This is a genomic window from Citrobacter sp. CRE-46, assembly GCF_059615875.1.
Map to the genome: position 1 here is coordinate 1 of NZ_JCAPUG010000004.1, position 54,578 is coordinate 54,578.

Sequence of the window (54,578 nt, forward strand, 5' to 3'; positions counted from 1 at the left end):
TTGAATAGCGGAACATTTTCCGATGCTACCTATTTCGACTGGTCGGAATACGACTCAGTAAACCAGCGTGAAGCACGCGGTTCTGCTGTTGTTTCTCCGAAGCGTACTCGCCGTCGTCGCGGAACACACTCGACGACGTGTAAGTGTGCTGATCCTAAATATCTTCGACCTGCGAACTTTAACCAGCTCCCGAAAGTCCTTCGGGACGGGTATCATCGTGCCCAGAAACGTCGTTTCTCGCGGCATCCGTATTTCGTGCATATGCGCACAAATGCTGGCCGTGAGCGCGATTTCCGACAGGAACGCCAGCATCTCCTCGATGCACTGGCCGTTCTGGTGGTCAGCGGTTGCGACATTGCCACGTTTAACGTCGCCCTCAACAGTTCACAGATATGCAAGGCGTTAAGTCCCAAAGATTCCCGGGGTGAGGTAATACCTGGTGAAGAGGTCACGCCTTCCCGCGTTTGTCGCGCACTCGATCTGTTAGAAAATTACGGCCTTATCGAGCCGTACATGCGTCGCCTGGACCCGTACACAAAAACATACCTCCCGCGTCATGTCACTTTAACAGAGCAGTTTTTCAAGCTCCTCCAGGTCAATCTCGATCTGCTGTACAAAGAGCGGGAAGAACGTCTGCGCGCGCTGGCTGAGGGGATTCTTGCCCCTGGCGAAGTGATGTCCGTAAAAGCGGCCCGACAGCGCTTCTTTGACGAGAAAGTGGCGCAGGCCCTGAAGGTTCGCCGCGAGCGAGCGATAGAACAGAAGCGCCTTTCCAGAATTGCGCGTTCTACCCGGCTCGATGACCGGCAGTTCCAGATTGCAGCCTGGCTGATCAACACGCGGCCGGAAGTCTCAGGCATGACTCCGGATGATTTCGAGTTGCTGGTCTACCATTACCTGCGTCAGATCAAGCTCAATTTTGACGCTGAGTCACCAGGCTAACTTAACTTTCACTCCTCGTTTTTCCTCTACCGCCGCTGGCGGTTTTTGTGCTTCCCCGCGTTTAAAAACTGGCTGAAAAACCATCAATAAAGCCTGCCGTTACGACACGCATTACCGGCGAAAAACCCCCTGATGATGCAACCTGGTCATGTCCCTGTAGTTATGCACAAATATCCGCAAATATAGAGGACTTCTTACCGGCAATGACTGGAAGTGTTACCCGCAAGTTTTTCTTAATCTTTTGGTAGCCCTGGGCTCTTTCTTACCAACGAACGCTTACGCGCCTTTGCCCTTTTTAAACATTCAATTAAAAACGGATCTTATTCAGTCCCGCTTTCCTGTGGAAAACGGGGATAATGTCCGCCCTTGCAGCGGACTACGTCCGCGCCGGTTCGGAAACAGCAAATGTACCTCCCGCCACTACGCGGCGGGCATCAGTCAGAAGTAAATAGTTACAACATCCAAAATATTTACGCAAAGACATGAACCGTGCACACCTGAACCATCACAGCCCCTCCCCACCACTGAAAAGCGAGGCCGCCCCGGCCCAAAGGGCCGGAACAACATCGCTTTTAATGCTGGATGATGTAACTAAACTTTTTAGTCGCTGTTAGTTATGATCGCTGGAAGTTTTATATAACACGCCCGTAAGCGGCCCTACGGCCCGCTAACGCGGAGATACGCCCCGACTGCGGCTACGCCTTGTCGTGACCACTCCGACAGCGCACATCAATGCCTGCGTCGTTTGAAAGCGGGTTTTGACTTAGCAGGGAAGGGGATGTTGATAGCGATCTTCTATCGATCAACCGGCTGCGCCGGGCTACGGCGCCATTTTGCTACAGTAGCACCACCGACATCGGCTGGCGCCTTTATGCGCTTCGCGCATTCAGAAGACTGACTGCGCACTGCTCGCCAGTCTGAAACATTTACTACCTTCAGAGGCCTCTTTTATGCGATTCGCGTATCTCTGCAGGTTCCGGTCAGTTATACCCGCCCTAAAGGACGGGTTTTATGGCGCTCTGGATAACAGGAGACCGTCATGTCCGGTTCCGTGGGAGCGCAAGGGATGAATTCCATTGCGCGACCCGATAATCCCAAATTGCTGGAGAAGAAAATGGCGCAGACTGACGGCCGATAACCGATTACTCTTACTCGAAGGTTCCCTTCACGCAGGCTTTACCGTCAACCACCATCTGTTTGCCGTGAGCATAAACCTGCTCAATACATAATTCTGGTGTCATAACCAGCAGATCGGCATCCTTACCCGGAGCAATTTCACCTTTAGTGGAAAGGTTAAGAAAGCCTGCCACACTGGTCGTCAGCGGACGCAATGCATCGGTCAGGGTAAACCCGTAATCGTTGACTAATGACTGCACGGTTTCAAGTAAGCTCTCGAAGCCCGCCACACCAATCCCGGTCAGTTTTCCGGCATCATCAAACAACGGCTGGCTACCATTACCATCCGAGCTGACCGTTATCCGGGCAAGCGGAATACCGGCTTTCAGTGCCCGGGCGACAGCTTCAGCCGGTGCGACAGGATCGGGGATTCCGCTGGTGATGTCGATGGTGCCGCCTTTGAGCGCAAAAGCCAGTGCTTCTTCGAACAGCGCCTCATTGCGGTTAACGTGGGTCGGGAGCAACTTGCTCATCGGTACATCGCTATTTTCCAGAATATCATACAGCGGTTTAAGCCCCTTTTTGCTGTCGCCCATATGGAACACGCTGACACCCGGTTTGCTGCCCAGCAGGCCACCCACGCGGGATTCCGCTGCCATATTTGCCAGTTGGTAATCACCAGGTGCGGCAGAACGGTGGTCTGAAACTGCACATTTAACGCCGATGACGCGATCGATCAGCGCCACATCTTTTTCTACCGAACCGGTGATTGTCGGTGAAGGGACATGGTAAGCGCCGGTTAACATCCAGGCGGTAATCCCTTCTTCATTCAGCGCCTGTGTTTTCGCCAGCAGCGATTCCGGATGACGGGTCACGGAGTCGGTGCCGAGCAAACCAATGACGGTAGTAACCCCGGCTTCAGTCAGTCTGCTCAGTCTGACTTCTGGCGTACGGGTAGTGGGACCCGCTTCACCACCGCCGCCAATCAGGTGAACATGCTGATCGATAAAGCCAGGACACAGAATCAGTCCCCTGAGATTGATAACCTTACAATCTGGCACGATGTGAGGAGAGATATCGCGTGCCACAGCAATAATCTTGCCGTTGGCGAGAAGCACGTCGCTGATCCCCTGGTCTTCCGGGGTGTAAAGATGCGCACCTTGCATCAACGTAAACTCTGCGAAGGATAAATCAGGCATGATAATTCCCTTTTAAACAATGATCTGCATAACCCAGATCGACAGCAGTGCGTTGATGGCACACACGGCGATGATGTGGGGATAATATTTGGCGTTTACTTCGGCGGTACCGAGGCAGCGACCCACGTTCTGCACAGGGTTACCCATCAGGTATATCGCCGGAAGCAGCACGGTGACGTCGTGACCATTTAAGGCTCCCGCCGTGAGCAGACTGGCAGAAACGCCTACCGCGCCGCCCATGCTCATTAGCGACGCTAAAAGCACGGTGGCGGCTTCACCGGGAAGTCCCCACAGAGCCATAACGGGCTGGCAAATGTGCCCAACCCAGTCAAGTAAACCGGTAATTTTCAGCGCCTGAATAATGACGAATGCCATAACAACGTTCGGCAGCAGGTTAGTGGTGGCAATCGTAAAGCCGCGGCGGGCACCATCGATGAACATGTCCATGACATTTTTGCGTACCTGAGTGGTCATGCTTGTGCTCCTTGCGTTGGGTTACGGCGTTCTTCAAAATTGATCCAGATACGTAGCAGGTTGGCACCGACAAATTTAAACACCAGGATGACAGCCAGAGGGACGATAACGGACGTTCCCAGAAACGCGAAGACAGCAACACCAGAGGAAAAATAGTTGGTAATAATTGCGCTGCCGCTGGTCTGGTACGCTGCAAAAATGACTTTATCGCGCTCAGTGATTTCGCCATCCTGCGCCAGTTCTTTCGTCATCCCCGCGGCGGCATCGGTGTTTTGTAAGTTAGCGATGAGCGCCAGCGAGCAGATGCCCGGAATACCCAGCAGGGGTTTCAGGATGGGCGTCATCAGCTGTTGCGCCGCACGCAATCCGCCAAGACCGTCGGTGATAGAAATAATGCCCAGTGACAAAATGACAGAGGGAGCGAGTTCCAGCGCGAAAAGAAAACCATCTTTTGCGCCCGTACCGCCCGCGCCCCGGAAGGTTACGGTCGTTTGTTCAGCGCCATTTGCGATCTGGCCAAACGAACCGTTCAGCACGGTAAAATCAAAAACACGCCACCAACCTTCCGTTCCGGAAAATACGCCGGAAAAGAAAATGATGGTCAGAAAAAAAGCCAGGTATCCCTTGAGTCCGACTTTATCTGTTGCAGGCGGCAACGCCGCCTGTTCCCTTTGTTGCGCCATAGCGAACCCCGTTATTTTTTTGATGATGTTGTTTGTTGCGGCAGGCCAGAAGTGGCCATCACTCAATGACCTTAACAGTCATGTGGGTATGGGGAAAATGCAAAAATGTTTCTTTTAATTCGTTTTTTGCATAGGGCGACAGAATGAATGATAAATGACACCATCTGCAGACATTCAGTTGAATCTATCCGGGGGGCGTTTGGGAAACGGACAATATTGAACGTTAAGGTTATTTTTTGACCTGTCTACTTTAGCTGGACTCAGCCGACTACCGGAATCGTCCTTGCCCCATTCAACCAGTATAGCGCGGGCGAACATCCTGCTGCGATGGCCTGACCTGTTCAAAAACAGGCCTGTCATACAATAATTCTCAATATCTAAACATCCACCCAGTAGAGCAGGGATCAGCAGCTGTGCGGCGTCGCTGCGCATTCCTTACTTTATTTCCGGGTATAATCCCCTGTATATTTTCGGTTACCTTTTGTACTGAAAAGGAGTTCGATTCTTATGGCTATGAAACTGGTCCGCAAAAAAATATCCGTGGCGACCTTATTCGCTGGCTTACGCACGATGAAGAAATGGCCGTTAAGAATATTTCCGGACTCAGAGACTTTACCGATCGGCCGCAGCATTCTCTGGCCACTCAGGTTCTCAGGGAAATGCGTCGGCTTGAGGCCTGGCTGCAGTGCGACTGTGTTCCGGGGGATTCACCGGCGATGAATACTGCCAGTCTGTACAAAGATACAGGAAAACTATATCTGTCCGGCTTTAACCATGAACATGCAACCGGCTGTCCTATGTACCGGCCGTTCAGCGGTGATGCCGGGGCAACATCTTCCGGTGCCCGGAAACGTGCCGGAAGCCGGCGGATTAATTACCGAAATTTTCTGCCTCCGGATGATGAACAGGCCACAATCAGGATGCCCGGACGTCCTGAACCACAAAGAGATGATCGAACCCGGCGTACGCGTCGACCGCGAATTGCCCGCCTTTTACTTTCCCTTATTGAAAATGCTGGCCTTAACCAGCTGACCACACTCTGTCCTCTCCCATCCCGGAGTATCAGGGATTCTCTGATTGACCTGCAAATTGTCACGCAAAATCATGAGTTTATACGTGGACGCTGCTTGTCTGAAATTGTGCGCTTTCAGCCCGGTATGGGGGCTTATGCTCAGGAACAGCTGATGAAGGAACTTGAGCAACCGGATACACACTGGCCAGCCGGCAGAACTCGTATGTTCTTCCAGATTTTTATGTCCGACCATGTCAGTCGGGCTGAAGTGGCATTCCACTGGTCAGATGGTGCCAGAGTGTTCCGTCCGGAACGTGGAGTCAGCATCAACGGCGAATCACTGGAAGGAGGGCGTCCTCCCTACTGGGTTATCCTTTCATTCCGCCGGGGAGATGACGGGAAAATTATCTGCAGCGAAGGGTATGCTCATGCACTTTTCCATAAGGTGTGCCCGGTCCCGGTGGACAGTGATCTCGAGCGCGGCACGCTGAAAAGCCTGTCAACCGTTGCAAAATGGCTCAGTAATAAGCCAGATGCTCCCAAACTGAGTCTGGAGAAACCCTTATTTGATATTGAAATCTGCACCGATGGTGAAAATGGGTATGTACTCCCTGATTTTATCGTCATGGCAACAATGAAAGATGGCAAAGGCTCCAGAGTGGTCATTGAAACAATGGGATACACCGATGATGACTATTGTGAGAGGAAAGCCGAACAACATAAGGGAATGCGTCAGATTGGACTTCTCCAGACTGATCCCCCCAGGTGGCCACAGGAAATAAAGACGTCTTTCGAAAGACATCTCTTTGGTGTCCTTTATAATCTCAATACACCAGAACTAATAAAAACTGATGAGGCATTAAATTAAAGGCTATATTTTATTATGGTGTTGATATTATAACTATTTTTAAGGGAGGTTATTATACCTCCCTTAATGCACATGGAAAGCACTTTTCAAGCTATTTCTTTTCATTCAACAGGTAAATTGTGTTTTTTAATGAAAGACAGCTTATCCCAGTACCCTCTTTGAAAGATAATTTTATTATTTACTATTTGAAAAAAACCACAACCTCTCAAACCTAATGATGAACGCCACTCTAAAATTGCCCATTGTCCATCTTCGAAAATATTTTCGACGATACAAACCATATCAGGGATAGAAAAATCTTGTTCAAACATTTTCCTTATAGCCTCTTTCCCAATAACAGGCTCATTAGCAACCTGATGGTTTATTGCATTATCATCATATAATTCTGAAATAGTTTCTACATCTGCATTATTAAATGCGTCAACCCATTGGCAAAGAATCTCTTTTGGCTTCATGTAATTTATCTCCAAACCTGTAAGCATTTCAAAATGTTGGATTGCAATCAAAAATCATCAATTTCAATATTTATTTAAAACATGGCTAAATTTAAAATACAATAGTAATTCCAATATCACAAGCCATAGTGTGAGGAAAATCTCATTTTATTTAATGTTTATTTCCTTCCATTTCACAATTCACTTAGGATAAAGTTGTTTTCAAATTTGGAATGCATATCACCGTACCGAGCGTGGAGTATGTTTACTTTCAGTCACTGGAGTACCTCGGTGGTAATGATAGTAAAGACTCTCAAATATGCATAATAACAATCCAAACCATACAGCTGAAAAACAGAATAACTCAGGGTAATTAATAACCTCTTTAAAAATAAGTATGGCTATAATAAATTGCAGGGATGGTTCTATATACTGAGCAAGACCTGTCACAATAAGAGATGTATGATTTAGCGCAACGGCAAATAACACTAATGGGATAACTGTAACTGGGGCGGTCAGAATATAGAGGAACAGAGGGATATCATGTGATGTTGTTGCACTGGCGCCAGTATATATAAAGATGAAAAGAGCAACAGGCAAGGCCCAGAATGTTTCAAGTGTGATTGAGGTTATGGGGTCATAACGAATGAATTTTCGCGCCAGACCGTACAATGCAAATGAAAATCCCATGACCAGCGCAAGCAGAGGAAAACTGTTTGCTGAAAAGATTTGATAGGCAAGACCACACACGCCGGAAAAGACCGCTATAATTTGAAACAATGATAATTTTTCTTTCAGGAACACACACCCAAGACAAATAACAAAAAGTGGATTGATAAAATAGCCCAGACTGGCATCAAGCACCTTATGATTTGTGAGCGCATAAATAAAAGCCGACCATGAAACCACCATTAATAATCCTGCTATCATGCAGGATATGAATGATGTTTTATCTTTAAGCAAATCGCGAACCAATGTTCTCTTACGAAATAACAGTCTTATTGGCAGTAACAAAGGAATAGACCAGACAACTCTGTACATCAAAATCTCAGCCAGTGCTCCGCCTGACAAGTATTGATAAAATAAGGGAATTAGGCCCCATAATACAAATGCCAGAACAACAACTGCGGGTCCATTTCGCAGAAACTTTACCATTTAAGTAGATCCTTGCATGCTGTGGCGATGTGTCCTGCTGTAGAACCGGTTGCCTGACCGTAACCGACGAGGTTTCAGTTACAGAACTTCATCTCATCTACAGTCTGGTTGATATTCAAAATCAGAGGGAATTTTATCACAACCGTATCTGATAATAAGATGACAAAAATCAATGGCAACAGCTTTCATTGCCTGAGTGAAACGTGGGTATAAATACTGTTGTAAGCGCAGTTGTACGGGTGGTATAGTCAAACAACACAATTTAATACAGTTGTTTTCCCAGCTGGCGCGGCTCATAAATTTCCCTTTCCTGACAGCCCAAGAAGGAACTCACGGCACAGTATGTTGAAACCGGAACAGATTAAACCTGGTGGGCTCCTGACCAGTATCCATGATCAGAAACTGACAGAGTTACTCAATCAAATTTCACGTAATATCGAGATGGCTCAGTCAAAAGATGAACTGATCGCTATCATTGGCCTGGTTAAGTCTTTTGGCGCTCCCCTGAAATTCAGCCACAGCCGCTATAAACTTCTGGCACTTTTCACAGGCCTTATTGCGCTGACTATGGGACTATTTTCTGATGAGTTTTATATAAAATTTCATTACCAGTCGACGGCGTTTACTGTTTTCTTCGCACTTTGTACTGCCGCACTGATTTTTTTTATGTGGCGCAAAAGTTCCCGTGTGCGTTCTCTGGCCGAACGACTCTATCTCCGGGCTCTGTTATTCGATAACCAGTTATACGAATTAACATCTGAATTGTCATTATTTGAATCGCAATTGTTTAATGATTATTGTGAATTCAGACGGGGTAATTACTCCCGGGAAATAAAAAAAGGGTACAGGGGTAATTACAAGGGCAATCTCCATACGTTCGATTACACTGTTTACCATTTTCATTATGTTGATAAACGCACTGAAACTGAAACAGACAGTAAGGGGCATACCAGAACCCGGACGGTTTATGATCATTATAATCGCTACGGGATAGCATTAGAGTTTCGTTTTGTAAGGCAGCTGGCCATCACGGGTAAATCGATTAGTGGTTTTAAAGGTAAACGCTACAAGACATCATCTAATCAATTTAACCGCCTGTTTAAGGTCGTTGCACATGATGAGATGGTGGCTGCGCGTTTTCTGATGCCGGCAGTCGTGTTAACCTGTGAGGAAGCTGCGAATGAATTTGAGTCACTTAATCTTGAGTTTAGCAGTGTAGCTGGCTTATGTATGTCCTTCGAAGATGACAATGTCGTTTACGGAGACCCTCAATTTGATTTTAATTCACCGGATGACTTCATGTGCGAAGTCAGAGAGTATAATCCACTCCCTAAGTTAAGAACGGCGCTGGAATTTATTCATACGTTAATGATGTTCTCAGATAATAACTTCAGAAAGGATAATGAATAATGGAAGTACTTGTATTGGTGGGATTAGTGGCTGTCATTATTCTTACAGTCATCGTTATTTATAACAACATTATAAAGCGTATGAACGCAGTTGCCCGCGCGTGGACTGATGTCGTCGTCCAGGAGCGACAGAAGAACAATGTACTGCCCTCACTGGAGAAGATAGCCTCCGGGTATGAAGAGTACGAGGCAACGATCATGACGCAGATTACGAGGCTTCGTGCTGATCTAAAGCGACTGGATGCGGCTAACATGGATTTTAGTGCACTGAATGATACGCGCAGCCATACAACAGCTCTGCTCAATGGCCTGTATGCCGTTGCCGAGAACTACCCGGTACTGAAGGCTTCCGATTTGTATCGCGGGCTGATGGCGGAAATCTCTGAGCAGCAGCAGAATATCAGCGCCGCCATTCGCATCTTTAACAGAAACGTTGAAGACTTCAATAACGGCATCGAGATGTTTCCACACTCACTGGTTAACAGTCTGTTCAATAAAAAACATAAGCTGGCCACGTTCAAGGATACTCAGGCTGAGAGCGGCTTTGAGTACAGTCCTGACATTCACTAATCATTACCTGGTACAGAGAAAATCTACTGTACCGGGTTACCACACCGGTACGTCGGTCATTTACTATCAGATTAATATGGCCTCTCGTGAGTGGTTATCAGCGCTGCACACGTAATAACTGGTGACTACGCATTGCAGATAAGAGGTTCCTGCTTTCATGTAACGATAGAAAGTTCTCGCTGTGATGCATCCAGGTCAACCCCAATGTTTCCGGGCCAAAGTTCCTGCTGGTATGCGAACAGTGAAAACTTGGATGGTAAAGGGGTCTGACGCTCAGTGGAACGAAAACTCACGTTAAGGGATTTTGGTCATGAGATTATCAAAAAGGATCTTCACCTAGATCCTTTTAAATTAAAAATGAAGTTTTAAATCAATCTAAAGTATATATGAGTAAACTTGGTCTGACAGTTACCAATGCTTAATCAGTGAGGCACCTATCTCAGCGATCTGTCTATTTCGTTCATCCATAGTTGCCTGACTCCCCGTCGTGTAGATAACTACGATACGGGAGGGCTTACCATCTGGCCCCAGTGCTGCAATGATACCGCGAGACCCACGCTCACCGGCTCCAGATTTATCAGCAATAAACCAGCCAGCCGGAAGGGCCGAGCGCAGAAGTGGTCCTGCAACTTTATCCGCCTCCATCCAGTCTATTAATTGTTGCCGGGAAGCTAGAGTAAGTAGTTCGCCAGTTAATAGTTTGCGCAACGTTGTTGCCATTGCTGCAGGCATCGTGGTGTCACGCTCGTCGTTTGGTATGGCTTCATTCAGCTCCGGTTCCCAACGATCAAGGCGAGTTACATGATCCCCCATGTTGTGCAAAAAAGCGGTTAGCTCCTTCGGTCCTCCGATCGTTGTCAGAAGTAAGTTGGCAGCAGTGTTATCACTCATGGTTATGGCAGCACTGCATAATTCTCTTACTGTCATGCCATCCGTAAGATGCTTTTCTGTGACTGGTGAGTACTCAACCAAGTCATTCTGAGAATAGTGTATGCGGCGACCGAGTTGCTCTTGCCCGGCGTCAACACGGGATAATACCGCACCACATAGCAGAACTTTAAAAGTGCTCATCATTGGAAAACGTTCTTCGGGGCGAAAACTCTCAAGGATCTTACCGCTGTTGAGATCCAGTTCGATGTAACCCACTCGTGCACCCAACTGATCTTCAGCATCTTTTACTTTCACCAGCGTTTCTGGGTGAGCAAAAACAGGAAGGCAAAATGCCGCAAAAAAGGGAATAAGGGCGACACGAAAATGTTGAATACTCATACTCTTCCTTTTTCAATATTATTGAAGCATTTACCAGGGTTATTGTCTCATGAGCGGATACATATTTGAATGTATTTAGAAAAATAAACAAATAGGGGTTCCGCGCACATTTCCCCGAAAAGTGCCACCTGACGTCTAAGAAACCATTATTATCATGACATTAACCTATAAAAATAGGCGTATCACGAGGCCCTTTCGTCTTCAAGAATTTTATAAACCGTGGAGCGGGCAATACTGAGCTGATGAGCAATTTCCGTTGCACCAGTGCCCTTCTGATGAAGCGTCAGCACGACGTTCCTGTCCACGGTACGCCTGCGGCCAAATTTGATTCCTTTCAGCTTTGCTTCCTGTCGGCCCTCATTCGTGCGTTCTAGGATCCTCCGGCGTTCAGCCTGTGCCACAGCCGACAGGATGGTGACCACCATTTGCCCCATATCACCGTCGGTACTGATCCCGTCATCAATGAACCGGACTGCCACGCCCTGAGCGTCAAATTCCTTTATCAGTTGGATCATATCGGCAGTGTCGCGGCCAAGACGGTCGAGCTTCTTAACCAGAATGACATCACCTTCCTCCACCTTCATCCTCAGCAAATCCAGCCCTTCCCGGTCTGTTGAACTGCCGGATGCCTTATCGGTAAATATACGGTTTGCTTTCACACCTGCGTCTTTGAGTGCTCTGACCTGAAGATCAAGAGACTGCTGACTGGTTGAGACCCGAGCGTAACCAAAAAGTCGCATAAAAATGTACCTTAAATCGAATATCGGACAACTCATGTCTATTATTACAAATTTACGATTTAATAGACATATTAATGTAACAGTTTTACGATGTCCGATAATTTATAATATTTCGAACGGTTGCAGTTGTGTTAAAAAAGCCGTCAGGCAGGGAGGCCGATATGCCCGTTGATTTTTTGACCACTGAGCAGGTTGAGAGTTATGGCAGGTTCACTGGCGAACCCGATGAACTTCAGCTGGCGCGTTATTTTCATCTTGATGAAGCGGATAAAGAATTTATCGGGAAAAGCCGGGGTGATCACAATCGACTTGGTATTGCCCTGCAAATCGGGTGTGTGCGTTTTCTGGGCACTTTTCTTACTGACATGAATCATATTCCTTCCGGCGTCCGGCATTTTACCGCCAGACAGCTCGGGATTCGTGATATCACCGTTCTTGCAGAATACGGTCAGAGGGAAAATACCCGCCGTGAGCATGCAGCGCTGATACGTCAGCACTATCAGTATCGTGAATTTGCCTGGCCCTGGACATTTCGCCTTACCCGTCTTTTATATACCCGGAGCTGGATAAGCAACGAACGTCCTGGCCTGCTTTTCGACCTGGCGACAGGGTGGCTTATGCAACATCGTATTATTCTCCCCGGAGCCACCACGCTGACCCGGTTGATTTCAGAGGTAAGGGAAAAGGCGACGTTGCGCCTGTGGAACAAACTGGCACTGATACCGTCAGCCGAACAGCGTTCACAGCTGGAGATGCTGCTGGGGCCAACTGATTGCAGCCGCCTGTCTTTACTGGAATCACTGAAAAAAGGCCCTGTGACCATCAGTGGTCCGGCGTTTAATGAAGCAATTGAACGCTGGAAAACTCTGAACGATTTTGGCCTGCATGCTGAAAACCTGAGTACACTCCCGGCTGTGCGCCTGAAAAATCTCGCACGTTATGCTGGTATGACTTCGGTGTTCAATATTGCCAGGATGTCACCGCAGAAAAGGATGGCGGTTCTGGTTGCCTTTGTCCTTGCATGGGAAACGCTGGCGCTGGATGATGCACTGGACGTTCTGGACGCCATGCTGGCCGTTATCATCCGTGACGCCAGAAAGATTGGGCAGAAAAAACGGCTCCGCTCGCTGAAGGATCTGGATAAATCTGCATTGGCGCTCGCCAGCGCATGTTCGTACTTGCTGAAAGAAGAAACACCGGACGAATCGATTCGTGCTGAGGTGTTCAGCTACATCCCTAGGCAAAAGCTGGCTGAAATCATCACGCTTGTCCGTGAAATTGCCCGGCCCTCAGACGATAATTTTCATGACGAAATGGTGGAGCAGTACGGGCGCGTTCGTCGTTTCCTGCCCCATCTGCTGAATACCGTTAAATTTTCATCCGCACCTGCCGGGGTTACCACTCTGAATGCCTGTGACTACCTCAGCCGGGAGTTCAGCTCACGGCGGCAGTTTTTTGACGACGCACCAACGGAAATCATCAGTCAGTCATGGAAACGGCTGGTGATTAACAAGGAAAAACATATCACCCGAAGGGGATACACGCTCTGCTTTCTCAGTAAACTGCAGGATAGTCTGAGACGGAGGGATGTCTACGTTACCGGCAGTAACCGGTGGGGAGATCCTCGTGCAAGATTACTACAGGGTGCTGACTGGCAGGCAAATCGGATTAAGGTTTATCGTTCTTTGGGGCACCCGACAGACCCGCAGGAAGCAATAAAATCTCTGGGCCATCAGCTTGATAGTCGTTACAGACAGGTTGCTGCACGTCTTGGCGAAAATGAGGCTGTCGAACTCGATGTTTCTGGCCCGAAGCCCCGGTTGACAATTTCTCCCCTCGCCAGTCTTGATGAGCCGGACAGTCTGAAACGACTGAGCAAAATGATCAGTGATCTGCTCCCTCCGGTGGATTTAACGGAGTTGCTGCTCGAAATTAACGCCCATACCGGATTTGCTGATGAGTTTTTCCATGCCAGTGAAGCCAGTGCCAGAGTTGATGATCTGCCCGTCAGCATCAGCGCCGTGCTGATGGCTGAAGCCTGCAATATCGGTCTGGAACCACTGATCAGATCAAATGTTCCTGCACTGACCCGACACCGGCTGAACTGGACAAAAGCGAACTATCTGCGGGCTGAAACTATCACCAGCGCTAATGCCAGACTGGTTGATTTTCAGGCAACGCTGCCACTGGCACAGATATGGGGTGGAGGAGAAGTGGCATCTGCAGATGGAATGCGCTTTGTTACGCCAGTCAGAACAATCAATGCCGGACCGAACCGCAAATACTTTGGTAATAACAGAGGGATCACCTGGTACAACTTTGTGTCCGATCAGTATTCCGGCTTTCATGGCATCGTTATACCGGGGACGCTGAGGGACTCTATCTTTGTGCTGGAAGGCCTTCTGGAACAGGAGACCGGGCTGAATCCAACCGAAATTATGACCGATACGGCAGGTGCCAGCGATCTTGTCTTTGGCCTTTTCTGGCTGCTGGGATACCAGTTTTCTCCACGCCTGGCTGATGCCGGTGCTTCGGTTTTCTGGCGAATGGACCATGATGCCGACTATGGCGTGCTGAATGATATTGCCAGAGGGCAATCAGATCCCCGAAAAATAGTCCTTCAGTGGGACGAAATGATCCGGACCGCAGGCTCCCTGAAGCTGGGCAAAGTACAGGCCTCAGTGCTGGTCCGTTCATTGCTGAAAAGTGAACGTCCCTCCGGACTGACTCAGGCAATCATTGAAGTGGGGCGCATCAACAAAACGCTGTATCTGCTTAATTATATTGATGATGAAGATTACCGCCGGCGCATTCTGACCCAGCTTAATCGGGGAGAAAGCCGTCATGCAGTTGCCAGAGCCATCTGTCACGGTCAAAAAGGTGAGATAAGAAAACGATATACCGACGGTCAGGAAGATCAGTTGGGAGCTCTGGGGCTGGTCACTAACGCCGTCGTGTTATGGAACACTATTTATATGCAGGCAGCTCTGGATCATCTCCGGGCGCAGGGTGAAACACTGAATGATGAAGATATCGCACGCCTCTCCCCGCTTTGCCACGGACATATCAATATGCTCGGCCATTATTCCTTCACGCTGGCAGAACTGGTGACCAAAGGTCATCTGAGACCATTAAAAGAGGCGTCAGAGGCAGAAAACGTTGCTTAACGTGAGTTTTCGTTCCACTGAGCGTCAGACCCCTTATTCTGCGGGAAGACTGGGAATTCAGTCCCAGTCATAAAAAACAGCCCGGTTATACTCAGGCCATCGAGCATATCGGTTTCATTCTGCAGGGATACGAACTCTTCACCTTCAATATGGTTCATGCACCAAACCCGGATAATCCGGACGTTGCGGTGATAAAAGACTTTGAACGCCGCCTCAACCACCGGTTTCTGCGAAAAGAAGGGGCTGTGTGGTATGCCGATTTCACCGCAAACCCCTTCCCGGATGAATTACCCGTATCGGGGAGCTACATTGAAGGGGCCAAAAAGAGTATCACCGTCAATGCCTACGAGCGGGATCCGGAAGCCCGTCAGGCCTGTATCCGTCACCACGGAGCTGTGTGCAAATGCTGTGGTTTCGATTTTGAGAAAACGTATGGTGAACACGGGAAAGGATTCATCCACGTTCACCACGTCAGGCCTCTGAGAACGCTGGGGGAAGGGTACCGGATAGATCCGGTCACGGAGCTGGTCCCCCTGTGTCCGAACTGCCATGCAATGGTTCACCGGGGAAACGAGGCTAAGCCTTTGTCTGTGGATGAACTCCGTCACCTGATTAAACAACAAAACGGAACTGTCAGTGTGGAATTGACCAGAGAGAACGTATGCGGGTAGCCGAAAATATCATACTGGGTGCGCTGCTTCGGGGTGGCTGCATTAAAACTTTTTACCGGATACCGGCACGACAGATGACGCAGTCTGTGGTCCGGCTACCCGACGGGTATGTGCTGGAGTCTCCCGGGGAGGCTGATGACATTCTGCTCAGCCACATAGATTTCCAGATGCTGGCAAAATTACTGGTCCAGACGGAAAGCTGGGAACAGGTGGTCGGCGTAACCTGTTTTGGCGGGGCCACCTGGGTGCTGAAACCAGAGAGCTGAACAGGGGCGGCTGTTTGGGAAACGCCGTACAGCGCGGGGTTAGCCCCTATTGCTACAGGCAAGCCAGTTCAAAAAACAGGCTTGCCGTACAATAATTCTCTATATCCAAACAGCCCCCTAAAACAACGGTGACAGACCGGGATATTCAGAGTGCCTGAATACCGGAGGACCTTAGTGGTTTTATGACAATGACGGATAATACTGATGACAGTTCTTTTTTTTAAAGCGTTTACCCTGACGCTGCTGGGCCTTCTGCCGATGGTCAATCCGCCCACCACCGCCACGCTGTTGCTGGGGCTGACCCGGGGTATGTCCGCGCAGCAGGTCAGTGAACAGATTAATAAAACCGCGATTTATCTGTTCATTACCTTGTGTATCACACTTTTTGCCGGCACCTCCGTCCTGAGTTTCTTTGGCCTCACGCTACCCAGCCTCAGGCTGGCGGGCGGGCTGGTGATATCGGTTATCGGGTTTCGGATGCTGTTCCCTTCGTCTGCCGGGCAGCAGAACAGCCAGGCTTCAGGTGCCATTGCGTTTGTCCCGCTGACCATTCCGAGCCTGTGCGGGCCGGGAACGATGGCGCTGGTGCTGAGCGGAGCCGTTGAGATTGCGGCACTCTCTCCGGAAATTCCCCGGCTGCCCTTATGGAGCGGTATGGTCGCGGCTTTCGCCGCCCTGAGTGCCATCAGCTGGGGGATTCTGAGAATGGCTACTCCCGTCTGCCGTTTCATGGGCGAGTCAGGCATCGATGCCCTGACCCGGATTATGGGATTTTTGCTGATTTGTATGGGGATGCAGTTTGGTATTACCGCTGTCCGGGATGTGGTTGCCGGATTCTGACAGGTAATACGGCCGTTGCTGTATAATTAATCGTCAGAACTGAGGTGTCAGATATGGTACTTCCGGTACTTAACCAGGGTATTGCATAGCAGTTGTACCTTTTTTGTGCCGGAAGTGCCGCCAGTTTGTGTTGTGTCATTGATTGATATTTTCTGGTGTTCCACAAATGTTAAAATTTTCGTGATAACTCCGGGAAACGGGGCGTGTTCACGTATAGTTGCTGTGGATTAACTGACCAGAGGAAGGGTCATGAAAAAAACACTGGCAACACTGCTCTTAACTGTCTCATCTGCGGCCTGTGCCGACATCAATCTCTATGGCCCGGGTGGCCCCCACACGGCCCTGCAGGACGCCGCAGCGCTTTACACACAGAAAACCGGAGTGCCGGTCACGGTACACTACGGACCACAGGCAAAGTGGAATGAGGAAGCCCGGAAGAATGCGGACATTCTGTTTGGCGCCTCCGAGCAGTCCGCACTGGCCATCGCCCGTGACCACCAGGATAACTTCAGCGAGAAGGATATTGAGCCACTGTACCTGCGTAAGAGTATCCTCCTGGTGAAAAAGGGTAACCCGAAGAATATACAGGGTGTTGAAGACCTGGCCCGCCCGGGTGTCGGGATTATCGTGAACGACGGGGGCGGAAGCAGCAACACCTCCGGTACCGGAGTATGGGAAGATATTGCCGGACGGAAAGGGAACATTGAGACCGTGGCCGGCATTCGCAAGAATATCATCCTGTTTGCTCCCAACAGCGGTACGGCCCGTAAGGCGCTGGAGAATCAGTCGGGCGCTGATGTCTGGATTACCTGGGCAGACTGGGCGGCCAGTAATCCGGGGATTGGTGATGTGGTGGACATAGCACCGGACTATGCCATCTGGCGGGATATGAATATTGCCGTTCGTAAGGGGGCTGATGCTGAAACCCGCCAGTTTGCTGCATGGCTGCGTTCTGATGAAGCAGCGCCGGCATTCAGGAAGTATGGCTGGGTCAGGCAGGCCACTCCGTAAATCATCTGGCCCCGTGTTCCGGGGCCATTATCCAGTGCGGGTCAGTCTTTGTTGTTCTTTTTCAGCCAGGCCTGCATCTGGTCAATCTCCGGCTGCTGTGCGTTGATGATGTCCTCTGCCAGTTTGCGCATCTCCGGGTCCTGACCGTACTTCAGCTGCGTTTTCGCCATTTCAATCGCGCCTTCATGGTGCGCCGTCATGCTTTCGGCAAACGCCACGTCCGGGTCCTGAGCCATCGCCCCCTTCATCATGCCGTCATGCATCTTCTGCATCCCGTCCAGGTATTCCTGGCTGGCGGGTGATGATGGAGTAATGTGTTCGCTCATGTTGTGCTGGCCGTTACCGGCAGCCCAGGCGACAGAGACCACGAGAAAGGTGCTCAGAAGGATAATTTTCTTCACTGGTGATGCTTCCGTTCGGTTAAAAACGGGCAGTGTAACCAGACTTAACCACCTTAAAAGTAAGGAATTGTAATCCTGCATCGCCTGTTAAATCGCCGGTGTTAAAATGTAATCCCGTATCGTGATTATCCGGAATCTCACTTTGTCCGTTTCAGAACAAGCAGCCCGAAGCGCCCACCTGGCCTGGTGCGCCCTGATTGCCCTCCATCTTGCCCGCCAGGAGGGCCATGTTCACTCCGAATCCCAGGAAAACCTGTTTCTGCTGCGCTGGCTGGCCGGCGCTGAAAAACAGCGTCGTTTTTCCCGGGACGTGGCCAGGGATATCAGCTGGCTGCTGAATCAGGGCCGGCTGTCCGGTATGAACGCCCGGCTTCGCAGCAAACTGGACTTTCTCTGGCGCGCCGGCAGTGGTGATATCCTGGCGCAGACCGACATGTTCCGCCTGAGCTGGGGGCTGGATACGCTCAAAGGCTACAAATGGGGCTACTACGTCCTGTCCGACAGTGAATGGTCCGGCCGGCGCCGGATGCGCCTCAGCCCGGACGTCAATGCGGTCAGCCTCCTTCAGTCTTCACTGGCGCGGGCATTCGCGGACGACGGCAGCCAGTTGCATCCGGTCAGGGTGAAGGTGAACGGCAATGTCGCTGCCCTGGAAGCGCTGCTGACCAGCTGCGGATGGCGGCTACAGCAGGCTGATGACGGAGAGCACTGTCTGCTGGCCGGTCTGGCTGAAACCGGGGAGGCTTCACGTGTGGCGTAAACTGATCCGCAGCACGCCGGGCCAGTTGATTGTTTTTTGGGGCATGGTCGGGCTCTGGATGACCGTCTGGTTTGCGACGGACTGGCTGCATGATTATTACTGATACGGCCTTCCGGGACTTTTCCACCCTGAATACCCGTCAGTGTGATGTCCTGAAGCGGGTCGCCTTCGCGGCGATGATTCTGGATCACCTGAACACCGCCTCTGGCCTGAATGACACCCTGCTGCAGGCGGTCGGCCGTCTGGCGTTTCCGCTGTTCGCTCTGGTCTGGGGTTGCAATATCGCCCGCCACTCCGTCATGCAGGCCGGCCTCAACCGCCTCTGGCTGATGGCGCTGCTGGCCCAGCCCGGTTTCTGGCTGGCCTTTCGCGATACCGGTGTGCAGTGGTGGCAGGTCAATATCCTGTTCACTTTTGCCGTCATGGGCCAGGTGGTGCGTTTCATGCAGTCTCCCTGCAACCGCACGGCCTTCGTTTCCCTGCTGGCACTGTCTGTGTACATACCTGCATCGGGTGCCAGCTATGAGCTGCGCGGACTGCTGTTGCTGATGATGTGTGCTCTTTTCTTCCTGACGACCGGGCGCCTGCAGATAATGGCGGCGGTCGGGCTGGTGATGTCTGTCCTGCTGCTCAATGCCCCGTCCGGGGGCGTGATGATGCTGTCCGGTCTGCTGCTGAGCCTGATGACCCTCATCGTGGTCTGCCGGCATGTGCCACAGGGTGAGCGACTCCCCGGTGGCCGCTGGTTTGCACACCTCTATGCCCTGCATCTTACCGTCATCGGGGGCGTGCTGTGCCTCGTCTGATTCTTCTGCTTCTGCTGATACTGGCGCCTGCTGTACAGGCCACGCTGACCGGGTGGGTAGTCCGGGTTATCGATGGCGATACCCTGGTGATGCTGGCTGCACCGGTAACTGAAGTCCGTATCCGGCTGGCGGGCATCGATGCGCCGGAGAACGGTCAGCCTTTCGGACAACATGCCCGCCAGTTCCTCGCCTCACGGGTTGCAGGCAGGGTGGTGGAAATATCCGCGGACACCCGGGACCGCTACGGGAGAGTTCTGGGAACACTATGGGCCGACGGCCGGGACATTAACGCTGAACTGGTCTGCGGCGGCATGGCCTGGGCATACCGGGTCCGGAGCGAGGCGCAAAACCCGGCATACCTGCAGTGTGAGAACGCAGCCCGGGAGCAGAAAAAGGGGCTGTGGCAGGCGCCTTCGCCGGTTCCGCCCTGGCAGTGGCGTAAAACGTTGCGTCCTGACGTATAATCCCGACATTCATTTTCAGTTCACCACAAGGAGCCACCGGTGAGTGAGCGTCCGGTCCTTACCCTGAAACGCCGTCCCGCTGCACAAACATCTGTGCCAGAATCCACCGGCGATATGACCCCGGTCGTGCGTCGCCGCAAAACGGTGGTAGTGGTCGCCGCGCCTGACCCGCGTAAACAGCAAAAGCAGGCGCAGAAAGATGCGGAGAAAGCTGCAGAGGCGAAACGTAAAGCGGCGGCGAAGGAAGAACGGCGCCGTCAGTGGCTGCTGAAGAATGCCCGTCCGCCCAAAAAAACAAAAGCACCGGTCCGCCCTCCCCGTCCGGTCCGACTGATGCCGGTGGCGGATGCGCTCCGGGTGCTGGCAGAGTTCTGGCCACGGCTGTTTAACCTGGAATTACCGCTGCGACTGATGAAAACCGGTATCCGGGAGGAGATGGAAGCCGATATCGTTGCCCGCCAGTTGCCCGTATCCTCGAAGCAGCTGCGGCGCTGCCTGCGGAGTCTGACCCGGAGTGAGGGCTATCTGAATGCCACTACACCCGGAGGTAAACGCTACGGTCTGGACGGACTACCTGTGGGGGGGGTAACCGAAGAGGAATATCAGCTGAGCCGGTTACGACTACAGAAAATACTGAAACGCAGGGAGTAAGTGGTCTGGTGCCTCCCTGCCCCACCAATATTCGCTGATGGCCGGACAGGGAGTGCCAGGAAAATGTGATTAGTGGCGAATTTGCGCCAGGTCGTCTTCAGTCAGACCGGTCATTTTCATGACATTACTGAGGTATTAAAGCTTCATTATATTCTTTGCATTAGGATATTTTGCGGAGCTTGCTTCTGGCGTGAATCTAACCTTATCATTAAGGGCAAAGGTATTGATTCCGCCCTGCATAGCCCTATCCGCTCCATAAAAAATGGCCTGATTTTTGTCACTTTTGATCAACACATTCGCTGCAGTAATGTTTATTACTTCGCCCGTGTGTTCAGGATTGATTTTAACTCCTTTAGACCAGTCTTTTCTCACTTGCAAAGTGGGAATTCCTGCAGGGAGTTGTTTATTCTTCCAGAGAGCATGTAATGAACAAAGTTCAGACATTCTTGTATTACTCTCAATTATGTCAAGTAATTTGAGATTAGAGGGATTTATCCAATATATTACTTTCAAACATCTGTCATAATGTTCAATTACTTTGTTTATTATATCCTCAACCTGATATGCTTTCTTATTGCGCCATAAAGGCTCGTGATGAGAGAGCCGGTTTCTTATCTTATTGATATCTTTGAGTTCGTTACCTATGCTGTTTATTGATAATGGAGAGCCGGAGGTCGAATCGACAGCGTTCGGGAATACACGATGCCTTAAATGTGGCCATAATGTGAGATAGGATTTTTTTTGTACGTCGAAATCTTTTTGTACCAGAGATACCCAAAAACCCAGAGTTAACTTTGAAATGAAATTTTCTGCGGTTAAAGGTTTATTTTCATAATTAAGCTGTTTTACCGCTGTTTGGATATTACTCCATGCGATAAAGTTATTCTGTCTTGTAAATGTATTAACAAACCAAAGCTTGTCAATTTTAGCTTTTTCTGTCACCCAATCATGCGGCTGGAAATTCAGCTCAACCTGCTCTTCTTCGTGTGCTATCCAGGACTGATAGATAGCGTTGCGAAGCGAAATTTCAATAATTTGAAGCGCTGGTAGAAAAGCACTGGCAAGTTGCTTATTCCAAAGATAGATGCCAAGGCATTGTTCTGGCGAGGCCCCGCCAAGGATAGGTAGTTGGTATGTTGAGAACCTGGCTGTAGAAAGGGACTCTGTAATCGCTTGAATTGTCATTGTTCTGATCCATAAGGTTTCATAGATTCAGTATACCTTCCATGAACTTAGACAAAAATGCCAAATTTGTGGTTAGCGCGTGTCTGTGTTTGTGACAGATTGAGGTTGACATGCTGCACCTAGACAATCATAATCTTTCCCCAGAGGCAACTCTATATATGTAAGCGCCCGCCCCTACTCAACGATGGTCGGAACGCGAATAAATTTTTCAAAAAAGGCTTCCTTATGGAGGCCTTTTTTGATCCTGTGACACAAAAGTGCATGTTCATTTAACAATATCAGGATAAATTTCGTCAATCTTGATATATAAGTTGCCCGTTTCGGCTGCTCGTCTGATTTTTTCTTCCATCAACATTCTGAAACTGATGTTATTTTTTAACATGAGAACAAGATCATAACCGCTGACACAGATGACCTTCTTTCCCCTCCCCCATGCATCCAGACCACTTTTTGTAAATCCAGCCCAACTGATAAATACGCCGCGAGCCCATGAAATTTTCTGATCCAGCTTGCCATGAAATGCATGGAGATCAGCGTTTCCTGTTTTAGTACTATGCCACTTTGCTTCCACAAGATAGGTTTCATTATTTAACAGAAAACTGCCGTCAATCTGTTCGCCCTTCAACCTGAATGCGCCTTTAGGGGATAGATAGAAGGCGGTAAATAGTTCGTTAAGCCATAATTCAAAGCTATGTCCCCGTTGGTGAGGCGGTTGGTTATGGAGGGTTTCCAGACCTTTAAGAAAATAATTATTATCGATGCCGGTGGGGACGATTAATGCAGGCGTTTTGCCGGCTGCTGCAAGACTGTCTGCCCCCTGAATTTTGGATATCAATCTACCGTAGACAGCATCATCCTGAGCAGTGATCACGTTATCAGGTATTGTTTTCCTGTATTCCCAGAGTTGAGTGACGACTCTAAGAACTGTTTCCCTGTCATCTTGCTTCAAAAGGCAACGCAATCGCTTCATTTTTGAGTCGCCATCTTTCCGATAGATGTCGTTGTCTATATCAATTGACAGCTCAGATTCGAAAAACTCGCGCATTGATTTATTTGTGAAATTCAGTACATAGCCTGCATTATTTGGGTCTTCAAAAAGCTGGTTTATATTTTTGATATCACTTTCTGTAAATTTCATTATTTATTACCGTAAATTGTAGTCTGTCCAATCTGACTGTTTTTACAGACGCGAATAACAGTCATTCTGGAAACTCCAGCCAATCGAGCTGTCTCATTTATCGATTTTCCGTTTTGCAGGCGTAACGTTCGTATTAGCTCATGTTTAGCCTTATCTGCCTGCCGACCAGCATACTTACCTTCTAATCTGGCTTTTTCAACACCCTCTTTCTGTCGTCGGCGACGATCCTCATAGTCTTTTCGAGCGATAGCGGCCAACATGTCCAGCATCATGCCATTAACAGCCCGCAGCATACTTCTCGTGAAGTCATCCGAAGCAGCATGAGTAAGAGCAATATGACTGGTAGGAAGGTCAAGACTAATGACCGATAGCTCCTTTTCAAACATACGTCGTTTAAGTGTGTCCCAGTCACCATCACTGAGGCGAGAAAGGCGATCTACCTGCTCAATCAGAATCACATCACCTGATTCCATATCAGACAGCATCCGATTTAGTTCCGGACGGTCGAGCGATGCTCCCGATGCGTTTTCAACATACCAGCCGGCAATACGTTGGCCATGATGCGCCGCAAATTCCTTCAGCCTGTTTTTTGCGCGAAGCGCATCCTGTTCAATTGTCGACGCGCGAAGATACGCATAAATGTACATTTTATCGCCTTCGGTAACTTTTAAGTGGTATTAGAATTTTAAGTAACTTTTGAATAGTATCTTAGCAGGGTTTTAGATTCTAAGTCGCTAGTATATTTTGGGGATACCCCAATGTGACTGTCTGATGCGCCCGGCGGGCTTGTCCAACCCCTCCCCTGTTCAGAAGCAAGTTCTGAACAGACTCACGGTTTGCGCAGTGGGTCAACAAAATTAAATACGATCACCAGAAATATTTTCTGGACACTTTTTCCGATAGTGCCGAAATGTCTAGGTTAGAAAGCATTTTTTGTTCATCTCTTGTGTAGTAGGAAAGTGAGTTAGGAATCATAGAACTGGACAGAATGACCTGAATGTCCAGTGTGAATGGAAGAAAGCCAAATATGGTAGAATTTTGGTATCTATTGATGGTATTAGCAGACACGACAGCCCGGATGACACTATGACGAAGAAGACCTTAGCAGAAAGATTTGAAGCACTTGAACAAGACTACCACGAAGTCATCTCGACAAAGTATATGGGAAGAAGCGCGTTAGGTCATGGAAGCCAGGAATATATTGATTCCGCTAAAGGTAATCACTGGATTGCGAGAGTGAAGAAATTACTTGAAGACAGTTATGGCAAGGAATCTGATTACTACATAGATTTTAATGATACAAAAAAGATTGCATGGTCGAGTAATTATCAGAGTTTGGTGAGACATTACAAACCGCTCTTTGATGCAGCCAGAGAAGATTTAGCACATATAGACACGGCTCAAGCTATTACAACTAAAAATTCAGAGCTGGATGTGATTATAAATATTCTAAATAAATTCCCTGCCTTTTGTCGCCAACTAAAGAAACGATATAATGACAGAGCGCCGCTTGAAATTATAGATGAATATGATGTACAGGATCTGGTTTATGCGCTTCTCACCTTACACTTCGATGATATCAGAGCAGAGGAATACACACCGAGTTTTGCGGGTGCCGCCTCCAGACAGGACTTTTTGCTGAAAACAGAAAAAATAGTCATTGAAGTGAAGAAAACTCGTAAGTCTCTTGGAGCGGCTAAAATCGGTGAGGAGCTTCTCATTGATATGGCGCGTTACCGCGCACATCAGGACTGCGACATGCTGGTATGTTTTGTGTACGATCCTGACGGCTGGGTGAAAAACCCGAAAGGCGTGGTAGATGATCTTGAATCGTTAGATAAAGAAGGTCGGGTTAGAGTCGTTATTGCGCAGTTCTAATACCGACCTTTCCAGGCTGGACAGAAAGTGCTGTACGTCCAGTCCGGGCAGGAATTATGATAAATCGTTACTTTAACGCTGCTACCGACAACAGCTTAAGGTTGTCATACGATGAAGGATGTGTATGGAACCGGATACTGAATTTCGCTACCCCAATGTTATCGACTTCTTCGGTACGACCCTTTTTCATCTGTGTCATTTCACAACGATAGATCTGCATAATTACGCTGCATACAATAATTACTCAGAGAATAACATTAAGAAGAGCAATGATATGCTTTACAATGAAATAAATGAGCGTCTGAAAAGTAATGGTGATGAATATCACGAAGATATTATTGATGGTTACAGTCAGGAAATAAGAGAGTTTGGCGAATTTTACCCCCCCATGCATCGCAAGGCTATGGTGATAACAGTGTATAATTTCTTTGAACATCAAATAAAAACATTATGCACCGAAATAAATAAACTTCTCCCACAGGACATGAGCGATAAGTATTTAAAAGAAGTATGTATAAAACGTTATCGTAAATTTTTGAGGAGAGAAGCCTGTTTTGATATTAATCAGGGTAATTTATTGTGGAAGCGCTGGGAGGATATGCTGAAAGTGGAACAAATCAGGCATGTTCTGGTTCATTCCGAAGGTGAGATTGAGAAGCACAGGGCAGAGCGGCTGGCTGATATAGAAAACTACTGTAATAACAATAAAGGTATCAGGCTGATCCGACACCGTATCATCATCGATGAGGACTATGTGGCAGGGCTTGTCGCTGAGCTTATCTCACTGTTTGACCTGCTGGACAGGCAGGTGAACGCCTTCATCCGTCGATACGAAAGCGAGCATGGTAGCTATTACGTTCCTCTTCCGTTGGGAGCATCACGAACGCTGCTGTGATTCGTGGGGCAGGAAGCACAATACGATCGTAATTAATTATTATTGTTGAGAGGCACATATGGATCGCATTGAATATTTGAAATGGCTTATAGCTGAATCACCTTCTACGACCCAGCAACTTATGACATGGCTCCAAAGAGCAAAACGCTATAACAGTGAGATGAAAGAACATCGCGATGGAGTACAGATCGAAGAGAATGGTATTATCGTAGGTCTGCGACAAAGAACGAATCTGTATAATGGTGACTGCCTGACTATTCATGTTGTAGAACTTCCCGAAGAAATACAAAATAAAGGCTGGTTTAAATCTTTTCTTAAATTATGCTGCGAATCTAATCCGTGGAACGATGTGGTTATTGAGGATGTAAAAAATCCACACCTTCTGGCATTTTGTCAAAAGCATAATTTTAAGGTCTTGGCTGATTTTTTCCCTGATACCTATATAGTTAATTCTGAAGAAATTATGGCGTTGGATATACCTCCACTGAAACGTTACGAAGATTATCTTTAATGGACAGAAATACCTGAATGTCTAACCGAGCGGAGAATTAATCGAGGGATATAAAAAAGGCCGCTCAAGCGGCCTTAGTGCAGGAAATGGCTTCCAGATAAGCAATTTCTAAAATGCGGGGATCTCTGGAATTATAAAGGCGAACGAACGATTCATAACGTTCCGCGCATCCCCGCTCGTCAGCGCGGCGGTAATACTCATTGTGGAGTTTATTCAGGCTCTTTCGCAGTAGAAGCCTACCGACGACTATCAGAGCAAACGCAACAATAAGGAAAAATGTCATCTCTACCTCCTGTAGTTATTACCCAATACTATCAGGCCAGATCCTGCGCTGCCAGCAGAACTGGACAGAAACACCTGAATGTCCAATGTGGCGCGAAAGTTATTATAAATGTAGCCGGAAAGGGCGATCCCTACAGGTTTAATCTCATGATGATATAATCCGTTTCATCCCCTGGAGCATGACAATCATGAATCTGAACCAATTGAAAGAAATCAGCCTGCTCTCTGCCCCTACCGAAGAAGAACAGCGTGCAATTATACAGCGTCTTAACCAGACCAGATTTGATTTTGGTGTTACGGAACTGCCAGAAATTATGCCTCCTGCATCTTGTGGATGGATCTCAAGAAGAACACCACCCGTCCCATCAAAAAAAGCAGATGAGAATCGCTGGAAATATTACTTAGAGAAGATTCACGAGTGGATTGCTGTGTTGGAAGCGCACGAGAAATTGCTCGGCCCTGCTGAAAAGATAAAACGATTTTGGGAAAAGTCTAAATTGGGATCTATATGTATGGTTTTTATTGCGCTTATAGCGTTTGCAAACGATATCTTTGATTTTTTTTGTAATATTCAAACCTACTTGTGATAGGCCATAGCTGAACTCAGCTGCTCTTACCTTTGGACAGAAAAACCTGAGTGTCCAATGCGGCGCGGGGATTACGTAACGCGGAGGGTTTGCCAGCAGTTCTGCGACCGCACCGGCGCATCGATGCCAGGCTATGCCAGCACTTTTCAACCTAGCAGCGCAGCTGCAGCTGGGCGAATGCCAGCAATACTAAAGTACTGAATGGTAGCGGCCAAACTGTTACATAAAAATGACCGGCGGTGACGGTATAACGGCACTTTTAAGTACTAATTACCGGGGATTCTCAGGGCGCTGGACAGAATAACCTTAACGTCCAGGTGACATAGGGAATTAAAACGGGGACAGTAAAAAGGCCGCTTACGCGACCTTTCCTTATTTACTGTTTTGGAATAGGGGGGGCAGACGAAAAAATAGAGACACTTTCTTTTCCTTTTGGCATAAAAGGCTTTGTACCCAGCGCCCAAAGTGAATCGATGTTTCTTAAATAAGTAACTACTCTGTGATGTTTATCATTTATCAATCCGAGAACCTCTGTCTGATGTGGGGCATCAGGAGGAAATCCTGGTGAGCGATCAAACATCCCTACCTCTACTGGCCAAAAATCTCCATAAGTGGATTGATCGCAAATATTTTGTAATTGTTTTTCGTAATCTTTTATATCGGGGATTCCACCGAAATAGAATTTCGCCGCGACAATTACTGTAAGGGTCCCCTTTCTCTCACCAATAAATTGTACAGGTGAAAGTAATCCAGCCATGTAAATGTTTTCGATTACGTTAATGATTCGCTCATCATGATCTTCATCCCAGATGACTGAAAAATCATGCAATTGGGGTAAGTCAACAGGTGTACGGGTAACATCGAGCCATTCTACAGTTCTGAATATTGAATAATGGGTTCCGCGCCCCAGATTGCCGATGGGATGCTGTTCGTCATAAATGCATGAAAGTAAGGTAGAATATTGATTTATTTGAGAATTCATGGATAAATACTCCGATTTCGTCAGATTAGGTGGTTTTCACTCCACGATGGGTAAGCTTTCGGCACACTCAATGTTCATTTTTGAAAGTAACATACCTGTGCTTTTTATCAATAATTAACTTTGGACAATATTGGCTGTACGTCCCGGCTGGCGCGGGAGTTAACGGAATGGCGGATTACAGGTGAAAAAAAACCGACTGGTGAGGTCGGTTTTTTTACTTTGGTCTGAGTTGGTGACTCAGGCCGTTATGAGAAACTTTCAATCTAACTACTCTATGTTATTACCTTAAGGGTAATTCCGCAAGCGGTAGGCTGGTACTTCGGTTTAGGGACTGTATAATCAGCTCGTTAGCTCTTGACTGATTTTCTCCCACAGGCTTGCGTATGCGCATGAACAATTTCAAGTCCTGACCTGATGTACGGGTGGTGTCGTTATCAGGTGCTCAGGCCGGGGTGGGAAACTTTCAATCTAACACACTGAAGAAACCGGTGTGACAGGCAAGTGTAAGAGTAAGCGCCGGTTGTCTCGCCTCCCTGAAGGGAGAGAACGGATGATTAACCTGTTAGTCATTGTTCTGCGTACTGTAGTCGCGCTGTCAAACGCGCTGATTGCGGTACTGGAGCTGATCCGCCAGTTCATCGACTGATGAACCCGGAAACGTAACTAAGGCCGGGGGGCAACCACTCCTCGGCCTTTAACATTTATGGTCAGAATTATCGAAGTGTCCAGATGGCGAGGGTATTAAACCAGCGACGTAAAAAAGCAGCTGGTTCGGCTTTTACTAACGGACATAAATTGTGATTTCACATGCGAAATCTATTGCGTATCATTATTGATATCTTATATTTTCTCTGTATACTGTTTGTGTTGTCATGAAAGCGCGACAACAAACGCAGTGGCAGATAGCTGCTTCTGCACCTGGCGAAACGCCTGACTCACAGGAGTGTGTATGAAATCCCGCAATGAATTCATTTCATTATTGAAATACTCTTTCAAGCCGTGCCGCCCCTTCTCAAACATTTCGCATGCGAAATCTTAAGGACTGTTACATGACACTGAAAATTGGACCTATCGGAAAACTGATCGTTGTATGTAGTCAGAAGGGCGGAATCGTTAAATCGCAGTCATCCAGTGAAATCGCACATGACCTTCGTGAAGCTGGTTTCCGTGTGCTTGAAATTGATATGGACTGGACAACTGGTCTGACGGAGAGGGCATTCCCTGACGGCTTACCTTATGAGATAGAACGCGAACCTTTAAGTAACAGTTTTACACCCGGTGAAGCGAATACATATCAGCTTTTCTTTTCTGAAACAGAGATTCGACCGATTGAGCTTCCTGGCGGGCGCTTTTTTATCGGTGCTACCAGTGAACTTAATGAAATTAACTACCGAAACAGCGACTGCATGTTCGACTTCAGGGACCGTATTGAAGAACTGAAGAAACAGTTTGATTTTATTATTGCTGATTCAGCGCCATCTTATTCAAATGTCATGATCGCAGCGCATATGTCAGCTGATTACCTTCTGATCCCTACCCTGCTGGAGAAGCAGGCCCGTAATGCAGTTGGTAAACAGCTTACTTATATGCAGAAAATTAAGCGGAACTACAATCCTTCGCTGCAGTTCATGGGGACTTATGTGACGCAGACGCAGGTCAAAAATTATAAAAAGCCACTTAAAGAAGGATATCTGGGGCCTATTGATACACTGAACCTGAATCTCCTCATCGAGATCCTTCAGGGAAAAGGCTACTCTGAGGAATACATTCTCGCCTATATATCATTTGTACCTGCTGCTGCAAAAGAAGCGATCGAACTTGGTCTCTCCTTTGATGAATATGACCCCAAATGTCTTCCTGCTATTCAGTATAAAGAACTTACCAGGAAAATTATTCTGCTCGCAGGAGGTAAGTAATGGCCAAGAAACCGTTTATGAGACGACTCCAGGCGCAGCAGGAAATGAAAAAAAATGCATCTGTTGTTTCTGATATTGAACAGGTCATTGCAAATAAACAACCAGATGAGCAGAACCATGATATAGCTGCACACCAGATTATGGCGGATATTGCCCGTCCGGATATCGAACCTGATGGACAGATAATCCGTGTCGATATAAATCTGGTTTATGCTGAAGAACAAGTGCGACCTGAAGAAGACTTCGAGGAAGATATTATCGATGGTATGGCTGATACCTTCGAAACGATAGGGATGCTTACCCCGCCTCGTTGTTATCCTCGTGACAGACGTGGCTACCAGATATGGTTAGGCGAAACGCGTGTTCGCACTGCCCGCAAGCGTGGTGATACCCACATTGATATTTATGTCGGTAAACCACCACGGGAAAGAAAAGAACGCATCATCGGTCAGCTCATTGAAAACCTGCAGCAGTCTGGTTTGAAACCATTAGCGACTGCAAAATCGTTCTATGAGCTCAAGCATGAGTTCAATATGACGGGTGAGCAGATCGCAAAAACAATGGGTAAGCCTACCTCATTTGTCAGTAAACACCTTCGTCTCATTGATGCACCAGAAAATGTTACCGCCCTTCTCCGGGATAAAATCACATCCGATGTCGATCTGGCATACACACTGATACAGGTAAATGAAAAGTCTCCCGAAGAGGCCGAGAAGCTTGTCGCAGCTGCGCGAGAGTCTGGTATTTCACGTTCGCAGGTTAAAGCTGTTCTTGATGCAGTTAAGAACAAAAGCAAAGGTGAGATTTCGCATGCGAAATCTAAGGCTCAGAACAAAAAACCAACCAGGCCTCTGGACAGCAATTCAGATGTAAAAACCTGGCAGGTTGTTGTCGAGATAGACGGTCAGCAAGGGGTAATAATGACTGACCGTGCGCCAGACAAAGCCGGGTATGTGTGGGTGAAAATGGATATTGGTGAGATTTCAGTTGAGGCTTCTGAACTACGCGTCAAAGGGATGCGCTCTCAGTGATGAAATCAACTCCGTTCACCGAAATGGCCACGGCATTCCGTGGCCAAATTGTCCGCCACTGGGCGCTTCGTTATCCCGGAACGCAATCCGAAGCAGCTGCCGCATTAACAGAAGCGGCTATCAATCTGGGATATGTTACAAGAAGCAGGCCCGTACCCGGCGCGGCGTTACTTTCATGGGCCTCTAACCCGGCTGAAACTCCGTTGTGGGCAGCTCAGACGGCGTTAACATTGATGCTCAGCATCGGCTGGAAGCCCGAAAGTAACCAGGACTGGTGTGGTATGTCTGCGCTGATATTCAGAGCTAATCGTACACTTCCACTTGAGCAGTTAGTCGCTTCCTTGCCTGATAGTATAGACAGGCAAACTGCTACCGGATGGTTCGTGGCAGCAATTGAAGAGGATGCCAGCTACCGTTACAACAGGAAATCCACATGACCTTTCAAGAGCTTGATGCTTGTATCGCAGGCTCTGGCAGACGTTCTATCGCTTCTGCATTAATCGCTTTTATTCTTGATGCGCTTGATGACGGACAGGATGGAGTTGATCTTGATACCTTCCAGAGCCACACGCGCTTCGTTCGTAATAATGTAACCACGGTAGCCAGTTACCTACAGCTTCATGGAATTATCCATATACTGTATTACCGTGATGGTGCTGCAGAACGTCAGTATGAGTCCGTTAATAATTACGGGCGGTGGGCAAAGCAGCACTATCGTCCTTCTGAGGCTCTTATACAGCTGCATCGACGTGATTAAATCAAAAGATTTCGCATGCGAAATCTTTAAGTGGCAGATCATCTTAACATTGCCACCGGAAGATCATTCCAGCGCGTTGTGTACGCAGGTGAAAGCATTTCTCGTTTCATTTGCCACTCAGGAGCAATGCCTCGTCCCGCAAACCAGACTTTCCCAAGTCCTGAATGGTTAATACCGTCCACGACCTTCATCAGCTCATCGCTGTGCGGTCGCGGCTGTATTTCATCGAAAAGATTCAGCTGCGTAACGCCGCTCGGAGTAAAATCGTTAAGCATTATCCCCGCTTTGGCGTAACGGTGGCCATCGAGCCAGATCCTGTCAAGAGATCTGACCGCCGCCGCGATGATATCTCGGGTGTCACGGGTAGGTGTGATCAACTTCTCAGTGGCCACGTTTCCGTAGTACGGTTCATTAACTGCAAAAGGTGAGGACTTGATGAAAGTTGAGATGTGCCGGCAGTACTGGCGTTCACCACGCAATTTTTCTGCCGCACGTTCGGCATACTGGCAGACTGCCTGGCGCATTTCTTCATAGGTGGTGATCCGCTGTCCGAAGCTGCGACTACAGACAATCTGTTGTTTTGGTGGCGGGGTTTCTTCAAGCGAAATACAGCTTTCTCCGTTGAGTTCCCGGACGGTTCTCTCCAGCACAACGTTGAAATTTTTCCTGATAAATACAGGGTTAGCGCGCGCCAGCTGCAGTGCAGTGGTGATGCCCATTGTGCCCAGTTTCCTGGATATCCTGCGACCCACTCCCCAGATTTCTTCCACCGGCTGCAGTGAGAGCAGTTTCTCCGTTCGTTTTGGATTATGTGACGTCAGGGCAAGCACCCCACCGAACTGTGGCCACTCTTTCGATGCCCATTGCGCGCTTTTAGCCAGCGTTTTGGTCGGCCCCATCCCGACGCCGATTGTCAGCCCGGTACCGGAGCGCACGTTCTCGCGCAGCTGCCGGCCGAAGTCCTCAAAATTAATGCAGCGGTCTATGCCGCGAATGTCCAGAAACATCTCGTCGATGCTGTACTGCTCCACGCGCGGCGCCAGCTCCTCGAGATGAGACATAACCCTGTTCGACAGCGATGCATAAAACTCGTAATTGCTCGAGAACGTGATGACCGGCTCCGGGAATTCTGCCGTCTTCAGCTGGAACCAGGGGACGCCCATCTTAATGCCCAGCCGTTTCGCTTCGGCGCTGCGCGCGATGACGCAACCATCGTTGTTACTGAGCACCACAACGGGCCTGTTACGCAGGTCCGGACGAAACACCTTTTCACAGCTCGCATAGAAGCTGTTGACGTCAGCCAGAGCGAACATCAGTCCATACCCCGCGTCTTATGGATGAATGCCATCACCACGCCGAATATCTGCAGTTCCTCCGGGTAAAGGGTGGGGTAGGCGGGATTCATCGGCAGCAGGGCGATTCGGGGTTTAAGCTGCAGACGTTTAACGGTGAACTCGCCATCTGTTTCCGCGATGACAATATCCCCCTGCATGGGTTTTTCAGCTTTGTCGACAACCATTAAATCGCCGGAGTGCAGGCCCATATCTTTCATCGAGTCGCCAATGGCCCGGACAAAATAGGTCGCGCTGGGGCGACGGATACAGTAGGTATTCAGATCCAGTTCGTCTTCGGTATAGTCTGCAGCCGGTGAGGGAAAACCTGCCGGACAGCGCTCGGTGAAAAGTGGTGCGGTGAGCTGTGCTGGCTCAGATGCGGGAGTGACAAAAAGGATCATGGCATACCTCTTAAAATACCTGTTTTTATATACAGTATTATTTAGGATTTTTTCTGTCCTGCAAGGAGAATTTTACCGGCTCCTGCCAGGTCATTGTTCTGGCGGATAAAACAGGCTCAGGGTTATCCACAGAAACGGTGCATAACCCTGTGAGTGGATACCGGGTATCTCACCGTCTGCTAAGCCAGTGGCTCTATCAGTTCCCGGCCCTGGTTACGGGGATTGCCAACAGCCCGGCTGACGGGGTGCCATGTGAAATCTTCGGCGGAAAGACTGCCCTCACGGGCAATGTCTTCCGCCTCTTTACCGGTTGTGTTTTCACTGAGCCATTTACGTGCGGCATCCGGTGAGTACACGAGCGGTCGCCGATCGTGAATATCCAGCAGTCCCTCATCCGCAGCTGCCGTGACGATCAGAAATCCTTCCTGGTCATTGCCATCCTCAAAAGGTGGTTTCCCGATGGCAGCGAGCAGGAGTGGATTTCCGTCCTTGCGGTAAATGAAAAACGGCTGTTTCACGCCGTTTTGCTGTTTCCACTCAAACCAGCCGTCAGCAAAAACAATGGCCCGTCCGTGCTCCCAGAGTGGCCTGAACATCCGGCTGCCTGCCGCAGTTTCACTTCTGGCGTTGATGAGAGCGGGCTTGTTCCACCACTCCGGCGCATAACCCCAGTGAACAGGATCAAGATGCAGCTGCGAGCGGCGTTCACTTAGCAGTAATACACGGGTTCCGGGCGCAACGTTGTAGCGGCCGACGGGCTCCGGATCATACGGGATGTCCCGTTCTGCTTCTTCTCCGAGAAAGGCCAGGTACTCCTCGCGGGAGTTGTACTGCGTAAACCGACCGCACATTATCGTTTTTCCTGTGTAGATTTCGCATGCGAAATCTGTGTTTTCATCAGTTCAGAACATAGGCCGTTTTTCAGATTCCTGCCATCGTGTGGCCGCCGTGCCGCTACTGTAGCCGGGCCGCTTCGAATGCAAGGGTTCGCTCTGCCGGTGTCCTCACCCGGTCGCAGTTTATTTCAAAGGCTTTACCCGCTGTCTTCCCGTCGTTTTCCGTCTCAATTTTCGCCGTCAAACCGTCCAGCCAGTGTGGGCTTTTTCACTGCGCTGCGGCTTGCGGCACCGCCCCTGCATTCTCCACTTTTCGCCCGGCTGTCGTATCGGCACGGCGTAACTGGCGCCGCATTTGAGAAAGGAGAACTACCATGTCCCGATTTATCCAGGGTAATTGCGTCCATATCATGTCCGGCTTTCCGGATAATGCTGTCGATTTCATTCTCACCGACCCGCCATATCTCGTCGGTTTTCGTGACCGTCAGGGGCGTACCATCGCCGGCGATAAAACCGATGAATGGCTGCAACCCGCCTGCCATGAGATGTATCGCGTGCTGAAAAAAGACGCACTGATGGTGAGCTTCTACGGCTGGAACCGCGTTGATCGCTTTATGGCTGCGTGGAAAAATGCGGGATTCAGCGTTGTCGGCCACCTGGTGTTTACCAAAACCTACACATCGAAGGCCGCATATGTGGGCTATCGCCACGAATGCGCCTACATCCTTGCAAAAGGCCGTCCGCCCCTGCCGCAAAACCCGTTGAATGACGTAATTGCGTGGAAATATTCAGGCAACCGGCACCACCCGACCGAAAAACCCGTAACCAGCCTGCAACCGCTGATTGAGTCCTTCACACATCCCGGCGCGATTGTGCTCGACCCCTTTGCCGGCAGTGGCTCCACCTGCGTGGCCGCCCTCCAGGCTGGCCGTCGTTACATCGGTATTGAATTGCTTGAGCAGTATCACCGGGCCGGACAGCAGCGTCTGGCCGCCGTCCGGCGCGCCATGCAGTACCCGGCCGCTAACGACGAGTTCCCGGAGGCCGCGTAATGAACTATGCAGGACACGAAAAACTCCGCGCAGAAGTGGCGGAAGTCGCCAACAGCATGTGTGACCTGCGGGCGACGCTGAACGGGATGGAGCACCGCTATCGCTTTGACTCTGATGTGCTGGCCGAACGCTTGGCCCGTCAGACCCTTTTTCGCATCAATGCCCTGTTTATGGCGGCATACAACGAAATGCTTGAGCTGGATGCCTGCTTTAAGGACTAAGGAGAAAAACATGTACGGAACCTGTGAAAACCTCTGCCGCTTGTTGCGTGAGCAGTATCCCGCAGAAACCCCTTTGAACCTCATTGTCTGGTCCCCGGCGGATATCGAAGCACTGGCCGACGGAATGGAATATGCCGTTTCGGAGCAGGACACAAGGGCGGTACTGGCGCGTATGGACGCCATTCCGGAGGAACAACGGCTTGAGTCGGGCGTGTCTGCCGGTGCGGTGATGGATCTGATTGAACAGGTGAAAGAGGCCGTTCCGGCGGTGATGGTGCCGGCGGATCTGCTTGAAACCCTGCTGACCACTGCCGAACAGGCGTTATGGCACAGGGAATGGACCGCCCGTGACAGCAATCATCCGATGCCGGAAAGCGTTACCCGCCGCCTGGCTGATGCGGCGAAAGTTCGCGCATTACTGAAAAAATGAAATCAACACGCCGCCCGGGCGGCGTGTACTGACCCCGTTCAGAGGAACCCATTATGCAGGAAACCACCACGTTAAACGCCCTTGTGATGCGCCGTGCGCGCGATTTGATTGCTGATTATGGATGGCCTGACCATACCGATGTTGATCAGCGTGATCCGGTCAATAAACCGGGATGGATAAGCATTTATGTCCGTCTGGATGCGGCAAATATTGTTCATCTGCTTCCTTTACTTTGTACCGGTGACATACCCGCAGAGCTGCAAAATGCCATGACAAAAATAGCCGGGACGCCAGCGCAGATTATTTTATCCGGCAGCCGCTATGCCGACGCGCCGCAGCTTCCGGAGGACGGAACACAGATAGCTTTCCCCTGGGCCGGGGAATGGCTGACGGAGCCGGAGATTCAGGCTGTAACGGATTGCCTGTCCCGCGCCGTGCGGGATGTATCCCGGCAGGTATGGGAGGATGCGCGCCGGATAAAGGCGGCACTGAACACGCGCGGGGAAACGCTGTTTTATCGCCAGACCCGAAATTTCCGTCTGGTTGTGAAGGAAAATGATATGCCCTGCTGGCTGGACGATGATGACAATTTGCCGGTGGTGCTCGATGCCATCCTGAACAAAGGGGCACGCTACAGTAGCGTCGAGTTCTTTGTTATCAGCGACAAAGTGGATCAAATCCTGGCATGTGGCCAGATGTGCGATGTGCTGCGTATTCCGGGCGAGCCTCCGCGCCGGTGGATGGATTTAACCCTGTTACATGAGGTCATGGCAGAAGCGCGTGCAGAAATCAGTCTTGTCCGCAATGCCCTGTCAGCAATACGGCCAGTGTAGCGAACAGCAGGGGGCGGCGGCCCCCTGAATCTGGCACGAAGGATAAGGATGTCGCCGGCTCCGCTTTTATGCTCTTCCTCCACGTTGTTCCGGTTTCGCAGTGAGTTACGTCCCGTGCGGCCTGCGGCAAACGCCGTGCCTCTACTGTAGCCGGGCCGCGGCTGATGCAAGGGAAGCGTAAACGCCGTCACCTTCACCCGGTCGCAGTTTATTTCAAAGGCATTAGCCGCCGTCTTCCCGTCGTTTTCCGGCTCATTTTTCGCCGTCAAACCGTCCAGCCTGCTCCTGCTTTTTTACTGCGCTGCGGCTTCGGTGACGCCCTTGCATCCTCCGCTTTTCGCCCGGCTGTCGTGTCGGCACGGCGTAAGCCGGAACTCAGACGACATCGACTAGGGAGGATTTTTTATGAGCACTACGACCACCACACCTGCTGTTTACGTGGGCACGTATCACAAATACAACTGCGGCAGCATTTTTGGCAAATGGTTTGATCTGACGGAGTTTGACGGCAGGGAGGATTTTTACGAGGCATGTCAGGCGCTGCATGCCGATGAATGGGATGCCGAGTTTATGTTTCAGGACTGGGAAGGTATCCCGTCGCAGTTCGTCTCTGAATGCTCCATTGACTGGGATTTTATCACCGCTTACAAACGCGCCGAAGAAGAGGGCAGGGAAGCCGCTTTTATCGCCTGGGCGGAGTATACCGGCGAATGTAACTATGACGCGTTTGATGATGCGTACCGCGGCGAGGCGGAAAGCGAGGAGGACTATGCGCGGGTGATGGTTGAGGACAACGGCCTGTTAAATGAGGTGCCGGAGCCGTTGCGCAGCTATTTCGATTTTGAAGCCTGGGCGCGTGACCTGTTCAGCAGCGGCTATGTGTTCCATGACGGCTATGTCTTCAGTAACTGATTAATGTCCGGCGGGGAAACCCGCCGGTTAAGGAGAAAACGTATGAAACTTGCACCACAAAGCCGTGAGATCCTGCGACAGTACAAAGCCCTGATTAATGCCCGCCGACGTGATGCCGGTCAGCGGGAACTGACCACCGCGCAGGTGATGGATGAAATTTGTTACTACATGACCTGTCAGTGTGCCGTGTACATCGGCGGTCATTTCATCTTACAGGGTGGAAAAAGCCAGTAAGCAGGATGGCAGGCGTCCGGCCCGGAGGGCGCCTGTCAGCCCGCGCGAAAACCCTAGCAGGCTGCGCCTGCCGGAGAGAAACTTCGCCGCGCCTCCGGCGCCGCGTACTCTCCTCTCCGTTGTCAGTCGCTGTTGCCCGGGAATGCGCGTATTATCCGGGATATCTTCCTGTAACGCAGATCGGTGATGCATATGTCGAAGTGGAATATCGCCTCTTTCTCAAAAGAAGAGCAGGATAAGGTCTCAGTCGATAAAGCCGCCGCTGCCGTTGCCTGGCAGGAACGGATGAACAGGCCGGTTGTCCCGGAACTCGTTGAACGGGAACAGCCTGAATATCTTCGCCAGTATTTCCTTGAACGGCTTGAAGTTCATCGGCAGAACAGTCAGCAGCTGCCGCGCGCAAATGCGCCCGAATATAATAAACCCGGAGATGAGCTGCAGAAGTGATTCTTATCGTCAGTTTGTCCAGGGAGGAAATTCTATGCGTATGTCTCTGATGTTTGCGGCCGTGACTCTTTTAACCGGTATTAACCTGTTTTTTATTCCGTTTCAGCCTGTACCGGCTCTGTGGGGGGGAATCCTGGCCGTTGCTTTTATCCTGATGAATGTCGCGGCGGATAAACTGCATCTCTGGAGTGGCGTTGCATGAATTATCGTTGCCGGCATCATCATAACGTTGATGCTGAAGGGGAAGGAACCGGGTGACGAATTAAGAGTGCTGATCACCGTTTTTGCTTTTCTTGCTTCGGCCTGGTACAGCATTGTGCAGTACAAAAAAGAAAAGCATTTTCGCTCCTGATGTTCCCGGCTGGCATCACGCCGGATAATTGTCAGCCATCTCGTGACTGCTACCCGCCCTGTTGGCGAGGTTTCCCACTAAGCCGCATGTAATCCATTCTTATCCTCCCGTTCTCTGTTTTCTGCCCGTTCCCGTTTTCACTACGGGCGACTTCCCTGACGGGAACCGGGGCTGTCATGCTTCGCACCGGGCCAGCTGCGCTGTCTCTGCCCGGCCCCTCCGGGGCAGCGGGTTTCCATCCCAGGCTGTCGCAACGTCAACGGCAGGCTTGCTGCGACCGTTCCGGTCACGCCGCCCTTTTTACGCGCCGTATCCTGCGCTTTCTGCACCCCGGCAAACTGACGCCGGGCTGTAAGGCGCAACGCCGTTTCGCGCCCGCGCTTTCCGTCGTTGCGGCGGGTTCCTGCTCCTTCCTTGCCTGGTTTTTTCACCCTTTTGAGTCCTTTCGCCGGGGCTGAGACAAGCACAGTCGCTGTCAGCTGTCCAGGGTAAATGGCACGCGGTAAACCGCGCCCTGGACATCAGCTATCGCCCGCGCTGGTTTACGCCCTTGCGGCGAACGGCTCTCAAACGGGTGAAGGTAACAACCAGCGGGCGCGTTCAGCAGGTCCCCGCAAAACGTCAAAACCGCGGCCCCGGCAACTCAACGGGTGATGGTTTTTAAAAGCAAAACAAACGGAAGGAGATTCATCATGACAGTACGCGGCATCAACAAAGTCATCATCGTGGGTAATCTGGGCCAGGACCCGGAAGTCCGTTATATGCCCAATGGCGGCGCGGTCGCTAATCTCAGCCTCGCCACCTCGGAGTCCTGGCGCGATAAACAGACCGGAGAGATGCGCGAAAACACCGAATGGCATCGCGTGGTGCTGTTTGGCAAGTTCGCGGAACTGGCCAGTGAGTATCTGCGCAAAGGCGCTCAGGTGTACATCGAGGGGCAACTGCGTACCCGTAGCTGGCAGGACGACAGCGGCGTAACGCGCTATGTCACTGAAATCGTTGTCGGACAGAACGGCACCATGCAGATGCTGGGCGGTCGTCGTGACGGCGGTCAGCCACAGAACACGGCTCCGCAGCAACCCGCACAACCGCAGAGTCCTGCCGCTCCGGCACAACCTGCAGGCTCCCCTGAAAAATCCCCGAAAGCGAAAGGCGGCAGAAAACCCCGTCAGAGTACCGCGCCGTCTCAGCAGGCACCGCAGCCGTTACCGGACGATTATCCGCCTATGGATGATGATGCCCCGTTTTGACCCGCATGATGAAAACGCCCCGCAACCTGCGGGGCAGGAAAAGGAGAAAGACATGACCAGCAGCGTTATACCGCCCCTTCAGTCACTGCCAGATGGCACATTCACTCGCGAACAGGCTAAAGCGGTCGTAGCTCAGTATCAGAATGTCGCGATTGAAGACGATCAGGGAACGCACTTTCGCCTGGTGGTTCGTCAGAACGGCGAAATGGTATGGCGGGTATGGAATTTTGAGCCGGGTGGTGAGTACCTGATGAACCGTTATATCCGGGACTACGGCATCCGTAAACAGCATTAAAAAGGTGCCCTGCCGGAGCAGCAACTCCGCAGGGCCGGACAATCATCAATATCCAGTGAGGTATCAACTATGTCAGTAACCGAGTCTAAAGCAAAAACCCCCGCGAAAACCAGCAAAAAAGCAGTTAAACCTGCCGAAGCCGCAGCCCTTAAGGCGGCGCTTGAGGCCGCTCAGATTGAAATGGTGCCGCTGTCGGCGCTCGTCAAATCCCCGCTGAACGTCCGTATTATTCCGTACCCGGTTGAGAGTGTCAGGGAAATGGCAGACTCCATTATCGCGGTCGGCCTGATCCAGAATCTGGTGGTTCACTCGCTGCCTGATGGCCTGTCAGGCGTTGCTGCGGGCGGTCGTCGTCTTGCTGCCCTGCAACTGTTGCTCAGTGAACAGCGCATCGATGCCGGGTATCTCGTTGTCGTCAAGCGCGTCAGCGACGACCTGGCTGTGGTCGCCTCAATGGTGGAGAACAACCAGAGGGCGGCGATGCATCCGGCAGAACAAATCAGCGGGTTCCGCACGTTGTCTGAGCAGGGTAAGACCCCGGCGCAGATTGGTGATCAGCTGGGGTACAGCTCGCGCCACGTCCAGCGCATGCTGAAGCTGGCGAACCTTGCCCCGGAACTTCTCTCCCTGCTGGCAGAGAACAAGCTCGACGTGGATCAGTGTCAGGCGCTGAGTCTGGAGAACGATCCGGTGCGTCAGGTGGAGATTTACGAGCGCGTGAAGGCGCAGCACAGCTATGCCCCCGCGCACATGCTTAAACGCGCTATCACTGATACCGAAATCGGTGTGAACCACTCCCGCTTCGTGTTTATCGGGCGTGAGATGTATGAGTCTGCAGGTGGCGTGGTGCGTGAGGATTTGTTCAGCGCCCAGGAGGGTGATGGTACGGCAGACGGTGTGCTGGTCGAACGACTGGTGCAGGAGAAGCTTGAGTCCGCCGCACTGGCAATCGAACTGCAGGAAGGATGGTCATGGTCACTGTCCCGGGAGGGCGCGGTCAGAAACTACGGTGACGACCGCGAACATTATCTGCTGTTACCAGAGCCGGAGGCACAGTACACCACTGACGAGCAGCAGCGTCTCGATGAACTGTACGCCACTCAGGAGGCCACTGAAACGTTTGAAGATGAAGCCGCGATTCAGGTACTGATTGACGAAATTGAAAATGCGGCATCGATCCGGGCGTGGACACCGGAGCAGAAAGCAGCCTGTGGCGTGGTGGTCAGCCTGTATGACGGTGAGCTTTGTGTCCAGCGAGGGGTGCAGAAGAAGCCTCAGAACGAGGCGAAAGAAGGGCAGGGAGAGAATGGCAGCAGCGGCTCCCTGCATGTGGTCAGCAGCAAGCCGGATGTGACGGAGGGGATCAGCGCCCCGTTGCTCAAAAAAATGTCTTCAGAAAGAACGCTGGCAGTGCAGGCCGCCCTTGTACAGCAGCCCGAAAAAGCGGTGGCCCTGATGGTATGGCGGCTGTGTAGTTGTGTTTTTGATTACTGCAATACCACCCGTCATCCGTTCGTGATGCGTCTTGAGGTGCATCACAGTGGGCTGACCAGCGAAGCGCCGACCGGAAAGAGTGGTCAGGCATGGCTGAGTCTGATGCAGGAGAAAGCCCGTCTGGAGGCGCTGTTACCGGATGGCTGGAAGAAGGATTTCACCACCTTCTTTACGCTCGACGGACAGACTTTGATGAGCCTGATGGTGTTCTGCACGGCCTGTTCGGTGGACGGGGTGCAGACCCGGACAATGGGACATACCACACAGAGCGACCTCGATGGCGTGGAAACGGCGCTCGGGTTCCACCTGCGCGACTGGTGGCAGCCAACGGCAGAAAACTTCCTCGGTCTGCTCAGTAAGAACCAGATTGTGGAGGCGCTGAAAGATGCCGGACAGTCAGGCGCTGCGTCAGATGCCGGGAACATGAAGAAGGGAGATGCCGCCAGCCATGCTGAACAATGGCTCTCCGGTACGCGCTGGGTTCCTGCCTGGATGCGGTCACCTGATGCGCAACCTGACGCCGCTGAGGGTGAGGCGACAGACTCTGATGACCATACGGCACACGCAGCCTGATAACGGAAACGCCGCCCCACGGGGCGGCGATAAGGAGACCATTATGCGAAACATTATTACTCCCGACGTACTGAAAACCATGATCCCCCAGGAATTTGAAGACTGGCGCGAAGCGGGTGAAGATTTGCGCCGCGAACTGACCCATGCTGTCATGCGCGATCTGACCTGCCCGGCTGACTGGGACATGAATGGTGAATACCGGAGTGAGTTCGGTGGCTTTTTTCCGGTACAGATTCGCTTCACGCCATCACACGGCAACTTCCATATCGCCGTATGCAGTCCCGGCGACATCACCCCGTCATGGATGGTGGTGTTCATTCCAGCCAGCGGTCGCCCGTTTTCTGTTATCAGCACCCTGCCTGCATATTCGCCGGAGATTATTTCTCACACACTCAGTCTGACAGCGCGCCTCGATGCCGATGGCTACAGTCAGGCCAGCATTATCAGTGTCCTGGCGATGGAGGGTGCACAATGATCCCGGCGAGTTTGTCACTGGTACCCCTGAGTCATGAGCGTCGTGCTGCAATGCAGGCCATCGCAGAAGTGGAGAAGAAATATGAGCGTGGCGTTCATATTGCTGAGTTTGCCTACGCCCATGCCTTCTTCCGCATCCTGAACGGCAGCAAACGTGTCACCGTAAAAGATATCGGCTGGTTTTCTCCGGGGATGACAGCACAGAACCTGCGGGGGAAAAAGCAGGACTGGCTGGCAGCGATTGATCGGCTGATTGAAAGCCGTGGCGCATGTTGCTGGTTACCCCTGTCGGTGTCGGACGGCTGGCGACTGTTCCCGGAAACGAAGTTTCAGACGTCAGAGCGTCGGCGCAGGCAAAGTGAACTGAGCGCCGAAAAATACACCCGCCAGCGCCGAAAAGAGGCGTGCCAGCGCGAAACCGCGTATCAGGCGCTGGCGGGGCAGGCGGAAATTGAGCTGGCTTTTCATACCCCGGAAACGGTCAGCAGCTGGAGCGCCCGCTGGTCGGGTACTGAACTGCACCAGTACGACCTGGAGGAAATGTTCTGGCGCTGGAGCGAGCGTTTTCCGTCGCTGGCACCAATGGAACGCTGGATGATGGCGAATCAGCCCTTCTGGAGTGTGATGGTTGAGTCTGATGCTCTCGCTAAAGAAAGCCCGGAACCGGTCAGACAACTGGAGCGATGGATGGTCCCCAACAAGCTGATACACCGGAGCCATGCATGAAGTGGCGTTACTCTTTGCGCTGGAGACTGCCCCGGACACCGTGTCCCGGACCGCAGGAACTGGTGTCTGAAGTGGTGGAGGCAGGGCAGCCCGCTCCTGAATCGGTGATGGCCCGCTGGGTGGCGGGCGCAGGGTATGCGGTGTGTGTCGATTTTCTGGATGAAAGGCAGATAAGACGCTGGAGTGATGAACGAAAAGCGGCTGCCCGCAGGCGAAATCTGGAACGTCGCGTGAACCGGATTGCGCCATTGTTTGCTGATGAATTCATCGAACGGGAAATGGAAGAACGACCTGCATATTTTCAGGGAAAAACCATGAATATGCCTCCCAAAGGAGGGGGGTCATGCTGAAGGTTATGAGCAGTATGGTCAGACAACGGATTTACATCTGTTAAAACACTTTTGGTAAGGAAAGACTATGACTCACGTATTTGTTTATCTCGTTATCGCTTCATCTGTACACGGTGGCAGTAGCTGGAACGTAACCCCTATGCCTAATATGGATGTTTGCAATCAGTTCAGCGAAAGTATTACTAAACCCCGGGGATTTGACCTTAATTTCCCTCGGGTAAGCCTGGTTCGCTGTGTTGAGGTAAAGACTGATAAGCCTGTTAATCAGTAATATCACATGAATGATCGATATATTTCCTTCACGATATACAGTCAGCAGGGGACAAGAGGGAACTTAAAAGAGGCAATTTATATATGAGATACTGGATACTGGTTGTTCTGCTAAATGGCTTGTTTGCGCTGGTCATGCACTTTGCCGCGCCGGAAATGTTCGGAAGCACTGAGCATTATGTCGGCGCTGGGATCTGTGCTCTTATAGCGATAGTTATTACCTGGCGAGATCCTCCAGGGATGCTGGACAACGCGCTCTTGTTTCTCATTAAGTGGGGAATTGTGGCTTCAGGTCTGGCGTTTTTTTTCTGGGGTATCGGATACAAGCTGGAATTCTGGGGGAATCATAACCCCGATGAAGTTTTCACCAGCGCTTTTGACATCCTTCTGCCAAATCTGGCATTGCTGAGCGGTATTGTGATTCTGGTTAGTGCCTGGATATCCTGGAGGCAAAGGTAACAAATAATTCGCCAGAATGAGGGCAGGAAAGTAAAAGAGCAGTGGTGCCTGCGGCACGACTGCTCTTTTTTTTAACCTTCATTCTTTGTCATACCCGGGTGAGTATCTCCCTGTAAGAACGGACTCTGCCAATTGTGATGGCTGTTGTCTGGATTACTTTTTCAAATTTGCCTGCTGTCGGATGGGGTTACAGGCCATGACTGAGGGCGACTTCCCTTCGGGAACCGGGGCTGTCATGCTTCGCACCGGGCCAGCAGTGCTGTCCCGGCCCGGCCCCTTCGGGGCAGCGGGTTTCCATCCCAGGCTGTCGCAACGTCAACACCACGCTTGCTGCATCCGTAAACGGATGCGCCGCTTTTCACCGTGCCGGCGATAAAGCCGCCGGCATTCAAGTGACGCCACGCCGTTCCGCCGTGTCGGGTGTGTTCATCCTCTTCTCATACATCTGGTGAGCCATCTCACGTTAAGTCCCCGGGCGGAGGGCTGGTCGTAGCACCGCCGTGTCGTCATCCAAGGGGTATATAAACTCCGCCAAAACTTTTTGCCTGGGACCGCAAAAACTTTTGTCTCCGCCCCTTTCCTTCCTCCGTACGTCGTTGCTCCTTTGCCCTTTGCCGCCAGGGAACTCACCGAGAGATGGATTAACCACCAGATAAGAGGAAAAGCAGGATGAACACACAGAACGTCAACGTCAAAACCGCCACCAAAGAATCTTCCGAAAGATGGGTTATGTCCGGCGCTGAACCTATTGCTGCAAAGGTACTGGCATTCCACGGACAGGACGCCAGCTATGCATTTAACGTCCTGGCTGATTTGAAGGCAGTTGGTGCGTCATATGCACGGCGGAACATTATCGCAGATATGTTCCAGCGTTTAGGTGTGAATTAACCCACTGAAGGAGAACTGTTATGAACCGTAGAAATATGAATCTGCGTACTGATGGTTTTGTTCGCAATATCTATTCCCGTAACGCGTTCGACGTTATTCGCGCAGATGTGGTGTTGGCTGGCATGGAAAAACAGGCCAATCGTGGATGTGGCCTGCATTACGAGATTTATGAGTCCCGTCTGTTAGGTATGGCCATGAATTACCTGGCAGAACTGCCACTGAAAGACCGTCCTGTATTTATCGGCACAGCGGCGAAAAGAGGCTACATGCTGACACTGGCAGAGGAAGAACGCGCACAGGGTGAATGTGACGATCTGATGAACGAACTGGCGGCAGATTACTGATCCATGAATCGGGGGCAGCGGTGTGCTGGCCCTTTTTAACAGAAGGAGAACAACATGCATTTACACCTGACTGAATCTTCCGCTATGCCGGGGATGCAGACCACCGCTGAGGCTGAGCGGGCCTACTGGCTGAGCCGTGAACAGGCGGCGGTGAAAGCCCCTGCTGAAATCGACGTACACGCTTTCCATGATGCGCTGGGGCTGATGTATCCGATGAACTGGCGAAGCAGTGAGAACGGTGAGTGCGAAACCTTCATGCTGGCAGAAATGATCTGCGGCAACGTGACCGAAATTTATGCACGAATCGGTATCCGTTATTACCGGATGCGTGACTACAGCAACCTTGACCACGCGGAAATTCTGGCCCGCGTTAAGGAGGTATCAGACAAGAGCCAGAAATGAAAAAAGCAGGCATAAGCCTGCTCATTCCACGCCGGATGACACACCCGCAAAAGTTTGCATCCGGCATACGCAAAATCAACATGGAGATTAAACCATGCAATTTGACCCGCAAATCGTCGCACAGGCGAACGCATTTGTAAATGCCCTGCGCAGTGGTAAACGCGCCCGTGTTCCGGCCTTAAAACTGGAGTACTGGCAGCAGTTCATGACAGTGGTATACGCTGGCCTCGGCCTCGCGTGATGTGAAACCTGCCGTCCCTTCGGGGACGGCATTACAGGAGATTTTCATGTCACAACTGAATTTTGTCGATGTCTTTGATATGGCCAGAGAGAGCGCTGGCGGTTGTTGTGTCACTCAGGATGCGCAGGCGGGTAACGGGTATTTCCCGTCTGTTCACAGGCTGATGAGTGCACAGTACAGCCGGAGCCGCTTTATCAGCGTGTTCAGGTCCACAGGCTGCCATCTTCGGCGCTGGGAAGTGTTCAGCGATTTTCTGGCGCTGGCAGCCAGTGAGCTGGATATGGCCCGGATAAGAACGCCGGAGAGTATGGCGCACTGTCGGAAAATTTGCGATCGCTACACCACCGCCGATATTGAGAACATGAACGAAATGTTCAGCCTGATGGTGTGTGCGCTGGAGGCAAAATTTCATGATTTTCTCGGCGCGATTTTCATGGAGCTTGAACTCGGAGATAATTTTCGCGGGCAGTATTTTACCCCCTATTCCGTACAGTGCCTGATGGCGCGCCTGCTGATGCCGGGAATTCAGGACACCATCCGGCGGGAAGGAATAGTGACAGTCAGTGACCCCGCCAGTGGTGCGGCGGGAATGCTGATTGCTTATGCCGAGTGTCTGCTTGAAGCAGATATCAATCCTTCCTGGCACATGTTCGGCAGTTGCATCGATATTGATCCTGTGGCGGCTGATATGGCTTTTATCCAGTTGTCACTGCTGGGTATTGCTGCGGAAGTGGTGACGGGTAACACTCTCACTATGCAGTTTAACCGGGTGCGGTATACGCCAGTGTATTACTTCAACGACTTTGAAAAACGTCTGACGGACCTGAACCGACACAGGGTTATGCTGGCATTTATGCGCGGACTATCGGATGCCGCGTAAGTAACCAGAAGGGCAGGGGATAATCTGCCCGACTGCTGTTAAAGGCCGCGCGCCTGCGGCGCAGAGTAATACCTGCTGCGCTACGCGCCGCACATATTACTCAGGCGCGTAATTGTCATATTATTATTTATTCCTGCCTGTCACCTCTCATCCGGAATTATTCTGTTTGTCTCTTTTGGTATTTATTCATTGTATATAAAATAATAAATATCAAACCGGGCGACTTCCCTGACGGGAACCGGGGCTGTCATGCTTCGCACCGAGCCAGCTGCGCTGTCTCTGCCCGGCCCCTGCGGGGCAGCGGGTTTCCATCCCAGGCTGTCGCAACATCAAAATGCCGCTTGCTGCATCCTTTAAGGATGCGCCGCCTGAACCGTGGCGGTAATAAATTCCCGCCACTTTAATGGCCGGAACGGTAATTCGTCTCGCGCCGATTTTCCGTTCCGGATTGTGTGCATTCTCCCTGAGGATATATCGCCCGATTTCATCAATTCGCGGAGGGCTGCTTTTAGCATCAGTCAGGAATAAATAAAAGGGTATATAAACGCTGCGCGCCCTTTTATTTATTCCTGGCAGCTGCTCATTGCCCTTTGCCGCTCAGTGATGAAGTCGAACGATTTAATAAATCCATAAGGAGAAAACCAGAATGCACACAATTAACGTCAAAACCGCCACTCGTGAATCAGCCGAACAATTTAAAACAGATAAATTCCAGCGCTATTGTGTAATCGATGATAATGAACGACTTGATTTCATCCCAGCCCTTTTTTTTACACCAACCGCAGACAATATGATCGCCAGTTGGTTACGCCAGCATTCAGATTATGATGGCGGTTTCTGGAACTACTGGATCATTCCGCAGGGTGTTGGTGGAAATGTGGCACCGAACAAAATTATCTTCACTACTACACAAACCGGATATATCGCACCTGCAGGAGAACAACGATATAACATGTGCATTCCTGGTAATTATTTTGAATCAGAGGTTAGTGCCGATGCTGCCGGAATTATTGCAACGTTGATGATAATGAACTGGCTGTCCTGGCAGGCAGCCGATATGGGGGCTGAATATGCGAAAGTCTGTAAATATCTTGTCGCCCGTCAGGATGCCCTGAAGGATTATGTCAGTCTTATTCAACATCCGGAACGTGGATTGATATGGCGGGCTATCGATTAAAACAATTGCGTCACTCTGGTGGCGCATTTTTTTTGATGGCAACATAAATTGCCTGAATTTCTTTTGCATATTGCTGGCGCTTTTTCTCCTGTACTTCCGTTTCACGAAATCCTGCATTATAAGCCCCTACAGCCCGCCATGAGTATCCCCAGCGTTTAAAAGCAATGGCAAGGTAGTAAGCGCCAGTGTAAATGTTAAGGCAACTGTCAGTATAAAGTTGTTGGGGAGTGATCCCGAACTGAGCCAGATGCGAAAAATTTTGTGAGTGTATTTGCATCTTACCGACAGCATATTCGCTCTGTGATACAACGTTGAGCGCATTATCACGCCAGGACGACTCACGGAACGAAACCGCCCGTAACAGATCCGGCTCGATCCTATAATCCCTGCCCGCCATTTCAAAACAGTCCTGCGCATTAACAGAAAATGTTATCGCCAGTAGCCCAGTAATCAGAGTTTTCCTCACGTCAGCTATTCCTCATTACCTTCTCTTTAGCCAGAGTGCCATTTTTCATAAAAAACGGCAATGCCCGGAAATACTGAATTCTTCCTGGCTGACATATTTCTGTATGCCTGCTCCTTAACATCAAAGTCCCACACACCTCGCAAGATTTCATCTTGCACGATAAGCCTTTAAAAACATGCTGTTAGAGTTATTTTTATGCCGTATTTTAGAAAAAGTGTTGTGATATAGAGTGTAACCATACTCTAATGACACTCTAATTAGAGTGTAGGGTATACTCTAATTAGAGTATTTAAATAAATTCAATATATTAGATGGAGTGTACTCGCGAGTATACTCTTGTTTAACAACCTTCCATACTCGCATCTATACTCTTCATTTTTTAATGGTATACTCGCCTTATACTATGGATAAAAGTATTCAGTTAATATTTCTAATTAATCATGATTATTGGTTTCAGAAGGATCAACGATGCCACGTATACAAACTTTTGTCAGCAATCAGGTTCGTGAAGAAATTGAATCTCTGGTTACAGAAAGGAGACAGGAAGGCGCAACGGAACATGATGCAACAGTATCGTCAGTTACTTCAATGCTCGTCGAACTCGGCCTCAGAGTATACCGGATTCAGAGAGAGAAAAAGGAAGGTGGTTTTAACCAGATGGAGTATAACAAGATCATGCTGGATAACATGGCCAGAGTCCGGTTTATGTGTTCAGAGATAATGAAGATGGGCGCGCTAAGTCATGAAGTTATAAGCAATGGTAACTTTGATAATGAAGTCATCAAAAGATCCATAGCAAAATTTGCAGAAGACCAGGTGAGTATTTTCTTTCCTGAAGATGAAGAAACGGACTAAGCCTACAGTTTATTTATCTGGCCTCCTGCCCATATCCTTGTACAGGAGGCTTTGTTGAGTATTGTATTTCTTAGTTGGTCAGGTTGGAATTTTTCACGCTGAAATAACTGTCTGAGTATTATCACTCACGGGGTTGAGTCTGAATGGATAGCTGTTTTGTCCAGCGAAGCCGATGTCTCTGAAATGATCTCTTCTCATGTTGCTAGTTTAGATAATCAGGTGTTATTCAAGTAATGATCGTTTTCTGGTGATCATGTTTAATTTACAGCATGATAAGAGCTTTGAGGCTATAACATTTATCTGATGCAGCTTGTGGTCAGTTTTCTTTCGTGGGAAAGTTCTTATATCTCACCATGAAGTATCTCATCTGGCTTTCTATTCCTTCCCGAACTAATCAAGCTGTTTCTTTATCTGATCTTGTTTTGTATTTAAATTTTAGGATTTTTTTTGTGAGCTTAATCATAAATTAATGCGTAACTTTGGTATTTATTGAGCGCTGATCTGTGATGTTGTATATTTGATTTAAGGTAAATCAATTATTCCCAGGGAGAAGAATCTATTTATTAAGTTGATTTGCTTTTGTCGCGATGGCAGGGGTTGGCCCCCCCTGTCATCGCTGGCCACCAATAACCGGATAAATTTAACAGGAGGTTACCGATGGTTATCATCGATCCTATCTTTATGGCAGAATTACGCAAGGTTTTTCCCAGGGTTAGTGATAATAAGATTGAAATTGTTACTTACTTTGTTTACGGAATGACCTGCAAGGATATTGCTTATCACAAAGGGGTTAGTCACCAGGCTGTGTCTAAAGTGCTACGTGAATTCTGTGAAATGTACAATATATCAAAACTGGACATGGTCAAGGCAGTATATGCAGTACGACTTGAACTTTATAAACATCTAAGACCAGCGCTGTAAATCGTAATTTCCCCAAAAGCGTGATGTGATGAATGTCACGCTTTTCTTTTGATTTTAATCAATTTCAGGTTGCCGGATTTTTCCCGGAAATTAACTTTTTTGTTTATTTTTCATATTCATATACATAGGGTGTTGGGGTTGTTTCTTGCAACTATCTAATCGTTTTTTTTTATGTCATGCTTTTTTCAGTTTAAAAAATCTTCTAAAGGGGCAACGGTTGATGGAGGACAAGAGTAAGTTTTTTTTGCCAGTGGGAAGGTATGTAAATATATTTTTGGACATGACGACGTATGAACAACTTAAGATGCAGGCTGGTAAAGAACGTCGGACTATTGCTAAAGAAGCCAGACATATTATTGAGCTGCATTTTGAGTCTGACGAGAAAGAGAAACAATAGAGTCAGGTTATTAGAGTTGAGATGTCTGTTACAGAGCCAATTTTTTAATGGCTCTGTGCCGGATTGACTTAACCCGTCAATACCGCTCTGGGTTGTTTTGTAAATAATATAAATGGAGTTTCTATGAATTTATCCTTATCAAAAGGCGGCCTCCCCGCGTCTGTAAAAAACCGTGCATGGCGGTACTGCCAGATGGCATGGCGTGGAGTGACCACTAAAAAAGCGCTGTCCCGTCTGGCTGCGCTGTCTCCGCTGCTGTTACTCGGTGTGGGACAGATGGCCAATGCAACCGACCTGCTGGCCGGGGGCAAGGATGATGTGAAAGCCACCTTCGGTGCCGACTCATTCGTCATGATGTGTATCATCATCGCCGAACTGATTGTCGGTGTGGCGATGTATATCCGCACCAAGAACCTGTTGATCCTGCTGGGCCTGGTTGTGGTTATCGTCTTCACTACCGTCGGTCTTACCTTCATCAACTGATATGGAGGGAAACGATTTAGACAAATACCGTTTCCCGAAAACCCTGTCAGAGCAGAACCGCATTATTGGACTGCCCCTTGATGAAGCTATCCCCGCAGCGGTTGTTTTGCTGTGGGGATTTTTCACCAAGAAATATTTATTCAGTCTGATTATTGCGGCAGTTATCTGGCAACTGATCAGGGCGGCGAAACGCGGAAAGAGTTCCCGCTGGTTATACAACTGGTGTTACTGGTATCTGCCCACTGAATTATTCCGGGTTGTCTACCGCGTTATTCCCGATTCCAGTTTCAGGAAATGGATAAAATAAATTACCGCAGGGCCATATTATGGAAATCAGCGCTCGTAATTCATCCACCAAAATTATTGCCGTTATTATTCTGTCGCTCACGACACTGGTCTTTATTCTGGGCTTTGCCGTGGCATGGCTGGCTGTGACCAACAGAGCACTCATCCACGAACAACGTACAGTCGTCACACCGATGACCTACAACGCGCCTTTTGTGGTATCCGAAACGAAAGCCGATACCGAGTATTTCCGGATGATGACGCTGTCCTTCCTGGCCCTGCGTCTCAATGTCTCGCCTGAAACGGTCGATTCCAACCACGCTTTTCTGATGTCTTTTGTCGAACCAGAGGCCCGGGAGGAATTTAAAAAAGTACTCCAGGAAGAGGCAGCACAGATTAAAGCCAATGATGTGAATTCCACGTTCTACACCACAGAAATCAATGTCTATCCCGTTGACGGCCGAATCGATGTTCGTGGCGTGCTGAAAATGTGGATTGGTAACTCTAAGCCTTCCACGGAAATAAAAACCTACCGGCTTCGTCTGAAGTACACCGGAGGCTTTACCCGTATCGGCCGGTTCTATGAGGTGACCAATGAAAAATAATCTTCCGGCGTTTTTGTTTGGTACAGCCATGATGGTCGTTATGCCCCCGGCTGCGCAGGCACAGTCACCTGCCACGATAAGCCTGCCACAGGGCGGCCAGTTTCGGCTGAGTATCAGCAATACCGATCCCAACATGATTTTTATCCCGGGTGACAAAGTCACCGCCATCACAGCGCCTGGGGGAATGCTGGCAGACAAGCGGCTGACAACGGCCGGAGGTGTGCTGTTCACCTCGGTAGCCACCCGTACTTTCACGATTTTTGTAGAAACTGCGCTGGGCCAGACCTTCTCTGTCGTGGCCACGCCGGTGAAAGGTGAAGGTCGTGTCTATCGACTGATGAGCGCAGAACCGCCCTCACGGCCTGAAACCCGTAAATGGGAAACCGCTCAGGCTTACGAAAAGCTGCTCATCAGCCTTAACCGTGCCGTGCTGACGGGCGACATACCTGATGGCTACGGCGAAGTAAAACCTCTTTCTGACGGTATTCGTCTCCCCGGTGGTTTTTCTGTTACCCCCCAGAAAGCCTGGGCGGGCGACCAGCTGCGTGCCGATCGTTATGAGCTGCGTAATGCCAATACCTGGGGGGTGGCGCTGCGGGAGCAGGACTTCTGGAAGCCCGGTGTGCGTGCCGTGATGTTTGATAACAACGCAGAGACTCTGATGGGCGGAGGAAGAATGACCGTCACCGTTATCCGTGGAAACGGGGAGGGTGAAGATGGCCAACGTTAATAAAGTCGTCCGCCGTCGTCAGGTTGCCCTGCTTATAGCTCTTGTTCTGGGGATTGGTGCTGGCGGTGCCGGGACATGGATGGTCTCAGAAATGAATCTGAAGAAAGCGCCGCCCGCCAAAGCGCCAAAAGGAGAACCCGCGCCGGATATGACCGGGGTGGTCAATCAGTCCTTTGATAACAAAGTTCAGCGTTCTGCCATTGCGGAAGCCCAGCGGCTTAATAAGGAAACGCAGACAGAGATTAAAAAACTGCGTACTGAAATGGGGCTTGTCAGTCGCGACCTTAAAGGCAGTCAGGATCGCATTCGTGAACTGGAAGATCAGAACCAGTTGCTGCAGACACAGCTTGAGGCCGGGAAGAATTTTGACTCTCTCAGTGCCGAACCTCTGCCGGGGGCGCTGGCCTCTCAGGGGAAACCTGCACCCGCTGGTAATGTTCCACCCCCGACCAGTTTCTGGCCAGCAGGCGGCGGACAGGCCCCGGCTGCGCCAGTGATGCCCCCCATTCAGCGTCCGGGAATGATGGACAGTCAGGAATTCAGTCTGCCGGATACCGGGCCTAAAAAGCCCCGTTTCCCGTGGATTTCTTCCGGCAGTTTTGCTGAAGCGATCGTGGTGGAAGGGGCTGATGCCAATGCGTCCGTTACCGGCGATAAAAATACCGCCCCGATGCAGCTGCGTCTCACCGGCAAAGTTCAGATGCCTAACGATGAAGAGTTCGATCTGACTGGTTGCTTTGTGACCCTGGAGGCATGGGGGGATGTTTCCAGTGAACGAGCCATCGTTCGTAGTCGCTCAATCAGTTGCAAGCTGGGTGATGACGACATCGACCAGAAGATTGCCGGTCATGTGTCCTTTATGGGCAAGAACGGCATCAAGGGCGAAGTGGT

68 protein-coding genes and 2 pseudogenes (1 of these 70 running past the window's edge) are annotated in these 54,578 nt (G+C 50.0%); 51 read left to right on the forward strand and 19 right to left on the reverse strand.

What is annotated here, in order from left to right:
* Positions 1-942 (forward strand): plasmid replication initiator RepA (repA, locus tag AC534G_RS26745; RefSeq protein WP_496594627.1); only part of this gene is annotated, 942 nt, incomplete at its 5' end.
* Positions 943-1,408: 466 nt separating this feature from the next.
* A complete protein-coding gene (locus tag AC534G_RS26750) occupies positions 1,409-1,528 on the forward strand; it encodes a replication-associated protein RepA4 (protein WP_496594631.1) in 120 nt (39 codons plus the stop codon).
* A 562-nt stretch (positions 1,529-2,090) separates the two neighbouring features.
* Here the strand turns inward: AC534G_RS26750 and iadA are convergent.
* The 3 genes from iadA to AC534G_RS26765 are packed head-to-tail and all read right to left on the reverse strand — an operon-like array spanning position 2,091 to position 4,414.
* Complete coding sequence (iadA, locus tag AC534G_RS26755) at positions 2,091-3,257, reverse strand: beta-aspartyl-peptidase (protein WP_275396326.1); 1,167 nt, start codon at positions 3,255-3,257, stop codon at positions 2,091-2,093.
* A 12-nt stretch (positions 3,258-3,269) separates the two neighbouring features.
* Entirely contained in the window at positions 3,270-3,731 is a 462-nt protein-coding gene (locus tag AC534G_RS26760) for a YjiG family protein (protein ID WP_079827035.1), read from the reverse strand.
* On the reverse strand, positions 3,728-4,414 hold the full coding sequence (locus AC534G_RS26765; RefSeq protein ID WP_151216608.1) for a nucleoside recognition domain-containing protein: 687 nt from the start codon (positions 4,412-4,414) through the stop codon (positions 3,728-3,730). Before AC534G_RS26765 ends, AC534G_RS26760 begins: the two co-directional genes overlap by 4 nt.
* A gap of 536 nt (positions 4,415-4,950) precedes the next feature.
* On the opposite strand from AC534G_RS26765, the gene AC534G_RS26770 reads away from it, so the two are divergent.
* Positions 4,951-6,294 carry a DUF8535 domain-containing protein gene (locus AC534G_RS26770; RefSeq protein ID WP_315367552.1) on the forward strand — a complete coding sequence of 448 codons (1,344 nt, stop codon included), beginning with the start codon at positions 4,951-4,953 and terminating at the stop codon, positions 6,292-6,294.
* Positions 6,295-6,395: 101 nt separating this feature from the next.
* Here the strand turns inward: AC534G_RS26770 and AC534G_RS26775 are convergent, their stop codons facing one another.
* Together AC534G_RS26775 and rarD are read right to left on the reverse strand one after the other, a co-directional pair.
* A complete protein-coding gene (locus AC534G_RS26775; RefSeq protein WP_079827129.1) occupies positions 6,396-6,749 on the reverse strand; it encodes a nuclear transport factor 2 family protein in 354 nt (117 codons plus the stop codon).
* A gap of 219 nt (positions 6,750-6,968) precedes the next feature.
* Positions 6,969-7,883 (reverse strand): EamA family transporter RarD, encoded by a 915-nt coding sequence (gene rarD, locus AC534G_RS26780; protein ID WP_151216615.1) that lies wholly within the window; start codon positions 7,881-7,883, stop codon positions 6,969-6,971.
* 342 nt (positions 7,884-8,225) lie between these two features.
* On the opposite strand from rarD, the gene AC534G_RS26785 reads away from it, so the two are divergent.
* The gene (locus tag AC534G_RS26785; protein WP_238046604.1) at positions 8,226-9,293 is read left to right on the forward strand and encodes a hypothetical protein; all 1,068 of its coding nucleotides are present in this window, start codon (positions 8,226-8,228) and stop codon (positions 9,291-9,293) included.
* Positions 9,293-9,862: a LemA family protein gene (locus AC534G_RS26790; RefSeq protein ID WP_050316751.1), complete on the forward strand. Its 570-nt coding sequence runs from the start codon at positions 9,293-9,295 to the stop codon at positions 9,860-9,862. The genes AC534G_RS26785 and AC534G_RS26790 overlap by 1 nt, the downstream gene beginning before the upstream one ends.
* Before the next feature lie 408 nt (positions 9,863-10,270).
* On the opposite strand, the gene AC534G_RS26795 is transcribed toward AC534G_RS26790, so the two are convergent.
* Both AC534G_RS26795 and AC534G_RS26800 read right to left on the reverse strand, forming a co-directional pair.
* Positions 10,271-11,131, reverse strand: a complete 861-nt coding sequence (locus tag AC534G_RS26795; RefSeq protein WP_000027057.1) for a broad-spectrum class A beta-lactamase TEM-1 — start codon at positions 11,129-11,131, stop codon at positions 10,271-10,273.
* A gap of 182 nt (positions 11,132-11,313) precedes the next feature.
* On the reverse strand, positions 11,314-11,871 hold the full coding sequence (locus AC534G_RS26800; protein ID WP_001235713.1) for a recombinase family protein: 558 nt from the start codon (positions 11,869-11,871) through the stop codon (positions 11,314-11,316).
* A gap of 161 nt (positions 11,872-12,032) precedes the next feature.
* Between AC534G_RS26800 and AC534G_RS26805 the strand changes: the two genes are divergently transcribed.
* Positions 12,033-15,038 (forward strand): Tn3-like element Tn3 family transposase, encoded by a 3,006-nt coding sequence (locus AC534G_RS26805; protein WP_001143775.1) that lies wholly within the window; start codon positions 12,033-12,035, stop codon positions 15,036-15,038.
* Here the strand turns inward: AC534G_RS26805 and AC534G_RS26810 are convergent.
* Positions 15,035-15,196: a hypothetical protein gene (locus AC534G_RS26810; RefSeq protein WP_496594628.1), complete on the reverse strand. Its 162-nt coding sequence runs from the start codon at positions 15,194-15,196 to the stop codon at positions 15,035-15,037. The genes AC534G_RS26805 and AC534G_RS26810 overlap by 4 nt on opposite strands.
* Between AC534G_RS26810 and AC534G_RS26815 the strand changes: the two genes are divergently transcribed.
* The 4 genes from AC534G_RS26815 (at position 15,188) to AC534G_RS26830 (ending at position 17,826) form a co-directional block, all read left to right on the forward strand.
* Positions 15,188-15,709, forward strand: coding sequence for an HNH endonuclease (locus AC534G_RS26815; RefSeq protein ID WP_496594629.1), 522 nt, complete (start codon positions 15,188-15,190; stop codon positions 15,707-15,709). The two genes, AC534G_RS26810 and AC534G_RS26815, sit on opposite strands and share 9 nt — an antisense overlap.
* A 74-nt stretch (positions 15,710-15,783) precedes the next feature.
* A complete protein-coding gene (locus AC534G_RS26820) occupies positions 15,784-15,975 on the forward strand; it encodes a hypothetical protein (protein WP_239043198.1) in 192 nt (63 codons plus the stop codon).
* Between the two features lie 204 nt (positions 15,976-16,179).
* Complete coding sequence (locus tag AC534G_RS26825; RefSeq protein WP_239043322.1) at positions 16,180-16,815, forward strand: MarC family NAAT transporter; 636 nt, start codon at positions 16,180-16,182, stop codon at positions 16,813-16,815.
* A gap of 249 nt (positions 16,816-17,064) precedes the next feature.
* Positions 17,065-17,826 (forward strand): substrate-binding domain-containing protein, encoded by a 762-nt coding sequence (locus AC534G_RS26830; RefSeq protein ID WP_253076447.1) that lies wholly within the window; start codon positions 17,065-17,067, stop codon positions 17,824-17,826.
* A gap of 41 nt (positions 17,827-17,867) precedes the next feature.
* Here AC534G_RS26830 and copM read toward each other — a convergent pair whose 3' ends face one another.
* On the reverse strand, positions 17,868-18,227 hold the full coding sequence (gene copM / locus AC534G_RS26835) for a CopM family metallochaperone (protein WP_253076414.1): 360 nt from the start codon (positions 18,225-18,227) through the stop codon (positions 17,868-17,870).
* A 142-nt stretch (positions 18,228-18,369) separates the two neighbouring features.
* Here copM and AC534G_RS26840 point away from each other — a divergent pair, with 142 nt between their 5' ends.
* The 4 genes from AC534G_RS26840 (at position 18,370) to finO (ending at position 20,908) form a co-directional block, all read left to right on the forward strand.
* Positions 18,370-18,987 carry a DUF2913 family protein gene (locus tag AC534G_RS26840; RefSeq protein WP_496594630.1) on the forward strand — a complete coding sequence of 206 codons (618 nt, stop codon included), beginning with the start codon at positions 18,370-18,372 and terminating at the stop codon, positions 18,985-18,987.
* Between the two features lie 89 nt (positions 18,988-19,076).
* A complete protein-coding gene (gene traX, locus AC534G_RS26845) occupies positions 19,077-19,793 on the forward strand; it encodes a type-F conjugative transfer system pilin acetylase TraX (protein ID WP_253076396.1) in 717 nt (238 codons plus the stop codon).
* Entirely contained in the window at positions 19,781-20,257 is a 477-nt protein-coding gene (locus AC534G_RS26850; RefSeq protein ID WP_253076397.1) for a thermonuclease family protein, read from the forward strand. Before traX ends, AC534G_RS26850 begins: the two co-directional genes overlap by 13 nt.
* Before the next feature lie 39 nt (positions 20,258-20,296).
* A complete protein-coding gene (gene finO / locus AC534G_RS26855) occupies positions 20,297-20,908 on the forward strand; it encodes a fertility inhibition protein FinO (protein WP_290446765.1) in 612 nt (203 codons plus the stop codon).
* Between the two features lie 69 nt (positions 20,909-20,977).
* Here the strand turns inward: finO and AC534G_RS26860 are convergent, their stop codons facing one another.
* From AC534G_RS26860 to AC534G_RS26875, 4 genes are all read right to left on the reverse strand, one after another.
* Positions 20,978-21,028 carry an Rpn/YhgA-type helix-turn-helix domain-containing protein gene (locus AC534G_RS26860; protein ID WP_496560650.1) on the reverse strand — a complete coding sequence of 17 codons (51 nt, stop codon included), beginning with the start codon at positions 21,026-21,028 and terminating at the stop codon, positions 20,978-20,980.
* Positions 21,029-21,043: 15 nt separating this feature from the next.
* On the reverse strand, positions 21,044-22,093 hold the full coding sequence (locus AC534G_RS26865; protein ID WP_253076399.1) for an Abi family protein: 1,050 nt from the start codon (positions 22,091-22,093) through the stop codon (positions 21,044-21,046).
* Between the two features lie 265 nt (positions 22,094-22,358).
* Positions 22,359-23,231 (reverse strand): restriction endonuclease, encoded by an 873-nt coding sequence (locus AC534G_RS26870; RefSeq protein ID WP_253076400.1) that lies wholly within the window; start codon positions 23,229-23,231, stop codon positions 22,359-22,361.
* Positions 23,231-23,878, reverse strand: coding sequence for a recombinase family protein (locus AC534G_RS26875; protein WP_253076401.1), 648 nt, complete (start codon positions 23,876-23,878; stop codon positions 23,231-23,233). Before AC534G_RS26875 ends, AC534G_RS26870 begins: the two co-directional genes overlap by 1 nt.
* A gap of 439 nt (positions 23,879-24,317) precedes the next feature.
* On the opposite strand from AC534G_RS26875, the gene AC534G_RS26880 reads away from it, so the two are divergent.
* From AC534G_RS26880 to AC534G_RS26895, 4 genes are all read left to right on the forward strand, one after another.
* Positions 24,318-25,109 carry a PD-(D/E)XK nuclease domain-containing protein gene (locus AC534G_RS26880; protein ID WP_275396289.1) on the forward strand — a complete coding sequence of 264 codons (792 nt, stop codon included), beginning with the start codon at positions 24,318-24,320 and terminating at the stop codon, positions 25,107-25,109.
* 124 nt (positions 25,110-25,233) lie between these two features.
* On the forward strand, positions 25,234-26,004 hold the full coding sequence (locus AC534G_RS26885; protein ID WP_275396290.1) for a hypothetical protein: 771 nt from the start codon (positions 25,234-25,236) through the stop codon (positions 26,002-26,004).
* A 58-nt stretch (positions 26,005-26,062) separates the two neighbouring features.
* Positions 26,063-26,515 carry a hypothetical protein gene (locus AC534G_RS26890; RefSeq protein ID WP_187254119.1) on the forward strand — a complete coding sequence of 151 codons (453 nt, stop codon included), beginning with the start codon at positions 26,063-26,065 and terminating at the stop codon, positions 26,513-26,515.
* Between the two features lie 470 nt (positions 26,516-26,985).
* Positions 26,986-27,384, forward strand: coding sequence for a hypothetical protein (locus AC534G_RS26895; RefSeq protein WP_275396292.1), 399 nt, complete (start codon positions 26,986-26,988; stop codon positions 27,382-27,384).
* 376 nt (positions 27,385-27,760) lie between these two features.
* On the opposite strand, the gene AC534G_RS26900 is transcribed toward AC534G_RS26895, so the two are convergent.
* Positions 27,761-28,366 carry a hypothetical protein gene (locus AC534G_RS26900; protein WP_275396293.1) on the reverse strand — a complete coding sequence of 202 codons (606 nt, stop codon included), beginning with the start codon at positions 28,364-28,366 and terminating at the stop codon, positions 27,761-27,763.
* A 550-nt stretch (positions 28,367-28,916) separates the two neighbouring features.
* Between AC534G_RS26900 and dqlB the strand changes: the two genes are divergently transcribed.
* The 5 genes from dqlB to AC534G_RS26925 all read left to right on the forward strand — a co-directional run bounded on the left by dqlB (position 28,917) and on the right by AC534G_RS26925 (position 32,070).
* Complete coding sequence (gene dqlB, locus AC534G_RS26905; RefSeq protein WP_275396294.1) at positions 28,917-29,012, forward strand: DinQ-like type I toxin DqlB; 96 nt, start codon at positions 28,917-28,919, stop codon at positions 29,010-29,012.
* Between the two features lie 403 nt (positions 29,013-29,415).
* A complete protein-coding gene (locus AC534G_RS26910; RefSeq protein WP_063615388.1) occupies positions 29,416-30,282 on the forward strand; it encodes a ParA family protein in 867 nt (288 codons plus the stop codon).
* Positions 30,282-31,313 carry a ParB/RepB/Spo0J family partition protein gene (locus AC534G_RS26915; protein ID WP_275396295.1) on the forward strand — a complete coding sequence of 344 codons (1,032 nt, stop codon included), beginning with the start codon at positions 30,282-30,284 and terminating at the stop codon, positions 31,311-31,313. Before AC534G_RS26910 ends, AC534G_RS26915 begins: the two co-directional genes overlap by 1 nt.
* A complete protein-coding gene (locus tag AC534G_RS26920; protein WP_000843283.1) occupies positions 31,313-31,750 on the forward strand; it encodes a hypothetical protein in 438 nt (145 codons plus the stop codon). Before AC534G_RS26915 ends, AC534G_RS26920 begins: the two co-directional genes overlap by 1 nt.
* A complete protein-coding gene (locus AC534G_RS26925) occupies positions 31,747-32,070 on the forward strand; it encodes a hypothetical protein (protein ID WP_000143877.1) in 324 nt (107 codons plus the stop codon). Before AC534G_RS26920 ends, AC534G_RS26925 begins: the two co-directional genes overlap by 4 nt.
* Positions 32,071-32,108: 38 nt before the next feature.
* Here AC534G_RS26925 and AC534G_RS26930 read toward each other — a convergent pair whose 3' ends face one another.
* The 3 genes from AC534G_RS26930 to AC534G_RS26940 form a co-directional block, all read right to left on the reverse strand.
* A complete protein-coding gene (locus AC534G_RS26930) occupies positions 32,109-33,383 on the reverse strand; it encodes a Y-family DNA polymerase (protein WP_275396296.1) in 1,275 nt (424 codons plus the stop codon).
* Positions 33,383-33,805, reverse strand: a complete 423-nt coding sequence (umuD, locus tag AC534G_RS26935; protein WP_275396297.1) for a translesion error-prone DNA polymerase V autoproteolytic subunit — start codon at positions 33,803-33,805, stop codon at positions 33,383-33,385. The genes AC534G_RS26930 and umuD overlap by 1 nt, the downstream gene beginning before the upstream one ends.
* 179 nt (positions 33,806-33,984) lie before the next feature.
* A complete protein-coding gene (locus AC534G_RS26940; protein WP_275396298.1) occupies positions 33,985-34,656 on the reverse strand; it encodes an SOS response-associated peptidase family protein in 672 nt (223 codons plus the stop codon).
* Between the two features lie 359 nt (positions 34,657-35,015).
* Here AC534G_RS26940 and AC534G_RS26945 point away from each other — a divergent pair, with 359 nt between their 5' ends.
* The 8 genes and pseudogenes from AC534G_RS26945 to AC534G_RS26980 all read left to right on the forward strand — a co-directional run bounded on the left by AC534G_RS26945 (position 35,016) and on the right by AC534G_RS26980 (position 39,122).
* Positions 35,016-35,693 carry a DNA methylase gene (locus AC534G_RS26945; protein ID WP_002211749.1) on the forward strand — a complete coding sequence of 226 codons (678 nt, stop codon included), beginning with the start codon at positions 35,016-35,018 and terminating at the stop codon, positions 35,691-35,693.
* Positions 35,693-35,914: a YubE family protein gene (locus AC534G_RS26950; protein ID WP_187254112.1), complete on the forward strand. Its 222-nt coding sequence runs from the start codon at positions 35,693-35,695 to the stop codon at positions 35,912-35,914. The genes AC534G_RS26945 and AC534G_RS26950 overlap by 1 nt, the downstream gene beginning before the upstream one ends.
* Before the next feature lie 10 nt (positions 35,915-35,924).
* Entirely contained in the window at positions 35,925-36,344 is a 420-nt protein-coding gene (locus AC534G_RS26955; protein ID WP_275396299.1) for a DUF1380 family protein, read from the forward strand.
* A 53-nt stretch (positions 36,345-36,397) separates the two neighbouring features.
* Positions 36,398-37,177 carry a YubG family protein gene (locus AC534G_RS26960; protein WP_275396300.1) on the forward strand — a complete coding sequence of 260 codons (780 nt, stop codon included), beginning with the start codon at positions 36,398-36,400 and terminating at the stop codon, positions 37,175-37,177.
* A 405-nt stretch (positions 37,178-37,582) separates the two neighbouring features.
* On the forward strand, positions 37,583-38,089 hold the full coding sequence (locus tag AC534G_RS26965) for an antirestriction protein ArdA (protein ID WP_275396301.1): 507 nt from the start codon (positions 37,583-37,585) through the stop codon (positions 38,087-38,089).
* A 42-nt stretch (positions 38,090-38,131) separates the two neighbouring features.
* Positions 38,132-38,323, forward strand: a complete 192-nt coding sequence (locus tag AC534G_RS26970; RefSeq protein ID WP_000761849.1) for a hypothetical protein — start codon at positions 38,132-38,134, stop codon at positions 38,321-38,323.
* 192 nt (positions 38,324-38,515) lie between these two features.
* Positions 38,516-38,770 (forward strand): DNA polymerase III subunit theta, encoded by a 255-nt coding sequence (locus AC534G_RS26975; protein WP_275396302.1) that lies wholly within the window; start codon positions 38,516-38,518, stop codon positions 38,768-38,770.
* Positions 38,771-38,804: 34 nt separating this feature from the next.
* A pseudogene (locus AC534G_RS26980) lies at positions 38,805-39,122 on the forward strand (hypothetical protein).
* Positions 39,123-39,262: 140 nt separating this feature from the next.
* On the opposite strand, the gene AC534G_RS26985 reads toward AC534G_RS26980, so the two are convergent.
* The gene (locus AC534G_RS26985; RefSeq protein WP_370605717.1) at positions 39,263-39,553 is read right to left on the reverse strand and encodes a hypothetical protein; all 291 of its coding nucleotides are present in this window, start codon (positions 39,551-39,553) and stop codon (positions 39,263-39,265) included.
* Between the two features lie 261 nt (positions 39,554-39,814).
* Between AC534G_RS26985 and ssb the strand changes: the two genes are divergently transcribed.
* From ssb to AC534G_RS27050, 13 genes and pseudogenes are all read left to right on the forward strand, one after another.
* Complete coding sequence (gene ssb, locus AC534G_RS26990) at positions 39,815-40,372, forward strand: single-stranded DNA-binding protein (RefSeq protein ID WP_275396303.1); 558 nt, start codon at positions 39,815-39,817, stop codon at positions 40,370-40,372.
* A gap of 52 nt (positions 40,373-40,424) precedes the next feature.
* Positions 40,425-40,667 carry a DUF905 domain-containing protein gene (locus AC534G_RS26995; protein WP_275396304.1) on the forward strand — a complete coding sequence of 81 codons (243 nt, stop codon included), beginning with the start codon at positions 40,425-40,427 and terminating at the stop codon, positions 40,665-40,667.
* Positions 40,668-40,736: 69 nt separating this feature from the next.
* The gene (locus AC534G_RS27000) at positions 40,737-42,734 is read left to right on the forward strand and encodes a ParB/RepB/Spo0J family partition protein (protein ID WP_149289516.1); all 1,998 of its coding nucleotides are present in this window, start codon (positions 40,737-40,739) and stop codon (positions 42,732-42,734) included.
* 40 nt (positions 42,735-42,774) lie between these two features.
* On the forward strand, positions 42,775-43,209 hold the full coding sequence (gene psiB / locus AC534G_RS27005; protein WP_088545130.1) for a conjugation system SOS inhibitor PsiB: 435 nt from the start codon (positions 42,775-42,777) through the stop codon (positions 43,207-43,209).
* Positions 43,206-43,934: a plasmid SOS inhibition protein A gene (locus tag AC534G_RS27010; protein WP_275396305.1), complete on the forward strand. Its 729-nt coding sequence runs from the start codon at positions 43,206-43,208 to the stop codon at positions 43,932-43,934. Before psiB ends, AC534G_RS27010 begins: the two co-directional genes overlap by 4 nt.
* Positions 43,931-44,284, forward strand: coding sequence for a theronine dehydrogenase (locus tag AC534G_RS27015; protein WP_275396306.1), 354 nt, complete (start codon positions 43,931-43,933; stop codon positions 44,282-44,284). Before AC534G_RS27010 ends, AC534G_RS27015 begins: the two co-directional genes overlap by 4 nt.
* Positions 44,285-44,638: 354 nt before the next feature.
* A complete protein-coding gene (locus tag AC534G_RS27020) occupies positions 44,639-45,013 on the forward strand; it encodes a hypothetical protein (protein ID WP_202039838.1) in 375 nt (124 codons plus the stop codon).
* A 729-nt stretch (positions 45,014-45,742) separates the two neighbouring features.
* A complete protein-coding gene (locus AC534G_RS27025) occupies positions 45,743-45,901 on the forward strand; it encodes a hypothetical protein (RefSeq protein WP_231592907.1) in 159 nt (52 codons plus the stop codon).
* A 20-nt stretch (positions 45,902-45,921) separates the two neighbouring features.
* The gene (locus AC534G_RS27030; RefSeq protein WP_042005169.1) at positions 45,922-46,245 is read left to right on the forward strand and encodes a hypothetical protein; all 324 of its coding nucleotides are present in this window, start codon (positions 45,922-45,924) and stop codon (positions 46,243-46,245) included.
* A gap of 54 nt (positions 46,246-46,299) precedes the next feature.
* The gene (locus AC534G_RS27035) at positions 46,300-46,647 is read left to right on the forward strand and encodes a hypothetical protein (RefSeq protein WP_275396307.1); all 348 of its coding nucleotides are present in this window, start codon (positions 46,300-46,302) and stop codon (positions 46,645-46,647) included.
* Between the two features lie 94 nt (positions 46,648-46,741).
* Positions 46,742-46,888 (forward strand): hypothetical protein, encoded by a 147-nt coding sequence (locus AC534G_RS27040; protein WP_001159046.1) that lies wholly within the window; start codon positions 46,742-46,744, stop codon positions 46,886-46,888.
* Positions 46,889-46,934: 46 nt separating this feature from the next.
* Entirely contained in the window at positions 46,935-47,768 is an 834-nt protein-coding gene (locus AC534G_RS27045; RefSeq protein WP_042005171.1) for an N-6 DNA methylase, read from the forward strand.
* 590 nt (positions 47,769-48,358) lie between these two features.
* Positions 48,359-48,945: pseudogene (locus AC534G_RS27050) on the forward strand (antirestriction protein).
* Positions 48,946-48,955: 10 nt separating this feature from the next.
* Here the strand turns inward: AC534G_RS27050 and AC534G_RS27055 are convergent.
* Positions 48,956-49,411 (reverse strand): transglycosylase SLT domain-containing protein, encoded by a 456-nt coding sequence (locus tag AC534G_RS27055; protein ID WP_202039843.1) that lies wholly within the window; start codon positions 49,409-49,411, stop codon positions 48,956-48,958.
* Between the two features lie 468 nt (positions 49,412-49,879).
* On the opposite strand from AC534G_RS27055, the gene traM reads away from it, so the two are divergent.
* The 7 genes from traM to traB form a co-directional block, all read left to right on the forward strand.
* Entirely contained in the window at positions 49,880-50,266 is a 387-nt protein-coding gene (traM, locus tag AC534G_RS27060) for a conjugal transfer relaxosome DNA-binding protein TraM (protein WP_045912002.1), read from the forward strand.
* Positions 50,267-50,923: 657 nt separating this feature from the next.
* Positions 50,924-51,187 carry a hypothetical protein gene (locus AC534G_RS27065; protein ID WP_045912003.1) on the forward strand — a complete coding sequence of 88 codons (264 nt, stop codon included), beginning with the start codon at positions 50,924-50,926 and terminating at the stop codon, positions 51,185-51,187.
* 520 nt (positions 51,188-51,707) lie between these two features.
* A complete protein-coding gene (traA, locus tag AC534G_RS27070) occupies positions 51,708-52,067 on the forward strand; it encodes a type IV conjugative transfer system pilin TraA (protein WP_275396308.1) in 360 nt (119 codons plus the stop codon).
* A gap of 1 nt (position 52,068) precedes the next feature.
* Entirely contained in the window at positions 52,069-52,374 is a 306-nt protein-coding gene (gene traL / locus AC534G_RS27075) for a type IV conjugative transfer system protein TraL (protein WP_000398849.1), read from the forward strand.
* Positions 52,375-52,393: 19 nt separating this feature from the next.
* On the forward strand, positions 52,394-52,957 hold the full coding sequence (gene traE / locus AC534G_RS27080) for a type IV conjugative transfer system protein TraE (protein WP_015062648.1): 564 nt from the start codon (positions 52,394-52,396) through the stop codon (positions 52,955-52,957).
* A complete protein-coding gene (traK, locus tag AC534G_RS27085) occupies positions 52,947-53,687 on the forward strand; it encodes a type-F conjugative transfer system secretin TraK (protein WP_275396309.1) in 741 nt (246 codons plus the stop codon). Before traE ends, traK begins: the two co-directional genes overlap by 11 nt.
* A protein-coding gene (traB, locus tag AC534G_RS27090) for an F-type conjugal transfer pilus assembly protein TraB (protein WP_275396310.1) crosses the window boundary here: on the forward strand, positions 53,674-54,578 show its 5' portion. 457 nt of this gene lie beyond the right edge of the window; the window shows 905 of its 1,362 coding nt (coding positions 1-905); it begins with the start codon at positions 53,674-53,676; its stop codon lies off the right edge, out of view. Before traK ends, traB begins: the two co-directional genes overlap by 14 nt.

Bases quoted from the DNA above. Each gene is read 5' to 3' on its own strand.
- AC534G_RS27045 (WP_042005171.1), top strand. From the start codon at position 46,935: ATGTCACAACTGAATTTTGTCGATGTCTTTGATATGGCCAGAGAGAGC.
- AC534G_RS26910 (WP_063615388.1), top strand. From the start codon at position 29,416: ATGACACTGAAAATTGGACCTATCGGAAAACTGATCGTTGTATGTAGT.
- AC534G_RS27000 (WP_149289516.1), top strand. From the start codon at position 40,737: ATGTCAGTAACCGAGTCTAAAGCAAAAACCCCCGCGAAAACCAGCAAA.
- traK (WP_275396309.1), top strand. From the start codon at position 52,947: ATGAAAAATAATCTTCCGGCGTTTTTGTTTGGTACAGCCATGATGGTC.
- AC534G_RS26975 (WP_275396302.1), top strand. From the start codon at position 38,516: ATGTCGAAGTGGAATATCGCCTCTTTCTCAAAAGAAGAGCAGGATAAG.
- AC534G_RS26805 (WP_001143775.1), top strand. From the start codon at position 12,033: ATGCCCGTTGATTTTTTGACCACTGAGCAGGTTGAGAGTTATGGCAGG.
- AC534G_RS27030 (WP_042005169.1), top strand. From the start codon at position 45,922: ATGAACCGTAGAAATATGAATCTGCGTACTGATGGTTTTGTTCGCAAT.
- AC534G_RS26895 (WP_275396292.1), top strand. From the start codon at position 26,986: ATGAATCTGAACCAATTGAAAGAAATCAGCCTGCTCTCTGCCCCTACC.
- traX (WP_253076396.1), top strand. From the start codon at position 19,077: ATGATTATTACTGATACGGCCTTCCGGGACTTTTCCACCCTGAATACC.
- AC534G_RS26970 (WP_000761849.1), top strand. From the start codon at position 38,132: ATGAAACTTGCACCACAAAGCCGTGAGATCCTGCGACAGTACAAAGCC.
- AC534G_RS27010 (WP_275396305.1), top strand. From the start codon at position 43,206: ATGATCCCGGCGAGTTTGTCACTGGTACCCCTGAGTCATGAGCGTCGT.
- AC534G_RS26940 (WP_275396298.1), bottom strand. From the start codon at position 34,656: ATGTGCGGTCGGTTTACGCAGTACAACTCCCGCGAGGAGTACCTGGCC.
- AC534G_RS26870 (WP_253076400.1), bottom strand. From the start codon at position 23,231: ATGAAATTTACAGAAAGTGATATCAAAAATATAAACCAGCTTTTTGAA.
- AC534G_RS27035 (WP_275396307.1), top strand. From the start codon at position 46,300: ATGCATTTACACCTGACTGAATCTTCCGCTATGCCGGGGATGCAGACC.
- dqlB (WP_275396294.1), top strand. From the start codon at position 28,917: ATGATTAACCTGTTAGTCATTGTTCTGCGTACTGTAGTCGCGCTGTCA.
- traM (WP_045912002.1), top strand. From the start codon at position 49,880: ATGCCACGTATACAAACTTTTGTCAGCAATCAGGTTCGTGAAGAAATT.
- AC534G_RS26795 (WP_000027057.1), bottom strand. From the start codon at position 11,131: ATGAGTATTCAACATTTTCGTGTCGCCCTTATTCCCTTTTTTGCGGCA.
- AC534G_RS26765 (WP_151216608.1), bottom strand. From the start codon at position 4,414: ATGGCGCAACAAAGGGAACAGGCGGCGTTGCCGCCTGCAACAGATAAA.
- AC534G_RS26900 (WP_275396293.1), bottom strand. From the start codon at position 28,366: ATGAATTCTCAAATAAATCAATATTCTACCTTACTTTCATGCATTTAT.
- AC534G_RS26930 (WP_275396296.1), bottom strand. From the start codon at position 33,383: ATGTTCGCTCTGGCTGACGTCAACAGCTTCTATGCGAGCTGTGAAAAG.
- AC534G_RS27020 (WP_202039838.1), top strand. From the start codon at position 44,639: ATGAGATACTGGATACTGGTTGTTCTGCTAAATGGCTTGTTTGCGCTG.
- AC534G_RS26945 (WP_002211749.1), top strand. From the start codon at position 35,016: ATGTCCCGATTTATCCAGGGTAATTGCGTCCATATCATGTCCGGCTTT.
- AC534G_RS26775 (WP_079827129.1), bottom strand. From the start codon at position 6,749: ATGAAGCCAAAAGAGATTCTTTGCCAATGGGTTGACGCATTTAATAAT.
- iadA (WP_275396326.1), bottom strand. From the start codon at position 3,257: ATGCCTGATTTATCCTTCGCAGAGTTTACGTTGATGCAAGGTGCGCAT.
- AC534G_RS26820 (WP_239043198.1), top strand. From the start codon at position 15,784: ATGACGCAGTCTGTGGTCCGGCTACCCGACGGGTATGTGCTGGAGTCT.
- AC534G_RS26890 (WP_187254119.1), top strand. From the start codon at position 26,063: ATGGATCGCATTGAATATTTGAAATGGCTTATAGCTGAATCACCTTCT.
- AC534G_RS27015 (WP_275396306.1), top strand. From the start codon at position 43,931: ATGAAGTGGCGTTACTCTTTGCGCTGGAGACTGCCCCGGACACCGTGT.
- AC534G_RS26925 (WP_000143877.1), top strand. From the start codon at position 31,747: ATGACCTTTCAAGAGCTTGATGCTTGTATCGCAGGCTCTGGCAGACGT.
- traA (WP_275396308.1), top strand. From the start codon at position 51,708: ATGAATTTATCCTTATCAAAAGGCGGCCTCCCCGCGTCTGTAAAAAAC.
- AC534G_RS27040 (WP_001159046.1), top strand. From the start codon at position 46,742: ATGCAATTTGACCCGCAAATCGTCGCACAGGCGAACGCATTTGTAAAT.
- ssb (WP_275396303.1), top strand. From the start codon at position 39,815: ATGACAGTACGCGGCATCAACAAAGTCATCATCGTGGGTAATCTGGGC.
- AC534G_RS26950 (WP_187254112.1), top strand. From the start codon at position 35,693: ATGAACTATGCAGGACACGAAAAACTCCGCGCAGAAGTGGCGGAAGTC.
- traE (WP_015062648.1), top strand. From the start codon at position 52,394: ATGGAAATCAGCGCTCGTAATTCATCCACCAAAATTATTGCCGTTATT.
- AC534G_RS26915 (WP_275396295.1), top strand. From the start codon at position 30,282: ATGGCCAAGAAACCGTTTATGAGACGACTCCAGGCGCAGCAGGAAATG.
- AC534G_RS26995 (WP_275396304.1), top strand. From the start codon at position 40,425: ATGACCAGCAGCGTTATACCGCCCCTTCAGTCACTGCCAGATGGCACA.
- AC534G_RS26790 (WP_050316751.1), top strand. From the start codon at position 9,293: ATGGAAGTACTTGTATTGGTGGGATTAGTGGCTGTCATTATTCTTACA.
- AC534G_RS26885 (WP_275396290.1), top strand. From the start codon at position 25,234: ATGGAACCGGATACTGAATTTCGCTACCCCAATGTTATCGACTTCTTC.
- traL (WP_000398849.1), top strand. From the start codon at position 52,069: ATGGAGGGAAACGATTTAGACAAATACCGTTTCCCGAAAACCCTGTCA.
- AC534G_RS26815 (WP_496594629.1), top strand. From the start codon at position 15,188: ATGGTTCATGCACCAAACCCGGATAATCCGGACGTTGCGGTGATAAAA.
- AC534G_RS26865 (WP_253076399.1), bottom strand. From the start codon at position 22,093: ATGACAATTCAAGCGATTACAGAGTCCCTTTCTACAGCCAGGTTCTCA.
- AC534G_RS26960 (WP_275396300.1), top strand. From the start codon at position 36,398: ATGCAGGAAACCACCACGTTAAACGCCCTTGTGATGCGCCGTGCGCGC.
- AC534G_RS26785 (WP_238046604.1), top strand. From the start codon at position 8,226: ATGTTGAAACCGGAACAGATTAAACCTGGTGGGCTCCTGACCAGTATC.
- AC534G_RS27065 (WP_045912003.1), top strand. From the start codon at position 50,924: ATGGTTATCATCGATCCTATCTTTATGGCAGAATTACGCAAGGTTTTT.
- AC534G_RS26955 (WP_275396299.1), top strand. From the start codon at position 35,925: ATGTACGGAACCTGTGAAAACCTCTGCCGCTTGTTGCGTGAGCAGTAT.
- AC534G_RS26825 (WP_239043322.1), top strand. From the start codon at position 16,180: ATGACAGTTCTTTTTTTTAAAGCGTTTACCCTGACGCTGCTGGGCCTT.
- AC534G_RS26800 (WP_001235713.1), bottom strand. From the start codon at position 11,871: ATGCGACTTTTTGGTTACGCTCGGGTCTCAACCAGTCAGCAGTCTCTT.
- AC534G_RS26880 (WP_275396289.1), top strand. From the start codon at position 24,318: ATGACGAAGAAGACCTTAGCAGAAAGATTTGAAGCACTTGAACAAGAC.
- AC534G_RS27025 (WP_231592907.1), top strand. From the start codon at position 45,743: ATGTCCGGCGCTGAACCTATTGCTGCAAAGGTACTGGCATTCCACGGA.
- AC534G_RS26920 (WP_000843283.1), top strand. From the start codon at position 31,313: ATGAAATCAACTCCGTTCACCGAAATGGCCACGGCATTCCGTGGCCAA.
- rarD (WP_151216615.1), bottom strand. From the start codon at position 7,883: ATGGTAAAGTTTCTGCGAAATGGACCCGCAGTTGTTGTTCTGGCATTT.
- AC534G_RS26830 (WP_253076447.1), top strand. From the start codon at position 17,065: ATGAAAAAAACACTGGCAACACTGCTCTTAACTGTCTCATCTGCGGCC.
- AC534G_RS26810 (WP_496594628.1), bottom strand. From the start codon at position 15,196: ATGAACCATATTGAAGGTGAAGAGTTCGTATCCCTGCAGAATGAAACC.
- AC534G_RS26965 (WP_275396301.1), top strand. From the start codon at position 37,583: ATGAGCACTACGACCACCACACCTGCTGTTTACGTGGGCACGTATCAC.
- AC534G_RS26875 (WP_253076401.1), bottom strand. From the start codon at position 23,878: ATGTACATTTATGCGTATCTTCGCGCGTCGACAATTGAACAGGATGCG.
- AC534G_RS26760 (WP_079827035.1), bottom strand. From the start codon at position 3,731: ATGACCACTCAGGTACGCAAAAATGTCATGGACATGTTCATCGATGGT.
- umuD (WP_275396297.1), bottom strand. From the start codon at position 33,805: ATGATCCTTTTTGTCACTCCCGCATCTGAGCCAGCACAGCTCACCGCA.